Origin of the sequence: Alteromonas ponticola, assembly GCF_012911815.1 — a bacterium.
Lineage (GTDB): Bacteria > Pseudomonadota > Gammaproteobacteria > Enterobacterales > Alteromonadaceae > Alteromonas > Alteromonas ponticola.
Genome location: NZ_JAATNW010000006.1, coordinates 115344 through 173014, shown reverse-complemented (window position 1 = coordinate 173014; position 57671 = coordinate 115344). Strand labels below are relative to the sequence as shown.

Below are 57671 nucleotides of genomic sequence, written 5' to 3'. Positions count from 1 at the left end.
CGCCTTGGCGATATTTGAAGGCTCAATTGCTTTGACTTTTTGCAACACCTGTTTCATTTGGTACTGCAGCTTTTCCAGTTGGTGTTGTTGACTGGTTAACGCATCGTTCAATAACTCAATGGTATGTTCCTGGAAGGCGACCTTGGTTTGCAGCTCTTCAATACTTTGCTCGGCTTGGTTTAACTGTGGTTCTATTGGTTGCTTAGTCATTTGTTCGGCTCCATAACTCTGCCAATCCGCTGCTGCTTTCAGTCATAATCAGGTTCTCATCAATATAGCCTACCCCATATACGACAGCGCTAGGAGGACTCATGTTGGCGCGAGGAGCAACCTTCCACTCATTAATCTGCTCACCCGTCTTCACGTTCCATTCGTACACACGACGAGACGGCGCGCCCGTAAGTAAGCGCTCACCATCTTTGGAAAACACAGCATCGGTAAAAATTTTCTGTCGCGCAATATACTGTAAATTGCTGATGGGCGCACCTGTTTGGGCATTCCAAATCTGTGATTTTTGCTGACTGTCAGCGGTGAAAACATAGCGGCCCTGATCGTCTAGCGCGACCAATGTGACTCGACTCGGGTGGGTAAAGGTGTGAATGATTTGCCCTGTGTCGGTACTCCATAAATACGCCACATAGTCATTGCCACCACTGAGCGCGAACCTGCCATTGGGTGAAATATCGACACTGTTAACTTTTTCCTGATGCCCCAAAAATTCGATTCTGCGGCCTGTCATCGGTTCAAAATACATCACTTTGCCATTAGAACGACCGACCAGAATGCCTTTTCCTTCATTGGCGACAGCAATATCGCGTACGGATGACTCATCGATGCGCCAAAACCCAACCGGCTCGCCACGTTGCATGCTCCATAATGCAAAGGCTTCTCGATCTGAGGTCGCCACAAATTGGTTATCTGCAGAAATGTGTACTGAGACCACCACATTATTCCCCGCCCCCTGATGACTCCACTGATATATGGGCTCTGCTTTTCCGTATTGCCATACGTTGATGCCGTGCATCAGACTGGAAACCACAGCAAAGCGACCGTCCGGACTGATATCAGCAGCGAAAGCCGCTTCTTCGGCATGCCGCCAGACTTTCTCAGGCTCAGTTTCAGGCACTGTACATGCTGCTAGAGCACACGCAAATGAACAGATTAATGAAGCTTTAGGGAACAATTGGTAATGATTCCTGTCAAATGGGTTTCGCTTTGCTATCACTACGTTTACCATAGCACGGAACACGTTTAATTTTATACTGTAACGATCTTGAGGGTCGTTACTACGTAGCAGTACCACTATTGCATCGTATAACGTGCACAAACACATGGTAAAAGTACGATTTAAATAAGATTATGGAGAAGTTATTTATGCGTAAGTCGCTCGTCGCCTTATCAACCCTAACCGCGCTAGGCCTTTTTGCCTGCCAACCAAATACGAACGAAGACAACACCACTGCCACTGACAAGGCTGACTCGGCTGAGATGACTGCTTCAGAAAACCAGAGCAGCGAGATGTCGGTAGTGCAAAAACAAGCTTATGCCATGGGTGCAAGCATGGGACTTTTTGTTCATAATCGAGCTAAACAACAAGAAGAACTGGGTGAAGAAATGGACCAGGCTGCGCTGATGCAAGGTTTCGAGGACGCGCTGAACGACAGTCTGAAATTCTCTCAGCAAGAGATTCAGCAATTTGCTCAGCAGGGTGAACAGGCTCTGCGCGCGAAGCAGCAGGAAATGTCGGCAAAGATGGCCGAGGAAAACATTGCTGAAGGGAAAGCCTATTTAGCAGAGAATGCTAAAAAAGAAGGGGTGAAGACAACCGACTCTGGTCTTCAGTATGAAGTGTTGACCGAAGGCGAAGGTGAAAGCCCAGAAGCTGAAGACACCGTAAAGGTTCATTATCGTGGAACGCTTCTGGATGGCACTGAGTTCGATTCATCTTACGCGCGCAACGAACCTGCTGTGTTTCCTCTTAACCGCGTGATAACGGGTTGGACCGAAGGGGTCCAGCTGATGAAGGAAGGTGCGAAGTACCGTTTTCATATTCCATCAGATTTGGCCTACGGTGAACGTGCGACTGGCAATATCACACCTAATTCAACTTTAATATTTGAAGTTGAATTACTGGAAGTCATGCCGCGTGGTGAAGAACAGGCACCGGAATAACGAAAAAGGCCGACAATAGCTGTCGGCCTTTCTCTTTTTCTGGGGAAGAGCGTAATCCTTGCTCACCTTATTCCTAATGTGCAGCACCTGTTTAGTGTCTGCTTAAACCCGGATTAAATATTCGGGTAATTTTTAAATTTCGACTTTTCGAATTGTCACTTAAGTATAGCGTGGATTTTAAAATTAGCCCCTCCTTCAGCACTTATCATTAAATTGATTTGTACTAATTACAGAACTTTAATAGCTAAATGTTTTAAAGCCAGAATCCTCGACGTCGTTCCCGTTTCAGGGTTAATGTGGCGTAATGCCTGATCATGGTCAGACCCACCTTGTACAGTATAGCTCCCGCCAGTAGATATGCCAGTTTTCTAACATTTTCCCAGCTACCAAAAATATCAAAAAAACCGATGATCACCAGTAACGCCCCTGTCAGAAACAGAAAGAAGCCGGTGATGGTCACCCCCAGATTTAACGCAGAGGGTGTTTGGGAGCGTGTAGAATAACTTCTATACATGAGCTGAATTACCGTGAATAACTACTTCAAGTATGACTTATGACTGCTTGAATGAGAGATTGTTCATTAATTAATCATTAAATGAATTTCATGATTCATTTTTATCTTCAGAAGGTCTTTTCGCAAAGGCTTTCTGGTACGTTATACTATTGATGTACCAATGCTTTTTACCCGCGGGAGTGGTAACAGTACACACATCATCGATTTCTTTTTTTAACAGCGCTCTTGCCATAGGCGAGTCAATCGAAATCACGCCTTTTTCATCGCCATAAATTTCCTCTGGCCCAACGATGCGAAACACATGTTTTTCGCCTGCATCGTTCTCGATTTCTACCCAGGCACCAAAAAACACCCTGCCTTCCTGCTGTGGCGAATAATGCACAATGGTCAGTTCTGGTAACAGTTTGCGCAGAAAGCGGACGCGACGATCAATTTGCCTCAGTAACCGTTTATTATAAGTGTAATCGGCATTTTCGGAGCGATCGCCCAAACTGGCGGCCCAGGTGACAGTCTTAGTGATTTCAGGTCGTTTTTCGAACCACAGATGATCGTGTTCGTCTTTTAGTTTTTTATAACCTTCGGGGGTAATAAGCTTGGTTTTCACTTAATGAATCAGGATCGGGTACACAAAGAGTGTGCCGATGGTAACACATTCATCGGCACTACCTGTATTCAGAAAAGGTGTCAAACGTCAGTTTGAAAGCCGATTGTTGAGCGCTTCAAGCTTTTGCCATTGCGCGTTCAACTCTTCATTGTCGTTTATCAGTTTGGCAAGATGAAGATAGGCATTTTTTCTACTGGCCCGATAGAGTTTTTCATGACTGTACATTTAGCCTTCCCACTAGTTGTATCAGTGATATACTGCGTCTCTTGTTTTTACATGAAATGAACTTATCTCCTGGCTAAGACATGCATTCTTCAGCCCTAATCAGACATTCGACAGATAACCTATGATCATATCCACTATTGCGAAAGAACTGGCGGTTAAAGAAAGCCAGATTGAAGCTGCCGTTAATCTACTCGATGAAGGCGCGACCGTTCCGTTTATAGCCCGTTACCGTAAAGAAGTGACTCAGGGGTTGGATGACACCCAGTTACGTAATCTTCAACAGCGATTGACCTATCTGCGTGAACTGGAAGACCGCCGTAGTGTTATTCTGAGGTCGATTGACGAACAGGGTAAACTGAGTGACGAGTTAGCCTCGCAAATCAAAGCGGCTGACAGCAAAACTACGCTGGAAGATTTATACCTCCCTTTCAAACCGCGTCGTCGCACTAAAGGGCAGATTGCTATCGAAACGGGGCTCGAACCCCTTGCTGATAAGCTGTTTGCTGACCCAGAGCTGGATCCTGAAGATCAGGCGCAGGCATTTATTAACGCTGAGAATGGTGTTGCCGACACCAAAGCCGCATTGGAAGGTGCGCGCTTTATTCTAATGGAGCGGTTCGCCGAAGATGCTGCGCTATTAGCAAAGGTGCGACACTACCTCACTGAAAATGCGCTCATGGTTAGTGCAGTAGTACCGGGTAAAGAGAAAGAAGCGGCGAAATACAAAGATTATTTTGATCATCAGGAAAAGCTCAAAAGCGTACCCTCACATCGCGCGCTGGCCATGTTTCGTGGCCGCAACGAAGGCATGTTGCATATTCACCTTAATGCCGATCCGACCAGTGAGTCGGCCAGCCAGCGTTCAGAGTGTGAAAGCATCATCGCTCATCACGTTAATATTCAGGATAAAGGCCGTCCCGCCGATGCCTTTTTGCAACAAGTGGTGCAGTGGACCTGGAAAATTAAAATTGGTATGCATATGGAAACCGAGCTTTTTGCCAATTTGCGCGAAAAAGCCGATGAAGAAGCCATCAATGTTTTTGCCAAAAACCTGAATGACTTATTGATGGCGGCTCCCGCTGGCTCGCGTGTCACCATGGGGTTAGACCCGGGTTTGCGCACGGGTGTCAAAGTGGCCATTGTTGATGCCACGGGAAAAGTATTAGCAACCAATACCATTTTCCCCCACGCGCCACAGAATCAATGGGATAAGTCGTTACGCACGCTGGCCGTGTTATGCCAACAACACAAGGTCACCCTGATCAGTATTGGCAACGGCACAGCTTCACGCGAAACGGACAAACTTGTGGCCGAGATGTTAAAGGCGCACCCTGAAGTAAAAGCACAAAAGATTGTGGTCAGCGAAGCCGGCGCGTCAGTTTATTCTGCATCAGAACTGGCTTCCCAAGAGCTGCCGGAGCTGGATGTTTCATTGCGAGGCGCGGTGTCGATTGCTCGTCGCCTACAAGATCCCCTGGCGGAATTGGTAAAAATTGAGCCTAAAGCAATTGGTGTTGGCCAATATCAACACGATGTGAGCCAGAGCCAATTAGGCAAGTCTCTTGACCAGGTCATTGAAGATTGTGTGAATGCGGTGGGCGTTGACTTAAACACCGCCTCACCGGCCTTATTAAGTTATGTCTCAGGCTTAAACAAAACCCTGGCCAACAATATTGTTATGTTTCGCAACAGCAATGGCGCGTTTGCTGATCGCAAAGCCTTGTTGAAAGTTGAGCGACTGGGCCCGAAGGCGTTCGAACAGGCAGCCGGCTTTTTGCGCATTAACGATGGCAGCAACCCATTGGATCGCTCTGCAGTGCATCCTGAAGCCTATCCAGTTATCGACAAAATCGTTACGCAAACCAACGTGGCTGTGAACGACTTAATTGGCAATACCGAGCTGTTAAAGAAACTGTCACCTGATACCTTTACCGATGAAAAATTCGGTTTACCTACCGTACGTGACATATTAAAAGAACTGGATAAACCCGGCCGCGATCCGCGTCCTGAATTTAAAACGGCTGCATTTAAAGAGGGCGTTGAGACTATCAGCGATCTGAAGCCAGGTATGATCCTGGAAGGCGTGGTGAGTAACGTTGCTAATTTCGGCGCGTTTGTGGATGTGGGTGTACATCAGGATGGCCTGGTGCATATCTCCGCGCTTACCAATAAGTTCATTTCCGATCCCCGCGAAGTGGTCAAAGCCGGTGATATTGTAAAAGTGAAAGTCATGGAAGTTGATGTAGCGCGCAAGCGCATTTCCTTTACGATGCGGCTTGATGAAACGCCTGCTCCGGCGAAGACAGACGCACCTAAAAGCAAATCAGCATCGCCCCGCTCGGCCAATAAAGGGCACCACAAGGGTCAACGGCAATCTGCACCGTCGCAGAATGCTGCAATGGGCAATGCCTTCGCCGATGCGTTTGCTAAGGCGAAACAAAAGTAATTAAGGCCTTTTGTTTCCAAGTTAAAATAAAAGAGATGCATAAAATCTGCAGTCCCTTTACACGTATTTGATTAAGCCACTTTTTGATGAACGGTTGAGGATTAACCGTTTTTCACCCATGACTGTCTAAATTGGCCAGGTTCGCCCGCATTTGTCGCGGGCGAAGAACAATGATTATTTTACCGTGACAGTGCCTTTCATCATGGCGATGTGGCCGGGGAACGAACAGAAAAACATATATGATTCATCTGACGAAAGGCCTGATACATCAAAGGTTACGCTGGTTTTTTCGCCACCACCAATAACTTTGGTATTTGCGATAACGCGTTCGTCATCAGGTTTGATGTAATTGTTTGACAACCCCGCTGTCAAGCCGTCTCTTGCAATGGGCTGCATGTCAGCTTCGGTCGACATTACCCAATTATGGCCCATGGCTGTTTTAGGTAGCTTGCCGCTGTGTGTCAGGGTGACGGTGAATTCACCACAGGATTTTGGGATAGTCATTGCTGATGTGTCAAACTTCATCATATCATCGCTGTCGATGGTGGCTTCACATTCGTTCGCCAACGTGGTGGCTGAGCTGCCTAGCAGTAATGTACCCAAAAGAATGCTCTTAAATTTCATTAACCTTACCTTTTTCAACGTTGGGCACCGATCTCAGAAAATCGAGAGTCAGTGCATTGGCTACCGCCAGTTGACGGCAGAAAACATCTAAGATGCTCTAAATAGATGTTATGGAAAGTTGCCCAGTAAATAAGCGTAAGCTGACCTTTCAGATCACCCAGCTATCCGGGTGTAGCCACGGTTTCTGTACACAGAAGTTGGCTGTCTAGGATTTTCGGTGCAGTGCAATCAAACCCAATACAGGGCCAATGACGAGGAACAGAAATGCATGGGTAGCAGACCATGTGGTAAATAGCAGCGTGATCAGTTGTATACTGATGATAGTGATAGCAAATCCGATACAGTTGGTAATTGTCAGCGCGGTACCTTGAATATCTGCCGGCGCATGCCTGGCTACTAAAGTCGAGAACAATGGCGAATCAGCAATAACGACCATGCCCCAAAAAATAAGAAAGCTGATGAAGACAATTGGTGTAGCATACAGAAGCGCCAGAGGGGAGAGCAAACAACAACCACCGGACAGAAATAGCGCCGTTGACGCAACCTTTAATTCACCGAAGTGCCGTGCAAGATAACCACCGGCAACACATGCGAAGCTGCCCGCACCAATGATTAGGAATGAGAAGACCGCCACATTAAACGCAAACTCCGGGTGTAATTGATTGAACGTGACTAATATTGCCGGAACAAACGCCCAAAAGGCGTATAACTCCCACATGTGCCCAAAATAGCCGAAGGCACTTGCGCGAAAGGACTTGTTGTTAAATACGTTAAACCAGCCTTTCAAGTCAAATTGAGAATTCAGTTTTCTTAACGGTCCATCGTCAACGAATATCAGCATCATCGCGCCACCAATGGTGGCCAGTGTAGAGGTTGCAACAATCACACTCTTCCATGGTAACGAAGCGGTAAGATTATTAACAAGATGCGGGAAAGCGGTACCTAGCACCAAAGCGCCCACCAGATACCCCAACGACTTTCCAAGACCTTTTTGAAAGTGGTCGGCCGCTATTTTCATGCCGACGGGGTATATCCCTGCGAGAAAAAATCCGGTAAGAAAACGCAGTCCCAGCAATACCTCCAATGAATAACCGTCAACAATTATCGCCAGGTTAACTATCGCGCCCGACAACGCACACACGAAAAAGACTTTACTCGGTGAGAAGCGATCGGCAATGGCAAAGATGGCGAATAAAAGCGTCCCCGAGATAAAACCAAATTGTACTGCTGAGGTAATATGCCCCAATGCTGTTTCGGCAAGATTGAGGTTCTGGGATAGGTTTACAATCACTGCATTACCTGCAAACCAAAGCGATGTACAACAAAACTGTGCAACGACAATGATAGGAAGCACATAAGCAGGCACGTTCATGAAAACTGTTTCTTAATCTTTAATTGGAACAGACGGTTAGAAATGTATTAAACCGTTCTGTGACAATAGATTCAACTGCTTATTTGAAAACGGTGGCACTAGGCGTTGGCAGCAAACCCTGGGTTTCTTGGAGAGGATATATTCTGGTAAAACTGTTGAATGACACCAGTACGCACAGCAAGGTTATCTTCCTGTGAGTTTACAAGAGACGAAGGTGCCGTTGCAGCTAATGTGGCATTGATGCCGGCAATTGGCGAGGACTGGGCATTTTCTTTCGTTAACTCAGCCTTGGCTTCGGCAGACTTTTGCTGCGCTTCAGCAGCGACTTTCAAGTCTTGTTGAGAGGGTTGTTCAGGTGCTAATGCAGCAGCGCGCACCTGCTCCATTTTTTGGATGGTTTTTTCGGGTGTCGCGGCTTCAGATATATCAATCGACACTTCGCCGCCCACCGCGTAACGCTTACCATCAGGGCCTTCTTCATATTCGTATTGAGGCGAACCGGCGTATTGGCCACCTACCGAGGCGTGCGCTTCTTCGTGGCGACGCACTTCAGCGTCACGATCCTTTAATTGTTTAAGCTTTTGCTCTTCAGCCTGTTGTTTCTGCTTGTCTTCAGCACTCTCTTTACCAGCACTTTCTCCACTTGCCGCATCTTGTTGCTGTTCGTTGCCGGCAGACGCCTCTTCTTGTCGTGCCAGTGCTTCACTGACCTGAGGCTGAATTTGCGGTTTTTCATATACCAACGGGCCGGCAGTTTGACCGGGAGACCGCGCACGATCAGAATCGGAACCCAGTCCCTTATTATTATTGCCCTGGTCTGCAGATGATGCCGCTGGGATGGTTTCTTTTGAAAGGTTGTCACGACGTGCTGCCTCGGTATTAACGTTGGCAGTAGTGAACACCACATTGGTAGGGGTGGGCGTGACAATGTTCATGGAAGCTTCTAGGCGAGCGTATCGATGATAGTGCCTAGATTATCAAACGACGTACTAAGTACCTTGGCATTCGCCTCGGCGTTGATACTGCCCATTTTCAGCGATATCAAATCAGATGCCATATTACCTGACGCTGACGAAGACTGACCGGATGTACTCGATCCACTACCGTTCTGATTCTGACTTTCCGATGCCTGCAACGTTCGCTCTGCAATATTTTCAGAAGCCTGCGTTACGTCAGCTTGCGCCTGTTGCAGCCCACTATAGCCAGCTGCGATAGCTGACGCCATACCTGAATCAATACTATTCAAAACACTTCTACCTCATCTTTACCGAGGTCAATTATTAAACAAATCGTATTAAATTAAAAAGTTAATCACCGTAAAAAGGCCTGTTTTACGTATATAAAAACATACTCAGGTAAACTGCGTCATAACAAAGTGCCCAATAATGTCAGAGGTTTGTTGCGGGTGAGAGATAAAAGGCGCATGTGACGCATGCGGAAGTACCACAGAATCTGCCTGTGGATGCAACTTACAGATTTGATCTATGCTGCTGGGTGGCACCAGACTGTCTAATCTGCCATACAAACGCAACGTGGGCTGTTTAATGCGGCCGATGTCCTGTCGCAGATCTTCCGACGATAACAATTTTAATCCCTCTGCCAAGGCCTTTGGCGCAGGTTCTGGGTAGGCATGAATGGCTTCACGAATGGCTTTAATATCCTGCCTGGCTGTCGCGCTGCCCATTGCCTGTATGGCCAAAAAACGTTCAATGGTTTTGCGGTAATCCTGTGCAAGTTGTTGCTGAAACTGAACCAGCAATTGAGCGTCGATACCTGGCCAACCTAACGTTTGCTCAAATTTTGGCGACGAGGCGATGGTGATCAAGCCAGCAACCGTGTTTGCATGGTGCAACGCTAAATATTGTGCAACTAAGCCACCCAGAGACCAACCAATGACAACCGCATTTTTTGGCAAGCGGGGCGCAATCAGTTCGGCTATAGCAGCTAATGAAAAGGGTTCAGGTACGATATGGCTGTTCTCACCAAAACCTGGCAAATCAATTACGGTGAGCCTGAAGTCCTCTTGCATGTAAGGGATCAACTGTGAAAATGCGCCTCCGTTCATGCCCCAGCCGTGCAAAAAAATCAGTTCTTTTCCTGTACCAACCGAACGGCTGACCAGGGCATTTTGTTTATGAGAATCTAGCAACGTCACCCTTCCTAACAATAGTTTTCAACCTACATACCACTTTTCGAGGCGAGCAGATCGATGTTGAAACGACTTCTACCTAATTTAGCCTGCATTCTTTGCAACCAGCATAGTAACAGCGCTGTGTGTGATTTTTGCAAAAATGATACCGCGTTTTTTTATGATCCTGATAAACCCACAAATTTACTGCACCGGCCAGAGATAGCACGACATGTTAAGCATTCGGCAATTGATGGGCTGTATGCGATTGGCCCCTACCAATGGCCGCTGAACCAACTGCTGCTCAGGCTGAAAACGTCGCGTGACATGAGACCGGCAGGCGTCATGGCAGAATGGTTTGTGTGCGCTATGGATGATATGTGCTTGCCCGACCAACTGCTACCTGTGCCCATCACGTATTGGCGTTATTTTCAGCGACGCTATAACCAGTCAGTCGAACTGGCGAAACTGGTGGGTCAGCCATTAAATTTGCCCATTAACACCCAATGGGCAAGGCGTAAATCAGCCCGTCAACAAACCGGGCTGAATCGCCAGCAACGGTTGCAAAATCTGCGGCAGGCTTACGAGGTGGTTAACACGCCCCCATGCGCACACGTGGCTATTGTCGATGATGTAATAACCACCGGTAGTACTGTCGATGTGCTGGCCAAACAGCTAAGGCTTCGCCACCCGCATATCAAAATAGACGTATGGACGATGGCGGTGACCCTCGCCCACTAGCATAAGTCATCACTGTGACTTCAGCGTTCCTAATTGATGTGCGCCGACTGATAAATCGCGTTACTCATCAGTTTGTTAGTACCATACCAGTAGCCTCTGAAATGGATATTGTCAGTAAACCCGATGATAACCCCTTCACCCAACGGTTGACTGATGACGGCCGTGGTAGCCGCTACCATCTTAACCAGCTCTGGCGCAGTGTAGCCAGCCAGCAACGGTTGCTGTTTGTAGCGAGCGATGGTGGTAAAGGGTGAATTGTCGCTTTTGACAATTAAATTACTTGATTTAAACACCGGAATAGCCTGACGTTGATAGCCATAAAAAAGCGGGTGAGTCGGATCGATATGCATCTCATAAGTCGCACCGGCGATAAGTTTCTTCGCTTCCAACGCATCTTTATCAGCATACCGCAGGCCTTGAGTCGAGAACGCGTCATCGATGGCAGAATCTTCTTCAATCTCCACATCTAACCAGCCACTGGATTCAAAATATTTGAGTGCTGACTGTTGTCCAATCAACACCCCACCATCCTGGATCCAACTACTTAATTTCGCCGCAAACACTTCGTCTAATGGGCCATAGTCGCCACTGACAAACACCACATGGGTATAGTCCGTCAACGAGACGTCTTTTAAGCGGCTTAACTCCACAATGCTAACCGGTAAGCCGACTTTGGTATCCAGGTAATGCCAAACTTCACCCACATCATATTCACTGGACTCTTTACCGCCCACCAAAAGCAATTTAACCGGTGTAATTGGTGTCATCTTACCACTACCCAGGTCGATGCCCTGACTGGTAAGTCCGGTTGCAATGGAATGCACCGGTACCCCAGACTGGCTGCTTAGTTGCTTCACAATACCGGTCACATCGTTATCCTGTAAGCCCATAGGAATAAGGATTGTGCCGCGGGCAAACTGAAGCTGTTGGTTGTTGGTTAAGGTAGCGGTAAATTTGTCGCCCGCCGAACGCAGCTTCACGCCTTTTTCAAGCAGCGCCTGTAATAGCGCCGGGGCATAATAATGGTGCCATTCGAACGCGTACGCATAGGCGTTTTCGTCGACCTTTGCAGTCTCAGATTTAGCCAAAGTAAAGCTGTCGGTGGTATTTACACGTCTGCGATTTCGTTGGCTCACTGGTTCATATTCAATGTTGAACGCAAAGGGTAAGTTCCAGCTGGATACGTCGTAGAAGGTATTATCCGTAAACGACTGTCGGGTGGAGAATAATGATTTTACTAACCGGTATTGCGCCTGATTTAACGGAATAAACAGCGATGAATCAGCTTCATAGCGATTCTCGTCTAACTCAAATGGTTTGCTTACCCCCTGATATTTAATTTTATGCTGGTCAAGTAGATCAAGCATGGCTTGGGCGCGTTGGCGGTCTTTTGGAATACGCAGTACATAGCCAAATATCTCATCCTCATCAATTAACTTTTGGGTATTCTTGCTAAAGTTGGATTGGTAATTCAGCAATGCCGATTTGTTCGCCAGCGCCCCGGCAAAGGTGCTTAAACTGGTGGTGACTTGATTTTGAATGGTGTCGGCAAATTTCACGTCTCCATTGATTGAAGACTGGATGTGTCCACGGCTGCTTGCCTGTTCAAACAGGATACCGATACTGCCGTGTGCATCAGGATAGGTTGAGCCCTTACCATAGTAAAAATCATCAAACGCTTCTTGCGAGAAGTAAAGCACCTTATCCGCATCAAACGCGGTAGCATGGAACTTAGCTAACGCTTCAGTCAAAGTAACATTGGCATCGGGCGTCCAGGGATTTTTGCGGGACGCCACACCAGGTTGGAAAAAATAGGTACTGTCTGTGCCCATTTCGTGCGAATCGGTCAGTACATGCGGGCGCCACTTATGAAACTGACGAATACGCGCTCGTGATTCAGGGTGAGTAAGTAGTAACCAATCCCGGTTTAAATCAAACCAATAGTGGTTAGTGCGGCCTGACGGCCAGCCTTCCTGGTGCTCACGATGCTCTGGATCGGCATTAAGCTGTTTGCCCTTATGCATATTTGCCCATTGCGCGAAGCGCGATAGACCGTCCGGATTCAACGAAGGATCGAGCAGCACAATTGCATTGTTAAGCAACTGGTTAATTTTTTCACCCTGCGCCGCAGCCAGGTAGTAAGCAACTACCATGGCCGCATTACTGCCAGAAGGCTCGTTACCATGAATGCTGTACCCCAGATAGAGTACTAATGGCGTATTCTTATTAACGTTTTTATCACTCTCCAGGGTCGCGATGTGCTGTTTACGTAACGACTCAATGTTAGCCTGATTAGATTTGCTGCTCGCTGTCAGTAACAATAACGGACGGTTTTCGTGACTGTATCCAGTCACTTCTACAGTGAGTCGGTCAGACGCCTCGGCTAGTGCTTGCATATAGCCGACCAGTTGGTCGTGACGTACATGCCATTCTCCAACTTGATTGCCAAGATACGCTTCAGGGGTGGGTATCGCCGGGTCGAAAGTAACCTCTTCAGGCAAATAACTGGCTACCGGGCGGCCGCCTTCATCTATTTGTGGAAATGTAGCCAATGACTGGGTAGCGCAGGTTAAAAGCGCAAAACTCATCAACGATATCAACACTTTAAGTTTCTTCATTACCAAACCTTGTTGTTCTCTGCTGCACCATAGTAAAAATTCTGTGCAATACTTGACTGTTTTACTCAGGTAAATTTGTTATCATAGTCCCAACATTAATTCGAGACAGGATTTGTTAATGATCACTATATCAGAAGAAGCACAAGCACACTTTGCAAAATTATTGGAAAAACAGGAAACTGGTACCAATATTCGTGTGTTCGTGGTGAACCCTGGTACATCATCAGCAGAATGTGGTGTCTCTTATTGCCCGCCCGATGCAGTTGAAGATAGCGACGTGCGATTGCCCTTTAACGGCTTTGATGCAGTGGTAGATGAAGAGAGTGCACCTTATCTGGATGAAGCAGAAATTGATTACGTCACTGATCAGATGGGTTCACAGTTAACGCTTAAAGCACCTAATGCCAAAGCGCGTAAGGTGGCTGATGATGCGCCACTGGTCGAGCGCGTAAATTACATGATTGAATCTGAAGTTAACCCGCAACTGGCCAGTCATGGTGGTAAGGTAGTGCTGACGGAAATTACCGAAGACGGCTTTGCAGTTTTGCAATTCGGTGGTGGCTGTAATGGCTGCGCCATGGTTGATGTTACGCTTAAAGAAGGAATTGAAAAACAGATGCTGGAGCAGTTTACCGGTGAGCTTAAAGGTGTTCGCGATGCCACCGAGCATCAGGCAGGTGAGCACTCTTATTACTGATATGAACAGCGAAACCCGTTTTTTCGGCCTGAGCAAAAGCTGGCACCGCTTTAAGTGGGGGTTGCTGGTTTTTGCGTTAGGTGCGAGCGGGATGCTGTTCGCTGACGCGCAAAGCATTGTCACCCTATGGGTGAGCGTTACGATCATGCTCATCGGCTTTGCTCTTGCCATGAGTGGCTATGTCGGCATTTTTCTTAATCGTTTTAACCGTCTGCGCGAGACTCGATCACGCCCCAATCCTTTCGATTGATAATGGGTACGCCCCCCAACGTTACTCCTTAATCCCGGCTCTGACTCACCAATTTGTCCTATCCTGTCGTTAATGACGACGTCAAATTGCGGGTGGCCAGATTGTGCATAAACATCCGAATTTGCTGTAATCCCAGTATAAAGCCATGCGACCCCTACATTCAGGTAACTGGCAATGCTTAAACAAACAGGGTTTTTGCTCACACTTTTATTCATTCTGGGAGGCTGTGCCCAAACCTCACCCAGCCAGGAAACCTATATAACACAGCCTGCTGATGGTATGAGCGCTGACGCTATTTTTCGCGCTACCTTTGCCCAACATGGAGGCGATCTTCTGGCAGGGTTAAATGACGTCAATGTTGCCGTTGATGGCGAGTGGCACTATTTAATTACTAAGATCCAGCCCCTGGTTACGGACGAAGAATACCGCCAGCAGTCCCAGGAACGTGTGCTGGTTTCACCCCGGGCGTATGCGGTGCATTACACTGGCGAAGCAGGTACCAAATGGGTTTATCGCACAGCCGAGCAGACACAGGTGGCTTACAACCAGCAGCAAATTTCTGACCAACAGAAAATTGCCGCTACCGCGTTGACCGCCGATGCGTTTTATCTGTTTGTGCTGGGGCCACTTGGGTTATCTGATCGGGTCACCAATTGGAAGCGCTTAGACGATAAGACATGGAAAGAAAAAGCGTATTACCGCATTAATGGGCAACTCAGTCCCGGTATCGGTTTATCTGAGCGTGACCATATTACGCTGTGGGTAGATAAAGAAACCAATCTGACATTTAGGCTTCACATTACGCTTGAAGGGTTTGAAGCAACGAAAGGAGCGCACGTTGATACCACGTTCCTGGCATACGAGTCGGTAGGCCAATTTATCCTGCCCACACACTTTTTCGAACGCGTGCTGGGCCCGATTAAACTGGACGCCCATGAATGGTGGTACACCGGCATCGATATTAACCGCGGCTTAAGCAAAGAAGACATCAGTATTGACGGCTGGTCAGACAATGCCGCGAAACCCGCAAAGTCACTTGATGATGTCCGGCAGTAACAATAAATATTACTTTGCCTCTTGGGGCGAGTGAGGCTGCCAATTCTGGTAATTCAGCCAGATAAAGTAGCCTCCTAACGTTATTCCCCGCGTGAGCAAAAACGCCAGCAACGCATACCACAATGCTTCATTACCTGTGTCTTTAAATATATACCAGGTGGGAAAATACACTAACGCACTTAACAACATGGTGTTGCGCATCGCCTTGGCACGGGTTAACCCTACGAACACCCCATCGAATAAAAAACACCAATGCCCCACCAGCGGCAACCACACCATTAATGGCAAGTAACCCATCGCCGCTTGCTGAAGTTCTTTGATATCAGTAAGTTGCCCGATAATTGTCGGCCCTCCCAGATAAAAAAACAGCGCATAAAGTAACGCAAATAAACTGGACCAGAACAGCCCTCTTAAAGATGTCGCTTTTATCTGTTGGGGTTGCTTAGCACCTTTTGCTTCGCCCACCAGCGCCTCAACAGCATAAGCTACGCCATCCAGGCCCAATGCAATTAACACAAAAAATTGCATCAGGATAGCATTGACAGCCGCCGCAGTTTGCCCGTAGCGTGCGCCTTGAAAGGTCAGAAATGCCAGACATAATTGCAGAATCAGGTTACGAAATAGAATATTGCTGTTTAAAGCAAGAATAGCTTTGCGTGCTGCCTTACCAAACCATTCCCGCTGCGGTGCAACCGCCTTACAGAGCGGAAAGGCCACCGCCAGCGACATCAGCATCATGGTGTATTCTGCCACTACACTGGCCGCCGCAACCCCCGCTACCGACCAGTCAAAAACCAGCACAAACAACAGATCCAAAGCAACATTCAACATGTTACCGACAATCTGAATGAGCATGACCGCTTTGGTTCGCTGCTGGCCTACCAGCCAGCCGATCATGACCATGTTCATTAATGCGGCGGGTGCCCCCCAAATCCTTACCGAAAAATAAGCGCTGGTGTGAGTTGAGACCGCGACGCTGGGATCGGCCAGCAGTAAACCAATATTTAATATTGGTACTTGCAGAACAAATAAAACTAGCCCCAATATTAGTGCAACGGTGCCGCCCTGCCAGAGCACCCGGGTGGATTGCAGTGCTGCATTCTGTGAATCGCCTTTGGCCTGTGCGCTTAGTCCGGTGGTAGACATGCGCAAAAAACCACAGACCCAATAGATCTGGGTTAAAATCAAGGCACCAATCGATGCACCGGCCAGCATCGCCGATGAATCCATATGCCCCATTACCGCCGTATCCACCAAACCCAATAACGGCGTGGTAATGTTCGCCAGAATCATTGGAAACGCCAGCTGTAAAAGCTGTGCATGTGGTTTAATATAAGCGGGCGTATTCACAACGTAAGCAAATTAGTATTAAGGAGAAAGCGTGCAGTGTATCACGACATGGTTTAGCCCCGGAAAAATCCTCGGTTTCGTTCTGGGGTGTGTATGTTTCGCAACTGTCGCGCAGGAAAACACCGATAACGCGGTCATTCTGCTTTATCATCACGTGTCAGATGAGACGCCTAAAAGTACCAGCATCAGTCCTGACTTATTTGCTGAGCACATGGCTTATCTGGATAAGCATCATCATGTGATGCCGCTTCAGGAAGCGATAAAAAAACTACAACAAAAGCAGCCATTACCTGATAAAACCGTGGTCATTACCTTTGACGATGGCTATGTCAACATTCTGGAAAATGGTCACCCCATATTAAAACGCTACAACTTTCCCTACACCATTTTCATTAATCCTGATGTTATCGGTACGCAGAAAAACCAATTGACCTGGCAGCAGGTAAAGATGATGCAGCAGGAAGGGGTGACCTTTGCCAATCACACCCTGGATCACTTGCATTTACTCAATCGCCAGGCAGGGGAAGATAAGGATGACTGGCTGGATAGAGTCTGGACCAATATTGAACAGGCGGAACAGGCTATTGAAGCTAAAACCGATACCTCATTTAAATTTTTAGCCTATCCTTTTGGCGAATATAACCAGACACTGGCAGAAAAATTAGCTGATGAAGGTTATGTGGGATTTGCACAGTATTCAGGCGCTATCAGCAGTATTAGCGACTTTACCACCCTGCCGCGCTTTCCCGCTGCGGGTAATTATGCGCGTTTGGAAACGTTAAAAACCAAACTGAACAGTCTGGCGATGCCGGTTACGAAAAGCTCAATCAAAAACCCTGAAATAAAAGATAAACAACGCAAGCCGCAGGTGACGGTTACAGTACCCGCGGATGACGTTGCATTGAACCAGTTGAATTGCTTTTTTCAGGGAGAAATCATTGCGCACCAGGTTCAACAACAGTCATTTGAATACACCGTTGAGCAGGCGCTTCCTGTCGGTCGTTCGCGGGTAAACTGTACCGCCCCATCCAAACAGTCTAAAGGACGCTACTACTGGTATTCGCAGCCCTTTTTTGTTGCAGACGAGAAAGGTCGTTATCCGGACTAAAGTGCTTTGAACATGTGTAAAAAGGGCGGCTGCACGCCCTTCTTCGTATACCCTTTAGCCTGGTAAAACTGAATGGCTGACAGATTGTGTGTTTCTACATCTAAGATAAGGGTTTGCTTGCCATAAAATGTCGCTAATTGCTCCATTTTAGTAAGCATGGCCGTCGCTACGCCCTTGCGTCGGTAATTCGCATCAACTGCAACGTGTCCTATTCCCAGCTGGGTTTCATCGGGCGATTGCAGTGATTCAGCAATATGTTGACTCCGGGCAATCACATTCAGTGACTCTGCGATACCAAAGTATTCGGTGATACTCACCAGGGTTTGATGGTCAAAATCTGCAGGCAGCTGATCGTGCCAGCAGGTGATAATCCCTACCGGCTGATTACCTTCACATGCCAGCCAATGATTGTTACAACCATACTGACCAGCCTCATGTAACCAGGCAGACATTAGGAAATCCAGCGCGGTCGCTTTATCGCCATTGCCAAAAATTGAACAAAGCAGCTGTTCACCAGCTTGATACAACAATTGTGTGGCGGCATGAACATCTGCAGATGACGCTTGGCGGATTACCATCGTCACCCCCTACTCCGCTGCAATAATGGCCATATCATGCAGAATCTGCTGGCCATCAGTGATAGCGGGCATTCCTTGTTGATGGACTGGCTTAAATCGACCAATCACTTGTGCCTGTGGATTCACCACAATGACTGAAGCACTGTGATCCACTAAATAGTTAGGATTGTCGGTGCTTTCAGATAACGCATACATCAGCCCCATACTGCGCACAAACGGAAACAACTGATCATGATTACCGGTGGCCGCGATGAAATCCCGGTTAAAGAAGTCGGTATACTCTTTCAACCTTGATGTACTATCCCGTTTCGGATCGACCGAAATAAAGACGACCTGAACCGGCTGCGCAGTGTCTATCTGTTTAAGTTCAGGATAAATACGATTTAAGGACGCCAACGTAGTCGGGCAGATATCAGGACAAAAGGTATAGCCTAAAAACAGCAGCGACCATTTGTCTTTCATCCTGTCCAACGTAAAAGGCTGCCCACGTTGGTCGGTCAGATTGACCTTGGCTAATGCTCTTGGAGCGGGATACTCGCTTAAATATTGCGTATCTGACTTCTCATCGAAGCCAGGAGGCGCGATGTAGAGCGCGCCGATGACGCCCCCGATAAGGGCTACAAGCGCGACAATACCGACAACAGTAGGTTGTTTCATAAGGCAACTGGAATATAGTGGTCGACCAATAGCACAATGAACAGCAGCATCAAATGTAAAATAGAGTATTTGAAGGTTTTCATTGCAACTTTTAAGTCATCAGACCGTTTCAACTTCCATGCATAGTAAACAAATCCCGCATTCAGTGCACTAGAACCCACCAGATAAATTAATGCGGTCATGCCGATCAGGTAAGGTAGCAAACAAACCAGACAAAGCAGTACGGTATACAGTAGCACCGATGTCTTGGTAAATTCCAGACCATGCGTGACGGGTAACATGGGCACCTTCGCCCGAGCGTAATCTTTATGGCGATGGATCGCCAGCGCCCAGAAGTGAGGGGGTGTCCAGGTAAAAATGATCAGCACCAGCAATAATGCATGGGCATGAATGTCCCCGGTGACGGCGGTCCACCCCAGTAACGGGGGCGCTGCGCCGGCCAAACCACCAATGACGATATTTTGTGGTGTAGCGCGTTTTAAGAACATGGTGTACACCACAGCGTAACCCACCAAACTGGCTAAGGTGAGCATGGCGGTCAGGCGATTTACATAGACTTCCAGCAGCACGTAGCCGACGACAGCCAAAAATGCGGCAAAAATAAGCGCATTCGTCACTGACACCTTCCCTTTCGCGACCGGACGATTGACCGTGCGGGCCATCTTGCTGTCAATTTGGTGATCGACCACGTGGTTGATGACCGCCGCAGAAGACGACAACATGCCTATTCCCAATAAGCCTGCCACTAATACCTGCCATTCTACCCACGTAGGCGTGGCCAGACACATGCCCACCAATGCTGTAAGTAATAGTAGCATCACTACTTTAGGTTTGGTCATCTCGTAATAGTCGTGCCAGTTAGCCTGCTTTTGACTTGCAGACACTGCAACTGTCGCTGATTTATTCATAGTGACCCCCTTGAAGACGATGAAGATGGAAGACAATCCAGACCATAACCAATAATAACGTTGCAGCAACAGCATTGTGTAACACCGCGACTGCCAGCGGTAAACTAAACACGATGTTGCTTACCCCCAGCGCTACCTGAACCGCCAACACGGTGACCAGCAGCATTGCAGCCTGACGCCTGAATTGAAATTGTTTGAGTTTGGTCACCTTAAGCGCTAACCAAAGCAGATAAATAAATGTCACCAGCGCACCGAAACGATGCACGACATGCATAGTCATACGTTCACCATAATCGTGCGCGCCAAATTCATAATTTTCTGCCGGAGGAATGCTGAAAGCTCCGGCAAAGTCTAATCGCTGCGCCCATTCGCCTTCACATACTGGAAAATCGGTACAGGCCAATGCCGCATAATTCGCGGACGTCCAACCGCCAAGACCAATTTGTGAAATCAGGATAATCAGACCAATCACAGCTGCGGTTAAAGGCGTCTTCATGGTTTCAACTGGCCTTGCACATCCTGCATAACGCAGCCGCATTAATAAAAGGAACAAACAACTTAACACCGCGAAACCACCTAATAAGTGGGCCATTACCACCGCTGGAAGCAAGTTGAGGGTTACCGTCCACATCCCCAGCGCAGCTTGGAAAATCACCAGACCCACCAGAAAAAGTGGCAATTTCACCGGGCGTATTTGCCGTTGACGTATAGCGATTGCCGCAATCGCAACAATGACGAGTCCCAGCGTACCGGCAAAATAGCGATGGATCATTTCGTTCCAGGCTTTGTGCGCTTCTACGGGACGCTCCGGGAATGCCTGGTTAGCGGCTTCAACGTGTTCCCCCTTTGGTACGGTCAAATGACCGTAACAGCCAGGCCAGTCCGGACAGCCTAAGCCCGCATCGGTTAGTCGCGTGTAAGCGCCGAGAATAATAACGACAAAGGCTAAAAAAATGCTAAAAGTGACTAATTTCTTCATGCTGATTCCTCTAGCCAATACGTGACAACTTTAACAGCTTTTTTAAATCAGCCAATATATCCCGGCTTGCCATTACCGCCTCTTGCTTATCATCATAAACCTGATAGCGCAGCATCGCATTATTCAATGTATCCACCAGTAAAATTTCCTCGCCAGATGTATTGAGCTCGGAAGATTCCAGCTTGTCACGGGTGGTAGTAATGGTATTGATATTGTTCTCTTCGGCGATCTGACGCGTAATGGTGGGGTCACTTTTATCTGTCACCAGTACCGTTACCTCAGCTCGATCGCTTTCTTTGCCTAACGCGAGCCACACCTGATGTATGCTGTATATGGCGTTTTGGCATGACTGCCGGCATTGCTCTGGCAGGGTATACAATAACCGCCAGCGTTTGGGTTGTTCGGCCAATAGTGCGTTAATATCCTTTACCGGTTGCAGCAATTCACCCTTATTGGTGCTGCCACGACTGAACCAATCATTATCCAGGGCAAACTTGGCTAGAATAACCGGAACAATAAAGGCGGCGAATAGCAATAAGATGGCGCCTTTTTTAGTCATTGTTGATTTGGTCATGGTTTTCCCTCTGTTTAAAGAAGACGACGAAAGTGATAACTGCAGCAGCCGTGGCAAGGCCAAACCACTGAAAAGCATAGGCAAAGTGTTTTTCCGGCGGCATCACCACAGGTGCAAACTGCTGCACAAACTGAGGGTCATCAGGCGTGTCAATCATCACGGTAAACGGTAACAATGTTTTACCCGCAAACACAGACAGTATCTCCAGATTAACTTCCTGAATAACCATCGGAAATGCTGTGGCAGTGGTAGCCGTTTCAGAAACAAATGGATTCTTCGCAGGCAAACGCACATAGCCAGTAAACTCAGTAAGCGCCTGAGGTAACGCAAATTCAGGCAGTATTTCTCGTTGCAGACTGCCCTCGATCCAACCAAAGTTAGCTAACACGGACCCATAATTAGTATCAACGGGTGCCAACACCTGATAACCAACGCGTCCATTATTGGTTTGATTATCTAACAAAAAAATCCGCTGGTTGTCGGTTTGGCCGGAAAAGCCTACCTTTGCATCGCGTATATCAACCTGTTCCTGCAGTTCAGACAAAGGAATGATTCCCAAACCTTTTTTTTGCGTTATGCTATCCAGACGTTGTTGCTTTTGGTTCATGCGGTCAAGTTGCCAGACTCCAAGCCCAAGCATGGTTGTAATTGCTAAAATGCAGCAACTAAAGGCGACATAAGCACGGGCAGAAGTTAACGGCACAACTTACTCGCTCCAGAAGACACAAGAGGAAAAGATGTTAATAAAAATAATTTTGATCGGATTGCTCATATTTATGATTGTGAATTTATTTCTGGCAATGCGCGTGATGATGAAAAACGATACTAAACAACCGATGAGTAAGTATATTGGCCGAAGAGTGATGACATCTGCACTCATAGTTCTCATTATTCTGGTTGCCATTGCGACCGGTTTGATTACCCCGAACCCGCGCCCTTACTGAGCGCGGGGCCAACGATGTTATAGCACGTAGACAAAAAGAAATAACATTACCCAAACCACGTCGACGAAGTGCCAGTACCAGCTGCCTGCCTGGAAAGCAAAATGATCGTCAGGGGTAAAGTGACCTTTTAACACGCGTAAAAACATTACCATCAAAATGATGGTCCCCAGGGTCACGTGCATGCCATGGAACCCGGTCAGCATAAAGAATGTATTGCCATAAATGCCTGACTGTAAAGTTAAATCCAGCTCTTTGTAAGCGTGAATATACTCTTCTACCTGCAATACTAAAAAGCCACAGCCTAATAAAATAGTTATCCCCAGCAGCCAGGTCAGCTGCTTACGTTTATTTTTTTCCAGGCCCACATGGGCATAGTGCAGAGTCACTGATGAAACTAATAGAATAATGGTATTGATGGTGGGGAGACCACCCGGGCCCATTTCCTGGGTAGTCGTGCCATCCGGGGTTTTCACTAACGGCCATATAGCTTCAAAGCCCGGCCACAACACCACATTGGTCATCTCGTTATTCATGCTGCCGCCCAACCAGGGCACTGAAATCATGCGGGCGTAAAATAACGCCCCGAAAAAGGCGAAGAAAAACATCACTTCAGAGAAAATGAACCAGCTCATACCTTGGCGATAAGAGCGGCCTAATTGCGCACTGTAAAGACCACTCATAGATTCATCGATCTGATTTTTAAACCAGCCGAATAACATCACCAGTAGCGTCACTATGCCCGCAAGCAAAATGTATCCACCGTAACCTTCTTTTCCTTGTGTCGATTCAACCACAAAATTACCCGCGCCCAGCGCAATCAGAAACAGTGCTACTGCACCGACGATTGGCCAGGGGCTTTGCGCAGGAACATAGTATTTTTCATAGGGTTGCTGCATAGTTTTCTCCATATCCTTAAAGTGTTAAATGCCACTCTCAGGCTGTTCACGTAAATAAGGGTTCTCTTTAACAGCGAGTTTGTCACCCTTACCAGTTACGTCAAAAAGGGTGTATTGCACTGTAAAAAATGAAATATCGTCAGGTAGTTGTGGATCGACATAAAACTGCATTGGCATACTGGCTTCTTCACCTGCCAAAAGCGGTTGCTGATTAAAACAGAAACACTCGGTTTTATTCAGGTAAAGCGCTGCCACACCCGGCGACACCGAAGGTATCGCTTGCGCTACAATTTGTTTGTTTGCCGGATTTCTGACGTAAAAATTAACCGTACTCAGTTCACCCGGATGAACCTTTACGCGCGTTGTTTCCGCTCTGAACTCCCATGGCATGCCGGTGTTAGTTCGCGTAATAAACTCCACGCTGATCGTACGCGACTCATCAATTTCAATCGGTGTATAGACCGCCGCAGAATTCGCAGTTTTACCGTTAATTCCAGTAAGGTCACAAAAAACGTCATAAAGAGGCACCAGAGCGAAACCGAAGCCAAACATACCAACCACAATCACTAATAGCTTAATGACCATTTTCTGATTGTTTTTCGCTTGTTCGCTCATATGCGGTACCTGTTATGCGCCTGGGATCATTTGATCACAGGCGGTGTTTCGAAAGTATGGTAAGGCGCTGGTGAAGGTATTTCCCACTCCAGTCCTTCAGCGCCTTCCCACACCTGAGAAGAAACGGGCTCGCCCTGTTTACGACAGGCTTTAATCAGCAGAGCTAAGAAGATCAGCTGCGATAAACCAAAGGCAAAGCCACCTAAACTAATCCACTTATTAAAATCGGCAAATTGCAGTGCATAGTCAGGAATTCGACGAGGCATGCCGGCTAAGCCAACAAAGTGCATTGGGAAGAACAAGACGTTAACGGAAATTAATGAGCACCAGAAGTGCCATTTGGCTAATGTTATGTCGAACATTTTGCCAGTCCACTTCGGCAGCCAGTAATACACCGCCGCCATAATGGAAAATATCGCGCCGGTCACTAGAACATAATGGAAGTGCGCGACGACAAAATACGTATCATGGTATTGGAAATCTACAGGTGTAATGGCCAGCATCAAACCGGAGAGTCCACCAATGGTAAACAGGACAATAAACGCAACGGCAAATAACATTGGGACCTCAAATGTCATCGACCCCCGCCACATGGTCGCCACCCAGTTAAATACCTTCACCCCCGTGGGCACAGAGATAAGCATAGTGGCAAACATAAAGAACATTTCAGCGGCAACTGGCATACCGGTAGTAAACATGTGGTGCGCCCATACTACGAACGACAGTAAGGCTATCGACGCGGTGGCATAAACCATCGATGCATAACCAAACAATTTTTTACGCGAAAACGTGGGCACAATTTGCGAGATAATACCGAAAGCCGGCAATATCATTATGTATACTTCTGGGTGGCCGAAGAACCAGAAAATATGCTGGAACATTACCGGGTCGCCGCCACCAGCGGCATTAAAGAAACTGGTACCGAAGAATTTATCGGTTAACACCATGGTTACGGCACCCGCCAGTACCGGCATAACAGCAATAAGCAAGAATGCGGTGATCAACCATGTCCAGACAAATAACGGCATTTTCATCCAGGTCATGCCGGGTGCACGCATGTTAAAGATAGTAACGATAACGTTGATGGCACCCATAATGGAGGAAGCACCCATGATGTGCACTGAGAATACAAATAGCGCCGTGCTATCACCGCTGTAAGTAGTAGAGAGTGGTGCGTAGAAGGTCCAGCCAAATGAAGGGCCACCGCCTTCCATAAATAATGAGGCCAACAAAATCAAAAAAGCCCCCGGCAGGATCCAGAAACTCCAGTTATTCATGCGCGGCAGCGCCATATCCGGGGCCCCAATCATCATGGGCACCAGCCAGTTGGCCAGGCCAGTAAAGGCTGGCATAACCGCACCAAACACCATGATAAGTCCATGCACCGTGGTCATCTGATTAAAAAAGTTAGGGTCAACAATTTGCAGTCCGGGCTGGAACAATTCGAGACGAATAACCATCGCCATCGCGCCGCCAATCAGGAACATAATAAACGCAAACCAAAGGTATAAAGTGCCGATATCCTTATGGTTGGTGGTATACAACCAGCGCTTTATGCCGCTTGGAATATGATGATCGTGATGATCATCGTGCTCGTGCGCCCCGGTATGCTCAGGCGCTATAGTGTCTGATGAATGTGCCATAAACCTTCTCCTATTCGCCTGTAGCTATTGCATTAACATCTTTGGGCTGTACGATATCGCCGGTATTATTTCCCCAGGCGTTACGTTCATACGTTACCACTGCTGCGATTTCTTTAAGACTTAACATTTTTCCGAATGCCTGCATCGCTGTACCAGCTTTGCCGTTCAATACGATATCGATGTGTGCAAGCTGGTCTTCCATCACCATAGGGCTTCCCTTTAACGCAGGAAACACGCCGGGCAGACCTTCACCGTTGGGCATATGGCAGGCAGCACAGGCAGTGTTATATACACGCTTACCTTCGGCCATTAACTCTTCTATACTCATGTTCATGGCCAGTAAACGCTGCTCTTCTTCTTTGGCCTTACGTAACGCTTCTTCCTGTTCACTCATCCAGGTATTGAATTCAGCGGGTTCTTTGGCTATAACCACTACCGGCATAAACCCATGATCTTTGCCACAGAGTTCAGCGCATTGGCCACGGTAGACACCTGGCTCGTCAACTTTTGTCCAGGCTTCGTTAATAAAGCCTGGGTTAGCGTCTTTTTTAACTGCGAAGTCAGGCACCCACCACGAATGAATGACGTCCTCAGAGGTGATGAGAAAGCGAACTTTTTGCCCCGTGGGAATGACCAGCGGTCTATCTACTTCTAACAGGTAATTCTCGCCTTTTTCAAAGCGGTTGGTGATCTGCTCCTGCTGGGTGGCCAATAGCGAATAATACTCAACTTCGCTGTCCATATATTTGTAATGCCACTTCCATTGCGATCCCGTGACCAGTACTGTCATATCCGGTTCGGTGGTATCTTCCATTGCAATGAGAGTTTGAGCGGCAGGTACAGCCATGAAAACCAGGATAAGAAACGGTACCACGGTCCAGGCTATTTCCACCTTCACGTTTTCATGAAAATGAGCCGGTTTGGCACCGCGTGATTTACGATGCAAATACATGGAGGTAAACATGACACCGAATACCACAACAGCAATCGCCACGCAGATGAAAAACATTAACATGTGCAGGTCATACACCTGGCCACTGATTTCGGTCACGCCAGGACGCAAATTAAGATCGGACACTGCTTTACCACCACTTTCAGCTGCCTGAGCGGTAAAACTGAAAACGAATGTTGGTAGCGTCCCCAAAACGATCGATAAGACATTTGTGAGTCTTTTCACTCAACACCTCCGTGATGGACTAAGCCGACAAATCACTGAACCAGCTTGCGGTTCGTCCTGACCTAAATCAGCTTACATTCTAATCTGATGTAAAAGATTGGATAGGTCGTTGTTATTATATTGTTAATTAGTGACTAAGAATTACGCAATTTATAAGGCGCGTCTAGTCTTTTCTTTGAAAAAAACGCGGATCTGCTCAAGTTTTAATCAAACTAAAACTTATCAGATGAATTTGACTGTTTTATGAACAACGCTGCACAATGTAAGTGCAGTGAATCAATAGAGAAAACCTTAAAACTATTGGTAACTAGCGGAGGGATAAAGAAATTTTTATATTTGGGGAAGAATTGGCTGTTAAAACCCGTTAACAGCCAGTTAAGTTTACATCCAGTCAGCGTTGCGGATTACGCCAACAGCAATGCCTTCGATTGAAAATGGCTGACAGGAAAGATCCACTTTTATCGGTGAAAAGTCATCGTTTTCTGCGTGCAAAATTACCTGACTGCCTTTCTTCTCGAGTCGCTTTACCGTTACATCTTCGTCAACGCGGGCGACCACGACCTGACCATTATGTACATCAACGGTTCTATGCACAGCGAGTAAATCACCATCAAGAATACCAATGTCTTTCATACTCATGCCGTTTACGCGCAGTAAAAAATCGGCGTGAGGTTTAAACAAGGCTGGATCAACCTTGTAATGCGCTTCAACGTGTTCCTGGGCAAGGATGGGCTCGCCTGCGGCTACACGGCCAATAAGTGGCAACCCTAGCTCTTCAGGTTCATCTTCCTGCAGGAGCAGTCGAATACCCCGTGAGGTACCGGGTAAAATTTCAATTACCCCTTTTCGTGCCAGCGCCTTTAAATGTTCCTCGGCAGCATTGGCCGATTTGAAGCCTAATTCTCTGGCGATTTCAGCCCGAGTAGGCGGCATGCCAGTATCCTGCATGGTACCTTTGATTAATTCCAGAACTTCCGTTTGTCTTGGGGTAAGTGGACGCATAAACAGCCTGTTTTTCTATACAGTTAGCCGCAGTATAACCAGTGCTGGATAAATCGCAAGGTCTATTTTGGATGGGTGTGACATTGAGGCACAACGACTACGGTAAAAAATTTTACAACTGCTGTAAGAAAAGTTCCTGGTATGTGACTACTGTTGAAAATCATCGCTTTTTAACCTCGATGAAAAACGTTACCTAACTCAGCCAAAAAGGAAGATAAAATGAATCAATATATTGAACAGTTCACCCAAATCTGGACACAGAGTGACGCCACTTCGCTTGTTCTGTTTGGCCTGGTTTTTTTGTTTGTCTATTTTCTGCCCACCGTGTTGGCAGTGTTTTTTAACCGTCGTCACTTGGTCAAAATTGCTGTGCTTAACGTGCCAGCCGGATTTTCAATCATCGCCTGGGGAGCCCTGACCGTCTGGGCAGCCACAGGAAACGCCGGTACCTACATTCAGCAGAAATTGACCAAACGTTCGCACCAGTCGCTTTAGATAGCGCTGCATCCGCACCGTTATTACCTAACCAGACAACGTCTGTGATGGCATCATGTTGTGCCCAGGCGTGCGGCGTACAAAAAGTTTATCCTTATTGCCGCGTCATTCAGTGGACAAGCGATACAGCTACTGTCAGGATTACGTAGCTTGCTCGTGAGGAAACAAAATGAAATGGTTGGTTTTTGCAATGTTAACGTTAGTCACTAGTGGACAGTCGCTAGCCACTGAAAAATTACGTATTGGTGTTGCGGGGTTAACCCATACCCATGTGCACTGGATTTTCGAAAGTGAAAAACGCGGTGATATTGAGATCGTAGGAATTGCAGAAGCGAACCAAGACCTGGCGCGACGATACAGTAAGCAGCACGGCTATCCGATGGAGAAGGTTTATCCTTCGCTGGAAGCGATGCTCACCGCCACTAAACCCAACGCGGTGACTGCATTTGGTACTATACATGAACACCTCGCCGTGGTTGAGGCCGCCGCACCTCGAGGCATTCATGTGATGGTTGAAAAGCCGTTGGCGATTAACATGCAGCATGCAGAAAAAATGTATGAGTTAGCCAAAACGCACAATATTCATCTGCTCACTAATTATGAAACCACCTGGTATGCGAGTAATCATGCGGTCAAGGCTTCTTTAAAAGCAGGGGAGATTGGCCCGATGCGCAAACTCATCGTGAGAGACGGGCATAGAGGGCCTGTAAAACTTGGCATCAACCAGGAATTCTTAGACTGGTTATTGGATCCGGCTCAAAATGGCGGCGGTGCAATTGTTGATTTTGGTTGCTACGGGGCGAATCTGGCAACCTGGCTGAAACAAGGCGAAATTCCTCAGTCAGTGACCGCAGTCACCGCGCAATTACAGCCAGATAATCATCCTGACGTTGATGATGAAGCCACAATTATATTAAGTTACCCTGATTCGCAAGTCATTATACAAGCGTCCTGGAATTGGCCAATCGGCCGCAAAGACATGGAGGTCTATGGTGAAACCGGCGTTTTATATGCTGACAATGCCGCTACCTTCCGTAAGCGCATTGCCAGTGGCTATGATGACTTTAATGAAATCAATAAGCGACTGCGTAAACGTCCGGTGCCACTGGATGACCCTTTCAGCTATTTTAAAGCTGTTATCCAAGGGCAGATCACTCCGGAAAAGTTTGATTTATCTTCACTGGAAAATAATATGATTGTCATGCGTATCCTGGACGCTGCACGTCAAAGCGCGGCAACGGGTCAACGTGTTGCACTGGCTTCTGAAAACAGCCCGACAAAATAGGAATTGGCGTTACTGATCGCACTCTGGCCGGCGGCCACTTGAGTGGCAAACGCATAAGCATCTAAATCCGTGAAAAATCAATTATTTATTAAACAGCTACTGATACTGACTACGATCTTGATTTCTGCTTGCTCGGCAACGCATGTTCCCGTAGAGAAGGGTGAGATGTTAGTACAAAAAATGCCGCTACCCTCTGGTGAATGGAATGTAGTCCAACTGCCCAAAGAGAAAGATGACACGTTGGAAACCCGCTGGATGTCTACAACGATGAGCGACATGGCGCAGACGATTGTGACCTATGATGCGCATAACGCCGACCTTTACTCGTTAAAAAATGAAGATGATGGAAAGGGTAAGAAGGCCTGTACTGGTGGCTTTTCCAGTAAAGTCTTATCCGAAGGCAGGCAAAACGGCTATCCACAGCTAACCTGGCGCAGCTTGTGTCGCACAGCAAGTGGCTATACCGCATTGGTTCTGCACAAAAGCATTGCAGGTAATCAAGCGCTTTACCGCTTCCGGCGAACTTTTCCGGCCATACCATCCAGACCGGAGTGGTTACTGTGGATTAAGTATTCCCGCGCCTTTAGCGTTTGCGATACGAGTCAGCCCTTGCTACATCCTTGTCCAGCTGATATGGCAACTACGGAGTCGTAAATGATCACAAACAATGTTCCCGCCGGAGTGGTGCATGATTTACCGGACGACATTTGTCGAGAACTCACCAACCACACAACTGCGATGTCGATATGGTGTGACATTACGCCACTAGCCCGCAACGAATGGATTTGCTGGGTTGAAGATGCGAAAAAAGAAATAACTCGCAGCAAACGTGTAGCCCGACTTGTGAGCGACTTACAAAACGGCAAACGACGCCCCTGTTGCTGGCCTGGTTGCCCTCACCGATGACAAATAGAGGTTGACAGCGTTGGTGAAAGACTTAAATTGAGCAAAAGATCGAGTTAACAAAGTGCCTATGGAATTTTTAAAATTCAGTCAGGATTTAGCCCCCTACTTCGACACGATTAACCGTGAATGGATCTCCGACATGTTCGTGCTAGAGCCCATCGATGAAAAAGTGATCAGTAAACCTCAGCAATATATTATCAACCGCGGCGGCTATATTTGGTTTGCCCGTCACCCTGAGCTTGGCATTGTCGGCACCTGTGCATTGATGAAAAAAGCTGATGGGGTGTTTGAACTGACTAAAATGGGCGTGAGTTCCCATGCCAGAGGATTGAAGGTAGGCGAAAAGTTGCTAAGCTTTGTACTATCCAAGGCTGAGGTAATCGCTTATAGCACGTTGTTTTTGCTAACCAATCAAAAGTGTAAGGCGGCCATTCATCTATACGAAAAACAGGGATTTGTGCACGACCAAGACATTCTGGATCAATTTGGTAAGGCCTATGCACGATGTGACGTGGCCATGCGATACCAACGGAAAAGGGCGCAGAAATAAACCTCCCGTGATTTTATGAGGATTGTCCTTCTTTCTTTTGCACTGAGTGAGCTCACTTCCTTGCGGATTAGTATTAGAACCTATGGTACACTTCGCCGGTTTTAACTGAACAGGGCTTATTTGCATGTCGTGGATGCGAAATACACTGCTTAAAGTGTTTCATTATCCCGTAAAATGGTTAGTCAAACCGCACAGTATTCCAGCGAGCGTATCAGACGAGTTGGGAATTGATACCGGCAAACCTATCATTTATTTATTGCCAACGGATTCGGTTACCGATCAGCTTGCATTACGAATGGCAGCCAAACACCATGCGCTGCCCACCCCAAATACGTCGGTAGAGTTAGCTGGCAAGCGCTATCCGGGCGTACTGTTTCTGCGCAAGACGCAACCTCTTTTTAAAAAGCATCCATCCAGCACAGAGCTCGATGCGGTGTTTACAGCGTTGGTGCATTTACATCGTGACCACCCCGACATAGACACCCAGGTCGTCCCCGTCTTTGTCTCGTGGGGGCGCGCGCCGGGTAAGGGTAAGCCTGGTTGGGCAGATCTCATCGCCGACCGCGCCGCACCCAGTTGGTTGCGCAAGTTATTTATCGTGTTGTTTTTAGGGCGAGACAATTTTATCAGTTTCAGCCGCGCGGTTTCAGCGCAGCAAATGGCCGCCCAGCATGGCAGCGACAAACATATTGCACAAAAGCTTATAAGGGTAGCAAGCACTCACTTTCATAGAAAACTTCAGAGTATGACAGGCCCCATGCTGTTGGAACGTGAGACGCTTTACAACTCTGTGTTAGGTTCAGCATCGGTGCGTCGCGCCATTGCCGAAGAGGCGAAGGATAAGAAACTCAGCAACGAACAAGCACGGGCCAATGCAAGAGGTTACATTGACGAAATTGCCGCTGATTACCGTGAGGGCCTGATCCGTTTTGGTGACCGTTTGCTGACCCGTATCTGGAATAAAATTTATAACGGCATCAGCGTTAAGCATGCTGACCGTATCCGCGAACTGGCGCGCAATGGACACGAAATTATCTATGTGCCGTGCCACCGCAGTCATATGGATTATCTGTTACTGACCTATGTCATTTATCATGAAGGCATGGTGACGCCACATATTGCAGCCGGTATTAATCTAAATTTCTGGCCCGTGGGTAAAATCTTTCGTCGCGGCGGCGCCTTCTTTTTACGCCGCTCCTTTGCAGGCAATAAGCTATATACAGCGGTGTTCAGAGAATATCTTGAGTTGCTGTTTAATCGCGGTTACTCAGTTAAATATTATCCAGAAGGTGGACGCAGCCGAACGGGTCGACTAATTCCGCCGAAAACGGGCATGTTGGCGATGACCATGCAGGCATTGATAAAAGGCGTTAACCGTCCCGTCAGCATTGTGCCAGTGTATATTGGCTACGAAAACGTTATGGAAGTAAAAAGCTACCTGAGCGAGCTTAAAGGCAGTGGCAAGAAAAAAGAATCAAATTTGCAGGTGTTTTCGGCTATCCGCAAACTGAAAAACTATGGTCATGGTTTTGTCAATTTTGGCGAACCAATTCACCTCAATCAGTTTCTTGAAAAAACGGTGCCCGATTGGCGCAATCAGCTTCCTTCCGATCCTGATAAAAAGCCGGGCTGGCTGACACCAATGGTTAATACGTTAGCTCATTCTGTGATGTTGCGCATTAATAAAGCTGCCGCGATCAACGGAATGGCGATCACCTCATTATGCTTGCTTTCCTCCAAAACCAAGGGGATGAGTGAAGCCGAACTCACCAGCGCGGTAGATTGCTACATGACCATGCTCAAAGCAGTGCCATTTAGCAACGATGCTACATTGCCCAATATGCAAGCGGCAGATTTGGTCAGCGCCACGCTCAAGCTGGATAAATTCACCATTAAGGATGACGGTTATGGACGCCTTATCAGCCCTCAACCTGATTCTGCCATTTATCTGACCTATTACCGCAATAATATTCAGCACTTATTCGCTCTGCCAGGTTTGATCATGGCGCAGGTTTTTGCGTGCAATGGTGTCGACCGAAACCGCACACTTCAACTGGTGGCGGCACTTTATCCGTTATTGCAAAAAGAATTATTTATTTATATGACCCAGGATCAGGCGCTGGCCTACGTTGATAAGCTAATAAGCTTTATGGTGGGACAAGGGTTATTGGTAGAAAATGAGACCTTTATCTCACCGCCACCTGCGCAAGCGCCACAATTCCACAATGCCTGGTTACTCAGTCGCTGTATGCAGGAAACTTTCCAGCGCTATGCTGTGGTGCTCACGGTTATCAGCAAACAAAAAGTATTAAGTCGTAATGAGCTTGAACGCGCCAGCCGTACAGTCGCCGAGCGCCTATCTACTCTGTATGGCATGAGTTCACCGGAATTTTACGATAAGAATGTGCTGTCCAGTTTTATCACTGCCTTACGCGACAATCATTGGCTGGATATCACCGCCGATGGCAGCTTCAAACATTCTGAAGAAAGTGAAGCGCTGCGTCAGGACGTAATGGCATTAGTCTGGCCTGAAATAACTCAACACCTCGAAAAAGTGGACCTTAGCACAGCTTAAACTGTGATTAATCGTGTGCAGGGTTGCGTGCTCACAGGTACTTGCGGATTAATTTGTTGACGGTTCTCGTTGCAGAGCCGTCAACCCGTTTTGTCCGACGATACAGGTTGCACATCAATTATGCTGGGGCGGATAAAAAGAACCGATATGCAGGGTCATTACTGACATCCTGATATTGATAGTCCAATTGTTTCAAATGCTCTTCAAACTCGCTTCTACTTTCAGGCGGAATATCAAACCCGGCTAATACCAGGCCTTGTGCAGCACCGTGATTTCGATAATGGAACAGGGTGATATTCCAGTGCTCACCGAGGGTGCGCAGAAATTTTAACAAGGCACCGGGATATTCTGGAAACTCGAAGGTAAATACCGACTCATTTAAGATAGTGGGTGGTCTGCCGCCTACCATGTGCCTCACATGTAGTTTTGCCAGTTCGTTATCAGACAGATCGAAAGTAGCAAAACCACCCTGATATAAACTATCCGCCAGCGCAGCGTACTCCTGCGCCCCTTGTTTTAAACGAATTCCCACAAATACGTGGGCTTCCCGCCCACCTGCATAACGATAGTTAAATTCGGTGATGGCCTTGCCACCCACGCATTCACAAAATTGTTTAAATGCACCGGTGCGTTCCGGCAGGGTGGCTGCAAACACGGCCTCTTTGCGCTCACCCAGTTCACACCGTTCGGATACGTAACGCAGCGTATGAAAATTAATGTTCGCACCACACAAGATTCCCGCCAGCTTACAGTGGGTTAGCGAATGCGTTTTCACATACTTCTTAATCGCCGCCACTGAAAGCGCGCCAGCAGGTTCAGCAATGACCCGGGTGTCATCGAAGATATCTTTAATCGCCGCGCAGATCTCATCATTCGTTACCGTGACGATGTCATCAATAAGCTCGTTACACAGTCTGAACGTTTCTGCTCCCATCGTTTTTACCGCAACACCGTCGGCAAAAATTCCCACTGATGGCAATGCCACCGGTTTACCCTGTTGTTTCGCCGCACGAAAACAGGCTGATTCTTCCGCTTCTACTGCGATAATTTTAATGTCAGGGCGCAGCTGTTTGAGATAAACCGCGATACCTGCAGCTAACCCACCACCACCTACAGCGACAAAAACCCGGTCCAGATGGGGCAACTGCTCAAGCAATTCTTTGCCAATGGTGCCCTGGCCGGCGATAACGTCAGGGTCATCAAAGGGAGGGATGAAGGTAAGACCATGTTGCTCGCCTAACTGGTGTGCGTACTGACTGGCCATGTCAAAACTGGTACCGTGTTGCACCACATTCACAAATTGTCCGCCAAAACGTTTTACCGCTTCCACTTTTATATCGGGCGTGGTCTCCGGCATGACAATGGTCGCGTTAATGCCACACATCTTTGCGCCATAGGCCAATCCCTGCGCGTGGTTTCCGGCAGAGGCAGCAATGATACCCGCCTTACGCTGGCTATCGCTAAGAGTGGTCAGGCGATTGTACGCGCCGCGTAATTTGAACGATTTTACTGGCTGCTGATCTTCGCGTTTTAAAAAAACCTCGTTTCCCAGCTGGTGAGACAGTCTGCTCATCAAGGTCACATCGCTTTGCACTGCTGCATCATAAACCGGTGCCAGCAAAATCTTTTTTAAATAATCGTGATGCGAGAGCTGACTCATAACAAGGCGTCCAATTTTTCTTTATCCCGGACCGCACCGCGATCGGCGCTGGTAGCTAATAGTGCGAAAGCTTTTAACGCAGTTGATACTGTACGTTGACGGTGGACTGGTAACCAGGGCGCAGCTTGACTTTCCATGTCCTGATAACGTTGCTGCATTTGTTCTGCTGAAATCAGCACATTAATTGTTCTATTAGGAATATCGATAGCAATTTGATCGTCATCCTGTATAAGCGCAATGCCTCCCTTACTCGCTGCTTCGGGTGAACAATGCCCGATTGACAACCCACTGGTGCCACCGGAAAAGCGACCATCCGTAATCAAAGCGCAGCTTTTACCTAAACCCTTTGATTTCAAATAAGAGGTAGGATACAGCATTTCCTGCATGCCCGGGCCGCCTTTAGGGCCTTCATACCGGATAACCACCACATCCCCGGCAACAATTTTATTGCCCAGAATGGCAGATACCGCTTCATCCTGGCTTTCAAATACACGTGCGCGTCCGGTGAAAGTATGGATACTTTCATCCACACCGGCGGTTTTAACAATGCAGCCGTTTTCTGCGATATTGCCATACAACACCGCCAATCCACCGTCTTTGCTATACGCATGTTGCACTTCACGAATACAGCCGTTTTGCCTATCCGTATCGGCATCGGGCCAGCGACAAGCCTGACTAAACGCCTGGGTAGTACGAATACCGGCGGGACCCGCCCGATAAAAATCGAGCGCTTTGTTATTCTGCGGGTTGGTGATATCCCAGTTATTTAACACCTCGTGAAGGGTACTGCCTAAGATGTGCTGCGCATCCTGATGCAGCAATCCGCCCCGTGCGAGTTCTGCCAGAATACCCATTACACCACCCGCACGGTGCACATCTTCCATATGATACTTGGGCGTAGATGGTGCCACTTTGCACAGATGGGGTACGTGGCGTGACAAGCGATCGATGTCTTCCATGGTAAAGAGCACTTCACCTTCGGCCGCGGCCGCCAACAAATGTAGGATAGTGTTGGTAGAGCCACCCATGGCAATATCCAGACTCATGGCATTTTCAAATGCCAGCCGATTAGCAATGTTGCGCGGTAATGCACGTTCGTCATCGTGTTTGTACCAACGCTCACATAATTCAACAATCACCTTGCCGGCCTGCTCAAACAGTTGTTTGCGATCAACATGGGTCGCCAGCGTTGAGCCGTTTCCAGGTAAGGCAAGACCAAGCGCTTCGGTCAGGCAGTTCATTGAGTTAGCGGTAAACATGCCAGAACAGGAACCGCATGTAGGGCAGGCTGAGCGTTCGATTTCATCGCTTTGTTCATCGCTGACAGACTCATCTGCGGCCGCCACCATAGCGTCAACCAGATCCAGCTTGATAATTTGATCAGAGAGCTTGGTTTTACCCGCCTCCATTGGGCCGCCAGAAACAAACACCACCGGAACGTTTAGGCGCATCGCTGCCATTAACATGCCCGGGGTAATTTTGTCACAATTAGAAATGCACACCAGCGCATCTGCACAGTGTGCATTTACCATGTATTCAACCGCATCGGCGATAATTTCACGGGAAGGCAAACTGTAAAGCATGCCGCTGTGGCCCATAGCGATGCCATCATCAACGGCAATCGTATTAAATTCTTTGGCAACCCCGCCCGCCAGCTCTACATGCTGTGCGACAAGTTGCCCCATATCTTTTAGGTGGACATGCCCGGGTACAAACTGCGTGAAGGAATTTGCAATAGCAATAATAGGTTTCCCAAAATCACCATCTTTCATCCCGGTTGCGCGCCAGAGTGCTCTGGCGCCCGCCATATTGCGACCTTGTGTGGTCGTTGCAGATCGTAGTTTAGGCATGTTGTTTTACCATAAAGTTATTTGTAAACGGGCGTTAACCAACCCCATTTATCTTCTGTTGAACCATTGAACAGACCGAAGAACATATCCTGAACCTGTTCAGTAATTGGACCACGTGTACCGCTACCCACTTTTATGCCGTCAACGCTGCGTACCGGCGTCACTTCAGCAGCGGTACCACACATGAGAATTTCGTCAGCCAGATACATGGCTTCGCGTGGAATATTTTCTTCGCGCACTTCATAACCCATTTCTCTAAGCAGGGTCATCACAGTATCACGGGTGATCCCAGGCAGGATGGCTGCTGTTTTCGGGGTGGTACTGACGACACCATTGCGGATAACAAAGATATTTTCACCAGCCCCTTCGCTGATATAACCATTGCGATCCAAGGCGATCCCTTCTCCATAACCATGACGACGGGCTTCCATCGAAATCAGTTGCGAAGACAGGTAGTTACCACCCGCTTTCGCTCCCGTCGGCATAGTGTTTGCCGCAAGGCGGTTCCACGATGAAATCCCAGCGTCGACCCCATTTTTGATCGCCTCTTCACCTAAATAGGCACCCCATTCAAATGCGGCAATGGACACTTCTGTTTCCTGTCCAAATGGTACCTGTAAGCCCATGCCAATATCGCCGTAATAGGCAATGGGCCTGATATAGGCTGACTTCAGATTGTTTTTGCGAATGATATCCAGCGTGCCTTCATTAAGTTGATCCAGCGTATACGGAATGGTCATCCGATAAATCTTTGCTGAGTCGAACAAGCGGCGGTTATGTTCCTGTAGACGAAACACGCAGGTCCCCTGATCAGGCGTGTTATAGGCGCGAATGCCTTCAAATACAGACGAACCATAGTGAATTGCGTGGGTTAAAACGTGCACGGTGGCTTCTTTCCAGGGCACAATTTTACCGTTAAACCAAATATATTCTGCAAGTTGCTTAGCCATGTTAAATCCTTTGAATAGTGGAGCTGAGCTCCGTGCTGCAAATGCAGCGTAATGAGTATCGCAACGAATAATACATGACAGGGCATAAGCACCCAATAACGATCGCTTTCGTCAGACCACTTTTCATCAACGCAGGTGTAAATTTTCCTGCCCGATGCAAGATAAAGGTAAGCGCGTATCTACAATCAGGCAGATAGCGGTAGTTGGATAGTTAACGTAAATGTTAAAAGTAAAAAGCTGGCTATGACTCTTTACCTATAAAATAAATAGCATGAAATAAAAGTGAGATTCAAGTATTTTGACAGCCACTATCCAAAGAAAGCGGAATGCCGTATGGGAGATTGGTTTCATATCATTAACTTAGCTGGGGTTGCGGTGTGTGCAATTTCAGGCACGTTGATGGCATACCAAAAGCGCATGGATGGTTTTGGTGTGGTGGTACTGGCGTCGGTTACCGCCATAGGAGGGGGAACCCTGCGTGATATGGTGTTAGATTTGCCCGTGTTCTGGGTGCAAAACACTGATTATCTTTATATCACCTTGCTGGCCGCCTTTGTCACGATCATGTGGTTACGCCTCAGCCCGCGCTTCCCCTACCATTACTTGTTGATTGCCGACGCATTCGGGCTGGCCCTGTTTAATGTGGTCGGGCTGGAAAAAGCGTTAATCGTTGATGCCCCCATGTCCGTCGCCATCGCGATGGGCACCATTACCGGTGTCTTCGGCGGCTTGCTGCGCGATGTAATTTGTCGCGAAGTACCGTTGGTGCTGAACGGTGAGCTGTATGCCATCACCTGTATCGTAGGTGGATTAGGTTATGCGATAGCCTATTACGCAGGCTTGAGTAGTCAAATCTGCATGGTGATCGCCTTAGTGATTACAATCCTGATGCGTCTGGGGGCCATGCGCTGGCATTGGCAGTTACCCGTATTTCACAGTGATCCCCCCAAAAGCTGATCTGTTGCACAGTACTTTTCGCTTCCGCAATTCGCTAGCCTGAGAGCCGGGAAAATTCAGGAGAAGTGTTGTGGGATTGGCGGTGGTTTATACGCGGGCGGGCACAGGATTATCTGCGCCCCTGGTAAAAGTTGAGGTGCATCTGGCGAACGGCTTACCGGCATTCCATTTGGTCGGTATGGCAGAAACCAGTGTGAAAGAAGCCCGCGATCGTGTGCGTTGTGCGCTGATTAACAGTGGCTTTGATTTTCCCGTTCGCCGTATCACCGTTAATTTAGCCCCTGCAGACATTCCCAAACATGGGGGGCGATATGATTTGGCGATTGCCATCGGTATTCTGGCGGCTTCAAGCCTTATCCCTCCGAATCAGGTTGATGATTATGAAATTATTGGCGAGTTAGGCCTGACCGGCGAACTTAAAGAAGTTCAAAACGTCATTCCGGCAGCAATTGCCAGCAGCCAGGCGCAGCGCACATTGTTGATCCCGGCCGACAACTCCGCAGAGGCAAGCCTAGTAAATGAGGCGTATTGTTTACCGCTAACGTCATTACTGCAAACGTATCAGTTTCTTATCGGTCAGGAAGCCGTCAACGCGGTCAAAACGCTCCAGCTACATTATCAGGATACGGGTGCTCAGTGGGATGATGTGGTGGGACAGGCGCAAGCCAAACGCGCGTTAATGATTGCAGCGGCAGGCGCACATAATTTGCTGTTTGTAGGGCCACAGGGTACTGGGAAAAGTTTGCTGGCCAGTAAATTAACCAGTTTACTGCCTCCTTTGAATGGTACGGAAGCCCTTGAAGTCGCTTCCGTTCACTCTGTTAAGGGGCTGAGAATAGATGCCAAAAACTTTGCCCAACGTCCGTTTCGTGCGCCCCATCACACAAGTTCAGCAGTGGCACTTACCGGAGGGGGAAGCCACCCTACTCCTGGAGAAATTTCACTGGCGCATCATGGCGTTTTATTTCTGGATGAATTGCCTGAGTTTGGTCGCAAAGCACTGGACGTCTTACGAGAGCCTCTTGAAACCGGTGACGTCAACATTTCCAGAGCATCAGGTAGCGCCACGTTCCCGGCCAACTTTCAGCTAATTGCTGCCATGAACCCTAGCCCCACTGGCGATATCGATGACAACCGCATGTCTCCTGATCAGGTGTTGCGCTATTTAAATCGACTATCCGGTCCATTACTTGACCGGATTGATTTGCAGGTCGAGGTGCCACGTCTTGATGATTACCCCATGCATACAGTGGCCGTATCGCCGGATAACGATTCGGCCACAACGGCTAAGCGGCAAGTTGCCCGCGCCAGAGCGATGCAATTGAAGCGACAGGGCTGCTTAAATAACGCGATTAAAATTGATGAGCTAATCACCCTGTGCCTGCTCAGTGAAGCAGATAAGGCGTTTTTACAGACCGCCGCTAAAAAATTAAAGCTCTCCATGCGTGTTTTTCATCGCACTTTAAAAGTCGCCCGCACTATTGCTGATCTTGAGCAAAGTGCCGCTGTCACGCGTGCGCATTTGGCTGAAGCTCTGGGCTATCGTGCGCTGGATAAAATAATTGCTCAGTTAAGCGCCAGTTGAAGCATGGCGTTGATTAGCGGATGTCGACAACGGTTTTTCAAACAGGTTAAACCAAGCTGGAAAGGCGGGATCTCATCGACGCTTATTTGCGTAATTTTACTGGCTAAGGTGGAATGATCCAGGACCACTTTGGGCACAAAACCAATTCCGCAACCCAGCGCGACCATACTGACAATTGCTTCGTTACCGCCAACCGACGCGTAGATTTGCGGCAAAATTGACTGAGCTTGAAACCACGTTTGCACAACACTCCTGCTGGGCCCCTGTTCGGGCAGAATTACCTGATGGTGTTGCCAATCGATGTCTGCCAATACCGATAAATTGAACGCTTTCGGCGCAATCAGTACCAACGGAATATGATCGATTGGGCTGAACGCCAGTTCCCGTGGGTAGCTGTCAGTATGAATGGCAATAGCAATATCACATTGACGTGAAAGCACCCGTTCAGTTGAGGAAGCCGGATCCCCGGTCGTCAGACGGATATCCACGTGGGGGTGCAACTGGCGAAACTGAGATAATAACTTAGGCAGATGACTCTGGCTGGCGGTGACTGAGCAATACATTTTCACCTCGCCGCGCAACACTTCTTTTTCTGTATTTAATTCTGTCTGTAACTGCTGCCAGCGTTGTAACGTTTGCTCGCTAAATGCCAACAGTTTTTTACCCTCGTGGGTCAATGTTACCGAACGATTATTACGTACGAAAAGGGTGCATTCACACTCGTCTTCCAAGCGCTGTATGACACGACTTAAGGTAGAGGCAGTGACGTGCATCGCGAGTGCAGTCTGTCCAAAATGAAGGGTTCTGGCTAAATGAGCAAATAGCGTTAGGGTGCGAAAGTCCATATGTTGCATTTTTTGCAAAACTGTTTTGCAAATATATCATTTTATAAAACAAAATTCATGGCGTATGCTGCAACTGTTTCGATAAAGGCAAGTAAACGTCGCGTCCTTAGGTGCAACGTTTACCCGAAAAAGTACCAGTAGTTGGATAATTATGGCTAATTATTTTAATTCTCTTACATTGCGTGAGCAGTTGACGCAACTAAAGCAATGTCGCTTCATGGAGCGAGATGAGTTCTCCCGTGGCTGTACTTATTTAAAGGACAAACACATCGTTATTGTGGGGTGCGGTGCGCAGGGTCTGAATCAGGGGTTAAATATGCGCGATTCAGGCTTAAAAGTTAGCTACGCGCTCAGACAAAGTGCCATTGATGAACAACGTGATTCGTATCAACGCGCTGCGGCGAATGAATTTGAAATAGGTACCTATCAGCAACTGATCCCGGATGCGGACGTAGTTTACAACCTGACGCCTGACAAACAGCATGCTGATGTAGTGAATACGGTAATGCCGCTAATGAAGCAGGGAGCGACGCTAGCGTATTCACACGGATTTAATATCGTCGAACAAGGCCAACAGATTCGTGCAGATATTACGGTTGTGATGTGTGCACCCAAGTGCCCGGGTACTGAAGTACGTGAAGAGTACAAGCGAGGCTTTGGTGTACCCACCCTTATCGCCGTTCATCCAGAAAATGATCCCCAGCAACAGGGATGGGATATTGCCAAAGCGTTAGCAAGTGCTACCGGCGGTGACCGCGCCGGCGTATTAGCCTCATCTTTCGTTGCCGAAGTTAAATCGGATTTAATGGGCGAGCAAACCATTTTGTGTGGTATGCAGCAGACCGCAGCGATCCTGGCTTTTGACAACATGACTACACAGGGTATCGATTCGGCGTATGCAGCCGCGCTTATTCAGCAGGGTTTAGAACAAATTACTGAAGCCCTAAAACTCGGTGGCATTACCCACATGATGGATCGTTTGTCCAATCCAGACAAACTTACGGTGATGGATCTGGCAGACCAACTTAAACAGTTATTAAGGCCCCTATTTGAACAGCACCAGGATGATATTTTAAGTGGCAAATTTTCAGCAGAAATGATGCAGGATTGGCAGAATCAGGATCGAAATTTGCTCACTTGGCGAGAACAAACCTTATCCACGGGGTTCGAACAGGCTCCTGCCTATCATGAGCAGTTCGACAAGCAGGAGTTTTTCGATAAAGGATTGTTTCTCGTCGCCATGATTAAAGCCGGGGTCGAACTTGCTTTCGAGGTCATGGTCGAAGCCGGCATGCTACCGGAATCAGCATATTATGAGTCGTTGCATGAAACTCCACTGATTGCCAATACTATTGCACGTAAACGTTTATATGAAATGAACGTGGTCATCTCTGATACGGCGGAATATGGAAATTACCTGTTTTGCCAGCAGGCGATCCCGTTACTTCGAGAAGCCATTATGCCCAAAATTGATCCCTCATTGATGGGTCAGGGTCGGTCAATGTCGTCAAACAACGTCAACAACCGTGAGCTATTGCGTGCCAATTTTAAAATTCGTCATCATTTAATAGAAAGTGTGGGTCATTCCCTACGGGAACATATGCTGACAATGCGTTCGATTGCTTAAGTTACCACCAGTTCTGTCATTAGGTGCTTTAACAAGCCCTCTTGCCCAGCTAATTTAGCTGGGCTTTTTTATCTGTTTTTCGCACTACAACCATCGTTTTATGATGTAAATTTTAATGGCTGGAGTATAATTAGCCCTACTAGTCGTTATTTAGTACATAAAACCTCCGAGTAATTATCCAAAAGTCTAATAACTTCTCGCCATTCTAATGCTGCCTGAGCAGCCAACAGGCTGGTGGTTGGTGTCGATTTAAGTAACTAACACCACATTTTGAAAGAAAGTTTTAATAAGGCGACAAAAACCTAAATTAAGCTGTACATTTTTCACCCAAATAGCTGTTCAACTATAACTTTTTTGTTGAACTTCATACCCGCAAAGAATAGCTAAAACCCAATTTCAGACTAAAATTTGGGCGGTGACGGCATTTGGATACACATTTTCTTATATATAAAAATCAATTAGTTAGGCCGTTAAAAAGGCATTTGTTAAATTAATGTAATGTTGTGTGTTCCCGCGATATAACGATAAAACCTCCTCTGTTGCGACATCGCAACACTCTGTAACAATTACAGACTGCAACTGCTTGTTTTGATAAGATTTTCATAGTTGGCACAAAGCTTGGTTATATAAAATGTCCTTCCTATATTCTTATAAAAAACCAGAGGTATATCATGCAAGCAGGAATGTCCCGATTTACGCAAGTTGGAGATTGGATATTTGAAGTAAAAATGATTCGCGCACTACGGGTGCAAGAATTTGGTCAGCCATACAGCGCTTTCGCCAGTATTACGGTCAACGGAGACAATTTATACATTGATTCTCAAATGACCCGTCTCAACGAAGACTTCAGTCGAGATGATTACATGTCCTTCTACGAATTCTGCAAGCAACTTGATGCAAAAGAAGTGCATTACGATAAAGTTCGCCGCGGCAGACGCCAGCCTCGCATTGTAGCCATAGAAGAAAATCAGAAACCTTTGACGAAAATCCAATTAGTCAGATAAGGTTTTTTTTACGTTAATTCAGTATTACAGCGCAGGAGAGCCGGTTAAGGCTCAATCACGCTCTGCAAAATTAACCGCTAAAAACGCGAGTGACATGAAAATCATAAACCCTACCCCGATTGGATAAAGGGTAGTGTGTATGTAGCTATCAATACTTATCGCAATGGGTACCGCCAACAGGCTGGAAAATGAGCCGATAATTGCCGCGCCCAGCCCTGCCATATTGCCCAGGGGTTGCATCGCCATGGCATTGAGATTGCCAAACAGGATGCCGATAAAAAAGAAGCCACAAAACATGGTAACGATGGTGACCCACAGCGGCGGCAGACCTTGCCACTGGTGTATCAATGCAGTAAATATCAACGAAAAGCTGATAACGCCATAGAGTGCTATTCGGCATAAGCGTTTCATGCCAACCCGCATCACCATAGTAACATTAAAGAATGAGGCTAATCCCACAGCGAATGCCAAAGCAGCGAAATAGTAAGGAAAGTTATCACCAGTTTGATAAAACGTCTGAAAGATCGTTTGTGAGGCACTCAGGTAAGACAGGAAAGATCCAAAAATGCAGCCCATAGCCACCGTGTATCCCATTACGGTGCGATTGCGAAAGATACGTAAACAGGATGCGTAAAGTTTTTTCCAGCGAAACGGACGCCTGTTGTCTTTTCGAAGCGTTTCAGGTTGCCGCGCAAAAAACCAACATCCCACCACGATGGTCATAATAAGAAATAAGGTGAAAATGTGTCGCCAGGAGAAGGCGTTCAGCACCAATTGTCCCACTATCGGCGCCAGCATCGGCACCAGTATAAACACCATCATAATGAAACTCATCACTCTGGCCATCGCGTCCCCGACATAGATATCTCTGATGATTGCCATAGACGCTATACGGGGTCCGGAAACCCCTATTGCCTGAATGATTCGTCCAACGATAAGCATGTCCATACTCGTCGCCGACATGCACACCACCGTGCCCAGTGCAAAAATTACCAAGCCGAGTAATATCGCAGCGCGTCGGCCCATGGCATCGGCAAACGGCCCAAAGAATAATTGCCCGACTCCCATCCCCACAAAGAAAACCGAGATAGTTAAATGTACCTGCTGCAGGCTATCAGCCTGCAGTGCTTCCCCAATTTGATTGAGTGCCGGTAACATCGCATCCAGACTGAGTGCGACAAACGAGGTCAGCAATGCCATGAGTGCAATAAACTCAACAATATGCAGAGTGGGGGAAGCCTGTGTTGTCGTGGATGAGTCGCGCATGGAAGCCAGATAAACGTATGAGTGAAAAGGCCCGGGATGATATCACCAAATTCCTTCCCTTATTGCAGTAATCAGATAAACCTTCGAATTTACCTGATATGTTTACGACTATCGCCGCTCATCTTTCGCTGACTCCATTACCACGTGTGTACTAATGGTATTCACTTGCGGTATCGAACCCAGCACGTCGGTATGAAAACGTTTGAACGCATCGATATCAGACGTTTCCACCCGCAGCAAGTATTCAAACGCGCCAGTAACATTGTGACATTCTCTTACTTCACTGGCGCCGCTAACAGCATCTTCAAATGCTTCTTGTGAAGATTTCGAATGGGACTTCAACCCCACGGCAACATAGGCAGTAAACCCATTACCAAGCAGTTTTTCGTCAAGCACCACCCGATAGCCGGCGATGACACCTTTGTTTTCCAGATCCTGCACCCTACGCAGACAAGCGGAGGGCGACAAACCAATCAGGTCAGCCAGTTCAGCGTTGGATACCCGCGCATTCTTTTGTAATTCCGACAATATTCGTTTGTTGTATGAATCAATTTTGAAATTTTGTTGCAACATGACCACCATTTTCGAATTATAACGCTGAGAAATCGTCAGATTACTGGAGTAAAATTGTTCTCACAATAACTTTTCGGCGCACACAGATGACAACAGATATATTGGCGGGGTTAAGCCTTTTTGCTTTGGTTTCTTCCATCACACCCGGACCGAATAATATTATGCTGATGACATCGGGGGTAAATTACGGCATCAAACGTACCTTACCGCACATGCTGGGCGTCGGTATCGGTTTCACCCTGATGATCGCTGCCGTGGGGCTGGGAGTGATGGTGGTGTTCGATCGCTTTCCGGTTATCTATTCAGTGCTACGCATCGTCAGTCTGGTGTATCTGTTGTATCTGGCCTATAAGATTGCGACCGCTAGTCAGGCTAACTGGCAAGCAAAAAACACCGGACGCCCCATGACCTTTATTCAGGCTGCACTTTTTCAATGGGTTAATCCAAAAGCCTGGACGATGGCACTGACGGCTATTACCGTCTACGCACCGGGAAGAGAAGTATCAAGCATTCTCATCGTAGCCTTGGTCTTTGGCGTAATTAACTTACCGTGTATTTCTTCATGGGTCATGGCGGGAACAAAGCTACGATATTTTCTCTCCAAACCCAAAACGCTACGCGTATTTAATGTGTCCATGGCCATCTTATTGGTCATATCTGTGCTGCCATCATTGCTTGGTTAACAAAGCGGTACTCACTCAGTAACCGCTTTGACATGCCATTTGCCAACACTTACATCGATAACCTTAACTTTGCTACCCGCGGCAATGTCACTGTCACTGTACAGTTTCCAGGTGATCCCTGAATAGCGATAATCCAGATAGCTGTCTTTGTGTAAATCGGCAGGCAAATCAAACTTAATACCGTGATAATCCGTCTTGGCTTTCTTTTTTGACGTGTTTTTTGTGAAATTCTTTAGCGGCTTCCACAAAACGAACGAAAGTACGGCGAGGATAACCGCAAAGGTCAACAGTGCGATGTCCCAGGTTTGAATGACTTCGGCATACAGTAAACCGGCCATCACCAACAGGCTAACTCCGGCGACGGTGAGAATAATAGTGCCCGCCCCCAATATAAGGACGTCGACTAAAATCAGAGCCAAACCCAATCCTATCGCAAGTGCGGCTGCGCTTTCTGGAAGTTCACCAAACATTATTCGGCCTTTACTTTGCTAGTGTTTATTTTGCTCATTACTGCCATTGCCTGTGCCACCAGCGCAGCGGCGTCAGTTGCACTATCTGGCAACAGGATAACTGAGCTTTCATCCGCAATCGCTCGTTTTGCCTCAATCGCTTTGATCGCCAAATCAAGCTGAATCGCTTTTGCGCCCTTTTCCGTGGCCGCCTGCTCACCGACTACTCGCAGGGACTCAGCCTGCGCCTCAGCAACTTTCAGTATGGCTTGCGCTTCACCTTCGGCATAAAGAATTTTTTCTGACTTTTCCGCTTCTGCTGCCAGTACTTTCGATGCCTTGTGACCTTCGGCAATATTGATCGCCGACTGTCGTTCACCCTCCGATTCAAGAATTTTCGCCCGCCGAACTCGTTCAGCTTTCATTTGCGCTTCCATTGCTTCCATTACCGAGTGTGGAGGCGTTATATCTTTAATCTCATAGCGCAGAACCTGCACCCCCCACGGGTCACTGGCCTCATTAAGTGCGTTGACAATGGCAGTATTCAACAGCTCTCTTTCCTCAAACGTTTTATCCAGCTCCATTTTGCCTATTTCGCTACGCATGGCGGTTTGTGCCAATTGCGATACTGCAAATTTATAATCTTCTACACCGTAGGTCGCTTTGACCGGGTCTATCACCCGAATATAGAGCACGCCGTCGACTGTTAACGTAATATTATCTCTGGTAATTGCGCCCTGGGAGGGCACATCAATCGGTTGCTCTTTCAATGAGCGGTCCGCGGCTACTGATTCAATGATGGGAATGGCAAAATTAAGTCCGGCAGTCATCGAACGGTTATATTTGCCGAACCGTTCGATAATGAAGGCCCGGTTTTGCGGCACAAATCGTATTCCGGTTTTTACCACCATCAACACAATCAGTATCGCAATAACTTTCCAGGCGAAGCCGAACAGTTCAGCTCCAGTCAATGTATCCATTCTTTAAACTTCCTTGCTGTATGGTGTGTGGAGTAACCTATTTTTCAATGTCTTACTGTACTCAATTATTTTGCTTTTGGAAACTGACCTTAATTCCTGATGGAAAATAAGCAGATAAAATTAGTGGAAAGCGATAAGCTCGATTTAGCTAAAACAGGGCAATCCTTTCCTTCATTATCGCAGTAAAAAAGAGATGCCATCACAGCTAACGTTCTTTATTTCCAATATTATTTTTGAGCCTATGTATGTTAAAGCCGCTGTTTTTTATCAACTCAGTAAAAAAGTTCTTCAGAATCAGGTTACAATACGTTTTTTCTGCGTCGGTGCTTTCATGCCACCACAGGGTATAAGAGACTAAGGACTGTGTACTTTTCGCTATCAAGAGGCAGCAATTTCCTCCATTGTCGTATTCAGCCAACCCCCAGGGCGATGATTGTTGTCATTCTCTGTTGTCTGTTTAGCAGTTTTTCGTCGTACGCCCTTGAATACGACATTAAAGGTGTGGACGACGACAAACTGCAAGATAACATTCGTTTGCACCTCAATAATCTAAACATTGAACCTTCAAGCCTGACCGATCCATTTTGGCGAGAGCAAGTTGCAACGACAGTGGCTACTGCGGTTGAACCGTTTGGCTATTACAACAGCGATACTCTGGTCGAAGTTAAAAGCGATGAACGGGTGGAGTTGATAATCTCACTCAACAGCCCGTTGACAATTGCCAACGTTACCCGGGAAATCATCGGTGAAGGACGGCAGGATGAAGCATTTCGTAAACGTTTCAATGCGTTTAGCTTAAAACCGGGTGACACCCTGGTGCAGCCAACGTATGAAGCCTTTAAGACATCGATGTTTAATTATGCTTTGTCACACGGCTATTTTGATTTTAACTGGCAGGCCACACGTTTGGATTTGGTTCGAGAACAACGTGAAGCCAATATTTTGCTGATTGCGCAAAGTGGTCGCCGCTACAAATTTGGTGGCATCCGCATCGTGGGCGAGGATAAAGCTGTCGCTATAATTGAGCGCATTACCCCATTTGAAAAGGGCGAACCCTACACTGCAGAAAAGCTGACTGAGTATAATCGACGCCTCAACCAGTCAGGCTACTTCAATCGGGTCATTGCGCGCCCGGTGGTCAATAAAGCGATTGATTATGTTGTGCCGATCGAAGTAACGGTTTTGCACAAACCCCGAGATGCCTTCAATGTCGGGGTGGGAGCCGCTACTGACACCGGCCCGCGGATCCGCTTGCGCTGGGAGCGGCCATGGGTGAACTCACGGGGTCATTCGATTAACTCTGAATTATTTTTATCAAGTCCAGAGCAATCGCTGACCATGGATTACCGCATTCCCATGGAAAATATCTCGAATGATTATGTCAGTGTAGAAGCGGGTTACCAGTTCATTGAGTACTCCAATACCGCTACCGAGAGTGAAACTCTCTCGGTATCCACCCACAGGTATTGGCAACAACCGGATTCACCCTGGCAACAGGATGGGTCAGTCACCTACCTTAAAGAAAACTACACGCAAGGCGACGAAATTCCCCGTACCACCGAACTGGTTATGCCCGGCTACGCTATTCGCTATTTATATAAAGACGATTTGCTGAATGTAACAGAAGGGCTGTACGTGAAAGGCTATTTCCAGATTGGTCGCGAAGATTTGCTGTCTGACATCGATATCATGAAAGGCGGTGTCGAAGGAAAAATCATTCGTACCTATGGTAAACATCGTTGGGTGGCCAGAGCAGAGCTGGGAGCCATTAAAACCAACGACTTCGAGCGCGTCCCAGCCTCGTTGCGTTTTTTTGCCGGTGGTGACCAAAGCGTGAGAGGCTTTGCCTACCGAGATATTTCGCCTCGCGAAGATGTTTTCAACCCTATAACCGGCGAACGGGTGGTAGCGACTATCGGCGCAAAATACCTCACCACCCAAAGTATCGAATACGCCTACCAGTTTAAGGACAACTGGCGCGCAGCGGCATTTGTTGATATGGGAACCGCCACCAATGATATCAGTGGCAATATTGATTACGCCATCGGTGTTGGCCCGGGCGTACACTGGATTTCGCCGTTTGGCCCGGTCAGGTTCTATTTTGCCTGGGGCTTTTCCGATTATGAAGACGGCTGGCGAATTCACTTTATGTTGGGCCCTGAACTATGAAGAAGCGCAATATTTTGCTGCTCGCATTATCGCCCGTGCTGCTGGTGCTGGCGCTTATCCTGTTTTTGTTAACCCCGCTAAGCATGCCGCTGATAAAACTGGTAGCAGAGTACAGCGTACCTGAGTTACAGATTAACTCGTTGGAAGGCAGTTTAACCAATGAACTCAATGTAGGTGGCCTTGCGTGGAAGAATGATGCCTGGCAGGTAAGGCTGGAGAAAGGGCATGTGTCGTTTGAATTTGGCTGCTTTTTCACCCCCGAGGTTTGTATCGAACGGCTTTCCCTTTCCGGCGTTGACGTAAAACAATTAGTTGTCACTGAACCTGACAGCAGCGAACCCTCAGCGGCATCGATTGAACTGCCTGTCGCTATTGGCGTGCAGGCATTCGACCTAAATAATATTAAAGTTGAGATGGCGAACCAAACAATCAGACTTAAACAACTTAAGGGCCGCGGCAGTGCGCATGAGCGTATTAAACTGGCAGGTGTGAAAGGAAACAACCTGGAAATTGCGCTGGCTGCCCCTGACACTCCGCCTCCGGCACAACCCACAAATTATACATTGGCATATTCATCACCTGAATTACCTGCCATCAGCACCCCCATTCCCATTGAAATAAACGGTTTTGACTTTAATACGTTAAAGCTGAAAACCGGTGAGGCGGAACAGGTGATCAATCAGATCAAATTTAAACGCCTGAGCTTTGCGCAGCATGATGTGTTGTTAAAAGACCTGTTCGTCAAGCACCCGATGGCAACACTTGACCTCAATATCGAGGCATCCCTGAACGAAAACTACCGTATCGATTTGCTGGCAGGTTCAAAGATACAAACACAAGACGTACAACAAACACTGCAACTGGAAGTGGATGGGGCGCTGAATAATTTAACCATTGATGCGAGCACCACAGGCACCTATACCGCCAATGCCACCTTATCCGTAAATGTACTAAACGACAACTTGCCCCTTACCCTGAAGGTAAGCTGGCCAGAACAAGAGATTGCCGCACTTGCCGAAAGTAAACTGCACAAGGGTACACTGAACCTGCAAGGAGAGATGGGTGCCTACAAACTGCTTGCTGACACCGCGGTAACGATGCCTGAAACCGGCATTATCCCCGCAGCTGTCGACGCCACCATCACCCGCACCAACGTTGCGGTTAACAAACTTACCCTTAAGTTATTAAACGGTGAGATCACCAATTCGGGTACCTTGTACTTAAGTGATTCAATTAGTTGGCAGGGAAGTACCCAATTAACTGCTCTCAATACCGCAAAATTGCTTGCTCAAGGGCCCACGGATATCAATGGCACCATTCCAAGTTTACTGCAATATAGCGCAAAAGGCCTTGAAGTCAGCGTGGCAGATTTCAACCTCTCCGCCACCCAAACAGAAATTCCGCTTTCCCTGACCGGCTCACTGGTCTATTCAGAAGCCAGCGACCTGATTGTTTCCACCGGAGCCCTGACTCAACAAAATAATATCATTCGCTTTGCCGGACAGCTGTTAAATCAGCGCTACTTAACCGCAGATGTGTTCATCGATTTAGCCGAGATCAATTCGCTGTACGCCGGTGCCAGTGGCAGCGTTAAAGGAAAAATTGATGCGTCGGGTAACTGGCAAAATCCGCAGGCACTAGCCAACCTATCTTTTAACGACGTGCGGTTATCGCCCAGTGTTAATGCGTTTGTGGCAGAGCAAGGGCCGCTTAATGGCGACCTGAAGATTGAGGGTGACCTCGCTGAACATGCGATAGATATTAACCTTGGCTATCCAGAGCATAAAGTCGCACTCGCTATGGTAGGTAACTGGAAGAACCAAACACAAAGTTGGCAGGCCAACGTCAAATCCAGCGAGATTGGCGCGTTTAATACCCAATGGTCATTGCAAAGTGATTTTGACGTGGCATTTAAAGCCGACCCGTTAATTGTCAAAGCATCTGAAAATTGCTGGTTCTCACGCAAAGAAGGCCAGCTATGCATGAACGATTTACTTTACCGGGACAAAAAAGGGTTCTGGAATTTAGACGCGAAAGGGCTGCCTTTAGGCTTGTGGGCACATGAATTTTTACCGGAGGTGTTTCCGCAAACGCCTGACTCACTGTTGTCGATTCAAAGCGCTGGCAATTACGGGCAGGACTCGCCGCTGGATGCAAATTTCAGCGTTCAGGTCACACCGGCCCAATGGACCGTCGGCGCGGTAAACCCGGTCACCCTGACCCTGAGCAAAGTCAGTGTGATCGGTGAGGCGGTAGACGATGAACTGACGGCCAAAATGCTGGTGACCAGCACCGAACTGGGCGAGTTCAAAGGCGATATCAATTTAACACCGTTATCGGCAGAGGGTAACTTTAACGGCAAAGTCGTATTCAATGACATTAACGTGGCGCCGCTAAAGCCTGTGTCGCCAGCCATACGCGAGTTAACCGGCAATCTTAACGGTCAGATCACCCTCGCGGGTCAATTGAATGACTTGTCACTTAACGGTGAAATTGATTTGAAAAATGGGGCAATGAATGTGGAGGATTCACCCGTCACCATCAGTAAGTGGCAACAGCACATTGAACTGGATGGACAGCAAGCCACCTTTAATGGCGAGTTCATGCTGGGTGAAGGCAAAGGTTCGCTATCTGGTGACGTTAACTGGTCGTCTTCACCTGAAGTGAATGTGCAGCTCAAAGGCGAGCGTTTTGATGTCAAACATAGTCAGGCAACGCTAAAAGTGTCGCCCGACTTATCTGCTTCGATGAAGCCCGGCAATGTAGTAGTGACCGGGGAACTTGATATTCCCTGGGCGCGCATTGTCGTGGAGGAACTGCCCGAAAATGCAGTAGCGCCCTCTAAAGATGTGCATTTACGGGGCGAGCCACCACAAGAGGATCCCCTGGATATCATTGACGCCAGCGTACAGGTTAAAATTGATGACGCCAAACAGGGAGAAGTGAAGCTTGACGCCTTTGGGCTGACCGCTAATTTGCACGGTTCGATCAGGGTAAACACCTTACCCGCTGTGGTGGGTTATGGTGACTTACAAATTTTAGAAGGACGCTACGAGGCTTACGGGCAAAACTTGCTGATCCAGACGGGCGAAGTGCAATTTAATGGCCCCATAGACCAGCCTTTTTTATTAATTGAAGCGATTAGAAATCCAGATAAAACGGCGGACGGAGTAATTGCCGGCATACGTATTGACGGTGCCGCGGATAGTCCGAACGTGAACTTGTTCTCAACTCCTTCGATGAACCAGGGCGCGGTCCTATCATATCTGCTGAATGGGCGCGGCCCAGATACCAAGAGTCAGGATCCCAATTACGAAGCACTGCTGGTGGGTTTTGGTTTGTCCCGCACCACCTCGTTAACCAATCAGGTGGGCGAATCACTGGGGATCGAAAACCTAAGCATCGGCACCACCTCAAGCCCGGGTGGCAACGATACCAAGTTATCAGTGACCGGACAAATTAACGATAAATTATCGGTAGAGTATAATTTTGATGTGGGTCTAAGCAAAGAAGACAGCTCAAGTCAGGCGCTGAGAAGACGGCAAGGTCCACCGGATTTGGCTCTTAGGTACGAACTGACAAAAAATCTGTTTCTTGAAGCGGTGCAAGCCACTATTGAGCAACAATCAGAGTATGCGCTGGATCTGTATTACCAGTTTTTCCTGGGTGAGGAAGGCAGGCCAGCTATCGATGAGAGGCTCAGAAAAGAGCAGTGATAGCTGGCTGAACGGCGAGCTTACGGATTGAATTTAAGGTCGGTAATGCGGCCGTTTTTAAGGCTGTATATCCAGCTATGAATATGCAACTCCTGACCACGTGCTAATGCATCTTTAACAATGTTATTGCGGCTTACATTGCGGGCTTGTTCCATTACGTTCAATTCACACAAGCGCGCTGAGCGTTTTTCTTTGGGAAGTGCGTTCACTTCATCTGCATGCTTGACGTAAATATCTTTGATATTGGCGAGCCAGTTGTCAATTAAACCGAACTGCTGATCCCCCATGGCCGCTTCCACACCACCACACCCGTAGTGTCCACAGACAATGATATGCTTAACCTTCAATACGTCTACCGCATATTGAAGCACCGACAAACAGTTAAAGTCAGTGTGCACCACCATATTGGCTACATTACGGTGTACGAAAATTTCACCGGGCAGTAAGTCAACAATCTGATTGGCCGGTACGCGACTGTCAGAGCACCCAATCCATAAATATTGTGGCGTTTGCTGCTTGGAGAGTGTGCTAAAAAATTCAGGATCAGCATCATGTGTGCGTTGCGCCCATTCAGCGTTGTTATCCAGTAACTTTTCGATGTCTTTCATGGTTATCCCGTCAACTAGTTTGCGTTTAACTGTTTCTTTTACTCTTGATTTATCAAAGCGTTCAGACGTGCGGCTTCAGCAGCAAAACGTCTTTCTCGCCGATGTGCCCAAACATAGCAAACGATTACCCCAATTACACTTATCACAAGGGATATCAGGTAAATCTGCCAGCGTTCAGGCTTCAGCTCATTATTCCAGTAAAGTATGCCATAAAATGCCATCATGAAAACCAAAACTACCCAGCTGAAGTGTCTGGTCAGACGGGCTATCAGTACATTGTTGTGAATTTGCCTGCGTAGTAAGTGCAAATAGTCCTGGGTAGTCGCTGTCTTAGAAAAAGCGGCGTGGCGTCGGTAAAATATCAGTAGCGCTATATAAATCAGCGCAACCAGTCCCACCAACGCGACCAGAGAAAACGCCAGCGTGGACATTTTGTCCTGCATAAAAAGCAAGATATAGGCTATGGGTATCATTGACGCGATATCCAATACCGCGTAACAACGTTGCTTCCAGCGCTGGGTTTTGACTTGTGTTTCAATTTTTTCAAGATCGACGGTCTGAACAGGTTGCTGCTGCCAGAGCTGCTCAAGGTTGTGCTTATCCTTCATCGTCATTTAACCTCTTGGATAACGACTTTTTGATGCGATTAATCATGACACCCACATGATTTTGCGTAAGCCCGCTTAGCTGGGCAATCTCGTCGTAAGTCAGCCCTTCTAAAGACAGGGTGATTACTTGCTTTTGGTCCAGTGGCAATAAGCGAATTTCTGCCAGCAACCGGTCCAGCTGTTGCTGCTGTTCTGCATGAGCGTGGGGGTTATAGGAAGGTGACTGCAGCGAATGGGCCTGCTCATCCAGTTCTTCCACCCCGGGTTGGCGAACCTGGCTGGCGACGTGGCTAACGGCGCGGTTGTGCGCCACCTTAAGCACATAGACCTTAACGCTGCTGCGCCCCTCGAAGCGCGTCAGGGCCTGCCATACCGCAATGACAATTTCCTGTAGCAATTCCTGTTTTAGCGCATCATTCGCTTCGTAACTGCTGGCCACTCGGCTAAGTAGTGGCCCGTACTGGTCCCAGACCTGATTAAAACTAACCTTCACTGTGCACTTATTATTATTCGCTTTTTCTGCGTTTTTTATTAACGGTAGTGATGTAGTCACCCACTATAAAAAAAAATTACAGTGTCTGTGTAATATTTTTTTCTCCCGGACGACTGATAGCAATAACAGCAATCCTATTAATTAACTGGAGAACGTAGATGAGCGGTTTACTCACTTTATTTGTATTACTGGCAATTGTTGGTGCGATGTTAAGCGTGCTCTACATTGATGCTAAATGGAACAAAAATTTCTTTGCCTGGTTAAACGGCGAGAACGTCAATCCGTTCGAGCCTAAAAAACCTAAAGGAATTAAAAAATCTAATAACGATACGATTGCAGCCCTGAAAGGTCGTATCGAAACACTGGAAACGATAGTGACCGAACCCGCTTATGAGCTGAACAAAAAAATCAATCAGCTTTAACAAAGGCGTTAAGGTGTGACATGGCGGTGTCAAACAGCGTCTGCCGGGCTTCGTTTGCCACCCAGGCGCTGTGTGGAGTAATCAGCAGGTTGGGTAAATTTGTCTGAATCAGCGGGTGGTCTGGCGGAGGTGGTTCAGCACTAAGTACGTCCAGACCTGCCCCGGCCAGGCGCTTTTGCTTCAATGCTGCCAGCAGCGCGGTTTCCTCTATCAATTCACCTCTTGCAGTGTTAATCAGGAATGCTGACGACTTCATCAGGCCTAGTCGACGGGCGTTCATTAGCTGTTGTGTGGATGGGGTTAATGGACAGTGTAAACTGACGATATCTGCCGTTGGCAATAACGTGTCGAGATCCGGGCGTGAATCGTTATCCGCGTTTTGTCGGGCGGCAAAGGTAACCTTTGCGCCAAACCCCTGCAGCAGCTTTGCCACCTTCATCCCTATTGCACCACTGCCCACCAGTACAGCGTGTTTACCTTCAAGCAACGAAACCGGATGGTGACTCAGACAAAACTGGAACGATTCGCTCCAGCGCCCCTGTCGTACATCGCTGTGATAAGCAGAAAAAGACGTAACAAGATTAAGCATTAACATTAACGCGTGCTGAGCCACCGCTGCACTGCCATAATTACTGACATTTTTTACTGTGATGCCGTTGTTCTCACACCACTTCACGTCAACATTATTGGTGCCGGTCGCCAGCACACCTACGTATCTGCATTGTCGCGCCTGCTTCAGAACGTCCACAGTTAACTGCACTTTGTTAGTTAGTACAATGTGTGCATCACGAATGCGCGCTACTACCTCATCGGCACTGGTGTGCTCATGCAGTACAAAGTTGACGTCCATGCTATCCATTACGGAGACATCTAAGGTGGCCGGTTTGAGCGAAGCATAATCCAGAATAACCGCAGTGAGCTTTTGCATTTAAAACACCACCATATCATCACGGTGAACCACGATACCGTTGGACGGATAGCCTAACAGCTGATTTAACTCGCTGGTTTTGCGCCCTTTCGCCAGCGCCAGCTCGGCCGCTGAAAACAACACCAAACCTTTGCCCACTTTTACTCCATTACATTCTATGCTTACCGCATCGCCTACGTTAAACGCGCCTTCGCAACCTACAATACCCGAAGGTAACAATGATGCTCCTTTACTGACTAACGCCGTTGCCGCGCCTTGGTCGATATGTACCTGCCCTTTTTCTTTTAGGGTGTGATTTATCCATAACTGCCGCGCACGACGACAGGATTGCTTAGGTTTAAACAGCGTCCCCATCGCCCTGCCTTGCTGCAAAGCTTCAAAAACGGCAGGCTTACGGCCATTTACAATGAGGGTCTGTATGCCACTTTGCATGCACTTTTCGGCGGCCTGCAACTTTGTCTGCATGCCACCGGTACCGACATTGCTGCCCGCACCACCGGCTAACTGATAAATCGACTGATCAACCCCAGCCAGTTCAGGAATAAGGGTGGCCTGAGGATTAACTCTGGGGTCAGCCGAATATAAGCCGTCTACATCTGAACAAATGAT

General features: G+C 47.6%; 58 protein-coding genes (2 of these 58 cut by a window edge). 22 read left to right on the top strand and 36 right to left on the bottom strand.

Going from position 1 to position 57671, the window contains the following annotated elements:
* On the bottom strand, nucleotides 1-210 hold the 5' portion of the coding sequence (locus HCJ96_RS12045; protein ID WP_169211316.1) for a SlyX family protein. 30 nt of this gene lie to the left of the window's left edge; only the first 210 of its 240 coding nucleotides appear in the window; it begins with the start codon at nucleotides 208-210; its stop codon lies off the left edge, out of view.
* Nucleotides 203-1126 carry a WD40 repeat domain-containing protein gene (locus HCJ96_RS12040; protein ID WP_343034711.1) on the bottom strand — a complete coding sequence of 308 codons (924 nt, stop codon included), beginning with the start codon at nucleotides 1124-1126 and terminating at the stop codon, nucleotides 203-205. The genes HCJ96_RS12045 and HCJ96_RS12040 overlap by 8 nt, the downstream gene beginning before the upstream one ends.
* Nucleotides 1127-1374: 248 nt before the next feature.
* Here HCJ96_RS12040 and fkpA point away from each other — a divergent pair, with 248 nt between their 5' ends.
* Nucleotides 1375-2172: an FKBP-type peptidyl-prolyl cis-trans isomerase gene (gene fkpA / locus HCJ96_RS12035; RefSeq protein WP_169211314.1), complete on the top strand. Its 798-nt coding sequence runs from the start codon at nucleotides 1375-1377 to the stop codon at nucleotides 2170-2172.
* Nucleotides 2173-2425: 253 nt separating this feature from the next.
* Here fkpA and HCJ96_RS12030 read toward each other — a convergent pair whose 3' ends face one another.
* The 3 genes from HCJ96_RS12030 to HCJ96_RS12020 all read right to left on the bottom strand — a co-directional run bounded on the left by HCJ96_RS12030 (nucleotide 2426) and on the right by HCJ96_RS12020 (nucleotide 3515).
* Complete coding sequence (locus tag HCJ96_RS12030) at nucleotides 2426-2686, bottom strand: hypothetical protein (protein ID WP_169211313.1); 261 nt, start codon at nucleotides 2684-2686, stop codon at nucleotides 2426-2428.
* An 88-nt stretch (nucleotides 2687-2774) separates the two neighbouring features.
* On the bottom strand, nucleotides 2775-3290 hold the full coding sequence (greB, locus tag HCJ96_RS12025; RefSeq protein ID WP_169211312.1) for a transcription elongation factor GreB: 516 nt from the start codon (nucleotides 3288-3290) through the stop codon (nucleotides 2775-2777).
* An 87-nt stretch (nucleotides 3291-3377) separates the two neighbouring features.
* Complete coding sequence (locus HCJ96_RS12020) at nucleotides 3378-3515, bottom strand: hypothetical protein (RefSeq protein WP_169211311.1); 138 nt, start codon at nucleotides 3513-3515, stop codon at nucleotides 3378-3380.
* Nucleotides 3516-3636: 121 nt separating this feature from the next.
* On the opposite strand from HCJ96_RS12020, the gene HCJ96_RS12015 reads away from it, so the two are divergent.
* Nucleotides 3637-5961, top strand: coding sequence for a Tex family protein (locus HCJ96_RS12015; protein ID WP_169211310.1), 2325 nt, complete (start codon nucleotides 3637-3639; stop codon nucleotides 5959-5961).
* Nucleotides 5962-6135: 174 nt separating this feature from the next.
* Here HCJ96_RS12015 and azu read toward each other — a convergent pair whose 3' ends face one another.
* The 5 genes from azu to bioH all read right to left on the bottom strand — a co-directional run bounded on the left by azu (nucleotide 6136) and on the right by bioH (nucleotide 10106).
* On the bottom strand, nucleotides 6136-6585 hold the full coding sequence (azu, locus tag HCJ96_RS12010; protein WP_169211309.1) for an azurin: 450 nt from the start codon (nucleotides 6583-6585) through the stop codon (nucleotides 6136-6138).
* A 205-nt stretch (nucleotides 6586-6790) separates the two neighbouring features.
* Entirely contained in the window at nucleotides 6791-7957 is a 1167-nt protein-coding gene (locus HCJ96_RS12005) for an MFS transporter (RefSeq protein ID WP_169211308.1), read from the bottom strand.
* A 98-nt stretch (nucleotides 7958-8055) separates the two neighbouring features.
* Entirely contained in the window at nucleotides 8056-8892 is an 837-nt protein-coding gene (locus tag HCJ96_RS12000) for a putative metalloprotease CJM1_0395 family protein (RefSeq protein ID WP_169211307.1), read from the bottom strand.
* A gap of 8 nt (nucleotides 8893-8900) precedes the next feature.
* A complete protein-coding gene (locus tag HCJ96_RS11995) occupies nucleotides 8901-9203 on the bottom strand; it encodes a hypothetical protein (protein ID WP_169211306.1) in 303 nt (100 codons plus the stop codon).
* Nucleotides 9204-9308: 105 nt separating this feature from the next.
* Nucleotides 9309-10106: a pimeloyl-ACP methyl ester esterase BioH gene (gene bioH / locus HCJ96_RS11990; RefSeq protein WP_246261352.1), complete on the bottom strand. Its 798-nt coding sequence runs from the start codon at nucleotides 10104-10106 to the stop codon at nucleotides 9309-9311.
* A gap of 60 nt (nucleotides 10107-10166) precedes the next feature.
* Here bioH and HCJ96_RS11985 point away from each other — a divergent pair, with 60 nt between their 5' ends.
* Nucleotides 10167-10826: a ComF family protein gene (locus HCJ96_RS11985; protein WP_169211305.1), complete on the top strand. Its 660-nt coding sequence runs from the start codon at nucleotides 10167-10169 to the stop codon at nucleotides 10824-10826.
* Nucleotides 10827-10855: 29 nt separating this feature from the next.
* On the opposite strand, the gene HCJ96_RS11980 is transcribed toward HCJ96_RS11985, so the two are convergent.
* Entirely contained in the window at nucleotides 10856-13444 is a 2589-nt protein-coding gene (locus HCJ96_RS11980; RefSeq protein ID WP_169211304.1) for a M14 metallopeptidase family protein, read from the bottom strand.
* A 118-nt stretch (nucleotides 13445-13562) separates the two neighbouring features.
* On the opposite strand from HCJ96_RS11980, the gene nfuA reads away from it, so the two are divergent.
* The 3 genes from nfuA (at nucleotide 13563) to HCJ96_RS11965 (ending at nucleotide 15447) form a co-directional block, all read left to right on the top strand.
* Nucleotides 13563-14141: a Fe-S biogenesis protein NfuA gene (gene nfuA / locus HCJ96_RS11975; protein WP_169211303.1), complete on the top strand. Its 579-nt coding sequence runs from the start codon at nucleotides 13563-13565 to the stop codon at nucleotides 14139-14141.
* On the top strand, nucleotides 14122-14391 hold the full coding sequence (locus tag HCJ96_RS11970; protein WP_169211302.1) for a hypothetical protein: 270 nt from the start codon (nucleotides 14122-14124) through the stop codon (nucleotides 14389-14391). The genes nfuA and HCJ96_RS11970 overlap by 20 nt, the downstream gene beginning before the upstream one ends.
* 174 nt (nucleotides 14392-14565) lie before the next feature.
* Entirely contained in the window at nucleotides 14566-15447 is an 882-nt protein-coding gene (locus HCJ96_RS11965; RefSeq protein WP_169211301.1) for a hypothetical protein, read from the top strand.
* A 9-nt stretch (nucleotides 15448-15456) separates the two neighbouring features.
* On the opposite strand, the gene HCJ96_RS11960 is transcribed toward HCJ96_RS11965, so the two are convergent.
* Entirely contained in the window at nucleotides 15457-16740 is a 1284-nt protein-coding gene (locus HCJ96_RS11960; protein ID WP_169211522.1) for an MATE family efflux transporter, read from the bottom strand.
* 88 nt (nucleotides 16741-16828) lie between these two features.
* Between HCJ96_RS11960 and HCJ96_RS11955 the strand changes: the two genes are divergently transcribed.
* Nucleotides 16829-17905 (top strand): polysaccharide deacetylase family protein, encoded by a 1077-nt coding sequence (locus HCJ96_RS11955; RefSeq protein WP_343034710.1) that lies wholly within the window; start codon nucleotides 16829-16831, stop codon nucleotides 17903-17905.
* Here HCJ96_RS11955 and HCJ96_RS11950 read toward each other — a convergent pair.
* The 6 genes from HCJ96_RS11950 to HCJ96_RS11925 are packed head-to-tail and all read right to left on the bottom strand — an operon-like array spanning nucleotide 17902 to nucleotide 22304.
* The gene (locus tag HCJ96_RS11950; RefSeq protein ID WP_169211300.1) at nucleotides 17902-18483 is read right to left on the bottom strand and encodes a GNAT family N-acetyltransferase; all 582 of its coding nucleotides are present in this window, start codon (nucleotides 18481-18483) and stop codon (nucleotides 17902-17904) included. The two genes, HCJ96_RS11955 and HCJ96_RS11950, sit on opposite strands and share 4 nt — an antisense overlap.
* 9 nt (nucleotides 18484-18492) lie before the next feature.
* A complete protein-coding gene (locus HCJ96_RS11945) occupies nucleotides 18493-19140 on the bottom strand; it encodes an SCO family protein (protein WP_169211299.1) in 648 nt (215 codons plus the stop codon).
* Nucleotides 19137-20048: a heme o synthase gene (gene cyoE / locus HCJ96_RS11940; protein ID WP_169211298.1), complete on the bottom strand. Its 912-nt coding sequence runs from the start codon at nucleotides 20046-20048 to the stop codon at nucleotides 19137-19139. Before cyoE ends, HCJ96_RS11945 begins: the two co-directional genes overlap by 4 nt.
* Complete coding sequence (locus tag HCJ96_RS11935) at nucleotides 20041-21027, bottom strand: COX15/CtaA family protein (RefSeq protein WP_169211297.1); 987 nt, start codon at nucleotides 21025-21027, stop codon at nucleotides 20041-20043. Before HCJ96_RS11935 ends, cyoE begins: the two co-directional genes overlap by 8 nt.
* Before the next feature lie 10 nt (nucleotides 21028-21037).
* Nucleotides 21038-21601, bottom strand: a complete 564-nt coding sequence (locus tag HCJ96_RS11930; protein WP_211162808.1) for a hypothetical protein — start codon at nucleotides 21599-21601, stop codon at nucleotides 21038-21040.
* Entirely contained in the window at nucleotides 21579-22304 is a 726-nt protein-coding gene (locus tag HCJ96_RS11925; RefSeq protein ID WP_169211296.1) for an SURF1 family protein, read from the bottom strand. Before HCJ96_RS11925 ends, HCJ96_RS11930 begins: the two co-directional genes overlap by 23 nt.
* A gap of 34 nt (nucleotides 22305-22338) precedes the next feature.
* On the opposite strand from HCJ96_RS11925, the gene HCJ96_RS11920 reads away from it, so the two are divergent.
* Entirely contained in the window at nucleotides 22339-22545 is a 207-nt protein-coding gene (locus HCJ96_RS11920) for a DUF2909 domain-containing protein (RefSeq protein ID WP_169211295.1), read from the top strand.
* Between the two features lie 17 nt (nucleotides 22546-22562).
* Here HCJ96_RS11920 and HCJ96_RS11915 read toward each other — a convergent pair whose 3' ends face one another.
* The 5 genes from HCJ96_RS11915 to lexA all read right to left on the bottom strand — a co-directional run bounded on the left by HCJ96_RS11915 (nucleotide 22563) and on the right by lexA (nucleotide 27878).
* Nucleotides 22563-23441 (bottom strand): cytochrome c oxidase subunit 3, encoded by an 879-nt coding sequence (locus tag HCJ96_RS11915; protein WP_169211294.1) that lies wholly within the window; start codon nucleotides 23439-23441, stop codon nucleotides 22563-22565.
* A 24-nt stretch (nucleotides 23442-23465) separates the two neighbouring features.
* Nucleotides 23466-24056, bottom strand: coding sequence for a cytochrome c oxidase assembly protein (locus HCJ96_RS11910; protein WP_169211293.1), 591 nt, complete (start codon nucleotides 24054-24056; stop codon nucleotides 23466-23468).
* 26 nt (nucleotides 24057-24082) lie between these two features.
* Nucleotides 24083-25699 carry a cytochrome c oxidase subunit I gene (gene ctaD / locus HCJ96_RS11905; RefSeq protein ID WP_169211292.1) on the bottom strand — a complete coding sequence of 539 codons (1617 nt, stop codon included), beginning with the start codon at nucleotides 25697-25699 and terminating at the stop codon, nucleotides 24083-24085.
* 10 nt (nucleotides 25700-25709) lie between these two features.
* On the bottom strand, nucleotides 25710-26777 hold the full coding sequence (coxB, locus tag HCJ96_RS11900; protein WP_343034720.1) for a cytochrome c oxidase subunit II: 1068 nt from the start codon (nucleotides 26775-26777) through the stop codon (nucleotides 25710-25712).
* Nucleotides 26778-27257: 480 nt separating this feature from the next.
* Nucleotides 27258-27878, bottom strand: coding sequence for a transcriptional repressor LexA (gene lexA, locus HCJ96_RS11895; RefSeq protein WP_169211290.1), 621 nt, complete (start codon nucleotides 27876-27878; stop codon nucleotides 27258-27260).
* 219 nt (nucleotides 27879-28097) lie between these two features.
* On the opposite strand from lexA, the gene HCJ96_RS11890 reads away from it, so the two are divergent.
* The 6 genes from HCJ96_RS11890 (at nucleotide 28098) to plsB (ending at nucleotide 33689) form a co-directional block, all read left to right on the top strand.
* Nucleotides 28098-28373 (top strand): superinfection immunity protein, encoded by a 276-nt coding sequence (locus tag HCJ96_RS11890; RefSeq protein ID WP_169211289.1) that lies wholly within the window; start codon nucleotides 28098-28100, stop codon nucleotides 28371-28373.
* A gap of 169 nt (nucleotides 28374-28542) precedes the next feature.
* Nucleotides 28543-29658, top strand: a complete 1116-nt coding sequence (locus tag HCJ96_RS11885) for a Gfo/Idh/MocA family protein (protein ID WP_169211288.1) — start codon at nucleotides 28543-28545, stop codon at nucleotides 29656-29658.
* Between the two features lie 165 nt (nucleotides 29659-29823).
* A complete protein-coding gene (locus tag HCJ96_RS11880; RefSeq protein ID WP_169211287.1) occupies nucleotides 29824-30312 on the top strand; it encodes a hypothetical protein in 489 nt (162 codons plus the stop codon).
* Entirely contained in the window at nucleotides 30313-30564 is a 252-nt protein-coding gene (locus tag HCJ96_RS11875) for a YdeI/OmpD-associated family protein (RefSeq protein ID WP_169211286.1), read from the top strand.
* Between the two features lie 67 nt (nucleotides 30565-30631).
* Complete coding sequence (locus tag HCJ96_RS11870; RefSeq protein WP_246261350.1) at nucleotides 30632-31114, top strand: GNAT family N-acetyltransferase; 483 nt, start codon at nucleotides 30632-30634, stop codon at nucleotides 31112-31114.
* 124 nt (nucleotides 31115-31238) lie between these two features.
* Nucleotides 31239-33689 (top strand): glycerol-3-phosphate 1-O-acyltransferase PlsB, encoded by a 2451-nt coding sequence (gene plsB / locus HCJ96_RS11865; RefSeq protein WP_169211285.1) that lies wholly within the window; start codon nucleotides 31239-31241, stop codon nucleotides 33687-33689.
* Between the two features lie 118 nt (nucleotides 33690-33807).
* On the opposite strand, the gene ilvA is transcribed toward plsB, so the two are convergent.
* From ilvA to HCJ96_RS11850, 3 genes are read right to left on the bottom strand one after another with little or no spacing between them, the layout of a single operon-like run.
* Entirely contained in the window at nucleotides 33808-35349 is a 1542-nt protein-coding gene (gene ilvA / locus HCJ96_RS11860; protein ID WP_169211284.1) for a threonine ammonia-lyase, biosynthetic, read from the bottom strand.
* Nucleotides 35346-37199: a dihydroxy-acid dehydratase gene (ilvD, locus tag HCJ96_RS11855; protein ID WP_169211283.1), complete on the bottom strand. Its 1854-nt coding sequence runs from the start codon at nucleotides 37197-37199 to the stop codon at nucleotides 35346-35348. Before ilvD ends, ilvA begins: the two co-directional genes overlap by 4 nt.
* A 17-nt stretch (nucleotides 37200-37216) precedes the next feature.
* Complete coding sequence (locus HCJ96_RS11850; RefSeq protein ID WP_169211282.1) at nucleotides 37217-38149, bottom strand: branched-chain amino acid transaminase; 933 nt, start codon at nucleotides 38147-38149, stop codon at nucleotides 37217-37219.
* 333 nt (nucleotides 38150-38482) lie between these two features.
* Here HCJ96_RS11850 and HCJ96_RS11845 point away from each other — a divergent pair, with 333 nt between their 5' ends.
* Nucleotides 38483-39106 carry a trimeric intracellular cation channel family protein gene (locus HCJ96_RS11845; protein ID WP_169211281.1) on the top strand — a complete coding sequence of 208 codons (624 nt, stop codon included), beginning with the start codon at nucleotides 38483-38485 and terminating at the stop codon, nucleotides 39104-39106.
* 70 nt (nucleotides 39107-39176) lie between these two features.
* Nucleotides 39177-40691, top strand: coding sequence for a YifB family Mg chelatase-like AAA ATPase (locus HCJ96_RS11840; RefSeq protein WP_169211280.1), 1515 nt, complete (start codon nucleotides 39177-39179; stop codon nucleotides 40689-40691).
* Here the strand turns inward: HCJ96_RS11840 and ilvY are convergent.
* Nucleotides 40673-41536 (bottom strand): HTH-type transcriptional activator IlvY, encoded by an 864-nt coding sequence (ilvY, locus tag HCJ96_RS11835; RefSeq protein ID WP_169211518.1) that lies wholly within the window; start codon nucleotides 41534-41536, stop codon nucleotides 40673-40675. The genes HCJ96_RS11840 and ilvY overlap by 19 nt on opposite strands.
* 151 nt (nucleotides 41537-41687) lie before the next feature.
* Between ilvY and ilvC the strand changes: the two genes are divergently transcribed.
* Nucleotides 41688-43163 (top strand): ketol-acid reductoisomerase, encoded by a 1476-nt coding sequence (gene ilvC / locus HCJ96_RS11830; protein ID WP_169211279.1) that lies wholly within the window; start codon nucleotides 41688-41690, stop codon nucleotides 43161-43163.
* Nucleotides 43164-43834: 671 nt separating this feature from the next.
* Entirely contained in the window at nucleotides 43835-44167 is a 333-nt protein-coding gene (locus HCJ96_RS11825; protein WP_169211278.1) for a hypothetical protein, read from the top strand.
* Nucleotides 44168-44218: 51 nt separating this feature from the next.
* On the opposite strand, the gene HCJ96_RS11820 is transcribed toward HCJ96_RS11825, so the two are convergent.
* Complete coding sequence (locus HCJ96_RS11820; RefSeq protein ID WP_169211277.1) at nucleotides 44219-45433, bottom strand: multidrug effflux MFS transporter; 1215 nt, start codon at nucleotides 45431-45433, stop codon at nucleotides 44219-44221.
* A gap of 108 nt (nucleotides 45434-45541) precedes the next feature.
* Entirely contained in the window at nucleotides 45542-46006 is a 465-nt protein-coding gene (locus HCJ96_RS11815) for an Lrp/AsnC family transcriptional regulator (RefSeq protein WP_169211276.1), read from the bottom strand.
* An 86-nt stretch (nucleotides 46007-46092) separates the two neighbouring features.
* On the opposite strand from HCJ96_RS11815, the gene HCJ96_RS11810 reads away from it, so the two are divergent.
* Nucleotides 46093-46689 carry a LysE family translocator gene (locus HCJ96_RS11810; protein ID WP_169211275.1) on the top strand — a complete coding sequence of 199 codons (597 nt, stop codon included), beginning with the start codon at nucleotides 46093-46095 and terminating at the stop codon, nucleotides 46687-46689.
* 11 nt (nucleotides 46690-46700) lie between these two features.
* On the opposite strand, the gene HCJ96_RS11805 is transcribed toward HCJ96_RS11810, so the two are convergent.
* Nucleotides 46701-47159, bottom strand: a complete 459-nt coding sequence (locus tag HCJ96_RS11805; RefSeq protein ID WP_169211274.1) for an NfeD family protein — start codon at nucleotides 47157-47159, stop codon at nucleotides 46701-46703.
* A complete protein-coding gene (locus HCJ96_RS11800) occupies nucleotides 47159-48049 on the bottom strand; it encodes an SPFH domain-containing protein (protein ID WP_425483743.1) in 891 nt (296 codons plus the stop codon). Before HCJ96_RS11800 ends, HCJ96_RS11805 begins: the two co-directional genes overlap by 1 nt.
* Nucleotides 48050-48547: 498 nt before the next feature.
* Here HCJ96_RS11800 and HCJ96_RS11795 point away from each other — a divergent pair, with 498 nt between their 5' ends.
* Both HCJ96_RS11795 and HCJ96_RS11790 read left to right on the top strand, forming a co-directional pair.
* Complete coding sequence (locus HCJ96_RS11795) at nucleotides 48548-50287, top strand: autotransporter assembly complex protein TamA (RefSeq protein WP_169211272.1); 1740 nt, start codon at nucleotides 48548-48550, stop codon at nucleotides 50285-50287.
* Nucleotides 50284-54003: a translocation/assembly module TamB domain-containing protein gene (locus HCJ96_RS11790; RefSeq protein WP_169211271.1), complete on the top strand. Its 3720-nt coding sequence runs from the start codon at nucleotides 50284-50286 to the stop codon at nucleotides 54001-54003. The genes HCJ96_RS11795 and HCJ96_RS11790 overlap by 4 nt, the downstream gene beginning before the upstream one ends.
* A 20-nt stretch (nucleotides 54004-54023) precedes the next feature.
* Here the strand turns inward: HCJ96_RS11790 and can are convergent, their stop codons facing one another.
* Genes can through HCJ96_RS11775 form a run of 3 tightly spaced genes read right to left on the bottom strand, consistent with a single transcriptional unit; the run spans nucleotide 54024 to nucleotide 55712 of the window.
* Nucleotides 54024-54611 carry a carbonate dehydratase gene (gene can / locus HCJ96_RS11785; RefSeq protein WP_169211270.1) on the bottom strand — a complete coding sequence of 196 codons (588 nt, stop codon included), beginning with the start codon at nucleotides 54609-54611 and terminating at the stop codon, nucleotides 54024-54026.
* A 38-nt stretch (nucleotides 54612-54649) separates the two neighbouring features.
* Nucleotides 54650-55219: a hypothetical protein gene (locus tag HCJ96_RS11780; RefSeq protein ID WP_169211269.1), complete on the bottom strand. Its 570-nt coding sequence runs from the start codon at nucleotides 55217-55219 to the stop codon at nucleotides 54650-54652.
* Nucleotides 55209-55712, bottom strand: coding sequence for a sigma-70 family RNA polymerase sigma factor (locus HCJ96_RS11775; RefSeq protein WP_169211268.1), 504 nt, complete (start codon nucleotides 55710-55712; stop codon nucleotides 55209-55211). Before HCJ96_RS11775 ends, HCJ96_RS11780 begins: the two co-directional genes overlap by 11 nt.
* A gap of 158 nt (nucleotides 55713-55870) precedes the next feature.
* Here HCJ96_RS11775 and HCJ96_RS11770 point away from each other — a divergent pair, with 158 nt between their 5' ends.
* Entirely contained in the window at nucleotides 55871-56134 is a 264-nt protein-coding gene (locus HCJ96_RS11770) for a hypothetical protein (RefSeq protein WP_169211267.1), read from the top strand.
* Here HCJ96_RS11770 and HCJ96_RS11765 read toward each other — a convergent pair.
* Nucleotides 56121-57062, bottom strand: a complete 942-nt coding sequence (locus HCJ96_RS11765) for a D-2-hydroxyacid dehydrogenase (protein ID WP_169211266.1) — start codon at nucleotides 57060-57062, stop codon at nucleotides 56121-56123. The two genes, HCJ96_RS11770 and HCJ96_RS11765, sit on opposite strands and share 14 nt — an antisense overlap.
* Nucleotides 57063-57671: the 3' portion of a glutamate 5-kinase gene (proB, locus tag HCJ96_RS11760; protein ID WP_343034709.1), read on the bottom strand. Its footprint extends 483 nt past the window's final position; only the last 609 of its 1092 coding nucleotides appear in the window; its start codon lies off the right edge, out of view; it ends in the stop codon at nucleotides 57063-57065.

Coding starts and splice junctions, on each gene's coding strand:
- HCJ96_RS11850 (WP_169211282.1), bottom strand. CDS start 38,149: ATGGCTAAGCAACTTGCAGAATATATTTGGTTTAACGGTAAAATTGTG.
- HCJ96_RS11805 (WP_169211274.1), bottom strand. CDS start 47,159: ATGTTTGGTGAACTTCCAGAAAGCGCAGCCGCACTTGCGATAGGATTG.
- nfuA (WP_169211303.1), top strand. CDS start 13,563: ATGATCACTATATCAGAAGAAGCACAAGCACACTTTGCAAAATTATTG.
- HCJ96_RS12020 (WP_169211311.1), bottom strand. CDS start 3,515: ATGTACAGTCATGAAAAACTCTATCGGGCCAGTAGAAAAAATGCCTAT.
- plsB (WP_169211285.1), top strand. CDS start 31,239: ATGTCGTGGATGCGAAATACACTGCTTAAAGTGTTTCATTATCCCGTA.
- HCJ96_RS11825 (WP_169211278.1), top strand. CDS start 43,835: ATGCAAGCAGGAATGTCCCGATTTACGCAAGTTGGAGATTGGATATTT.
- ilvY (WP_169211518.1), bottom strand. CDS start 41,536: ATGGACTTTCGCACCCTAACGCTATTTGCTCATTTAGCCAGAACCCTT.
- HCJ96_RS11945 (WP_169211299.1), bottom strand. CDS start 19,140: ATGAAACAACCTACTGTTGTCGGTATTGTCGCGCTTGTAGCCCTTATC.
- HCJ96_RS11810 (WP_169211275.1), top strand. CDS start 46,093: ATGACAACAGATATATTGGCGGGGTTAAGCCTTTTTGCTTTGGTTTCT.
- HCJ96_RS11915 (WP_169211294.1), bottom strand. CDS start 23,441: ATGCAGCAACCCTATGAAAAATACTATGTTCCTGCGCAAAGCCCCTGG.
- HCJ96_RS11815 (WP_169211276.1), bottom strand. CDS start 46,006: ATGTTGCAACAAAATTTCAAAATTGATTCATACAACAAACGAATATTG.
- HCJ96_RS12005 (WP_169211308.1), bottom strand. CDS start 7,957: ATGAACGTGCCTGCTTATGTGCTTCCTATCATTGTCGTTGCACAGTTT.
- HCJ96_RS11935 (WP_169211297.1), bottom strand. CDS start 21,027: ATGAAGAAATTAGTCACTTTTAGCATTTTTTTAGCCTTTGTCGTTATT.
- HCJ96_RS11910 (WP_169211293.1), bottom strand. CDS start 24,056: ATGAGCGAACAAGCGAAAAACAATCAGAAAATGGTCATTAAGCTATTA.
- HCJ96_RS11780 (WP_169211269.1), bottom strand. CDS start 55,219: ATGAAGGATAAGCACAACCTTGAGCAGCTCTGGCAGCAGCAACCTGTT.
- ilvC (WP_169211279.1), top strand. CDS start 41,688: ATGGCTAATTATTTTAATTCTCTTACATTGCGTGAGCAGTTGACGCAA.
- HCJ96_RS11985 (WP_169211305.1), top strand. CDS start 10,167: ATGTTGAAACGACTTCTACCTAATTTAGCCTGCATTCTTTGCAACCAG.
- ctaD (WP_169211292.1), bottom strand. CDS start 25,699: ATGGCACATTCATCAGACACTATAGCGCCTGAGCATACCGGGGCGCAC.
- cyoE (WP_169211298.1), bottom strand. CDS start 20,048: ATGAATAAATCAGCGACAGTTGCAGTGTCTGCAAGTCAAAAGCAGGCT.
- HCJ96_RS11800 (WP_425483743.1), bottom strand. CDS start 48,049: ATGGTGGTAAAAACCGGAATACGATTTGTGCCGCAAAACCGGGCCTTC.
- HCJ96_RS11845 (WP_169211281.1), top strand. CDS start 38,483: ATGGGAGATTGGTTTCATATCATTAACTTAGCTGGGGTTGCGGTGTGT.
- HCJ96_RS11980 (WP_169211304.1), bottom strand. CDS start 13,444: ATGAAGAAACTTAAAGTGTTGATATCGTTGATGAGTTTTGCGCTTTTA.
- HCJ96_RS11765 (WP_169211266.1), bottom strand. CDS start 57,062: ATGCAAAAGCTCACTGCGGTTATTCTGGATTATGCTTCGCTCAAACCG.
- HCJ96_RS11890 (WP_169211289.1), top strand. CDS start 28,098: ATGAATCAATATATTGAACAGTTCACCCAAATCTGGACACAGAGTGAC.
- HCJ96_RS11950 (WP_169211300.1), bottom strand. CDS start 18,483: ATGGTAATCCGCCAAGCGTCATCTGCAGATGTTCATGCCGCCACACAA.
- HCJ96_RS11820 (WP_169211277.1), bottom strand. CDS start 45,433: ATGCGCGACTCATCCACGACAACACAGGCTTCCCCCACTCTGCATATT.
- can (WP_169211270.1), bottom strand. CDS start 54,611: ATGAAAGACATCGAAAAGTTACTGGATAACAACGCTGAATGGGCGCAA.
- fkpA (WP_169211314.1), top strand. CDS start 1,375: ATGCGTAAGTCGCTCGTCGCCTTATCAACCCTAACCGCGCTAGGCCTT.
- HCJ96_RS12015 (WP_169211310.1), top strand. CDS start 3,637: ATGATCATATCCACTATTGCGAAAGAACTGGCGGTTAAAGAAAGCCAG.
- HCJ96_RS11790 (WP_169211271.1), top strand. CDS start 50,284: ATGAAGAAGCGCAATATTTTGCTGCTCGCATTATCGCCCGTGCTGCTG.
- HCJ96_RS11960 (WP_169211522.1), bottom strand. CDS start 16,740: ATGATTCTGGCGAACATTACCACGCCGTTATTGGGTTTGGTGGATACG.
- HCJ96_RS11880 (WP_169211287.1), top strand. CDS start 29,824: ATGTTAGTACAAAAAATGCCGCTACCCTCTGGTGAATGGAATGTAGTC.
- HCJ96_RS11930 (WP_211162808.1), bottom strand. CDS start 21,601: ATGACCAAATCAACAATGACTAAAAAAGGCGCCATCTTATTGCTATTC.
- HCJ96_RS11870 (WP_246261350.1), top strand. CDS start 30,632: ATGGAATTTTTAAAATTCAGTCAGGATTTAGCCCCCTACTTCGACACG.
- HCJ96_RS11795 (WP_169211272.1), top strand. CDS start 48,548: ATGATTGTTGTCATTCTCTGTTGTCTGTTTAGCAGTTTTTCGTCGTAC.
- HCJ96_RS11875 (WP_169211286.1), top strand. CDS start 30,313: ATGATCACAAACAATGTTCCCGCCGGAGTGGTGCATGATTTACCGGAC.
- HCJ96_RS11920 (WP_169211295.1), top strand. CDS start 22,339: ATGTTAATAAAAATAATTTTGATCGGATTGCTCATATTTATGATTGTG.
- HCJ96_RS11965 (WP_169211301.1), top strand. CDS start 14,566: ATGCTTAAACAAACAGGGTTTTTGCTCACACTTTTATTCATTCTGGGA.
- ilvA (WP_169211284.1), bottom strand. CDS start 35,349: ATGAGTCAGCTCTCGCATCACGATTATTTAAAAAAGATTTTGCTGGCA.
- HCJ96_RS12000 (WP_169211307.1), bottom strand. CDS start 8,892: ATGAACATTGTCACGCCCACCCCTACCAATGTGGTGTTCACTACTGCC.
- lexA (WP_169211290.1), bottom strand. CDS start 27,878: ATGCGTCCACTTACCCCAAGACAAACGGAAGTTCTGGAATTAATCAAA.
- HCJ96_RS12030 (WP_169211313.1), bottom strand. CDS start 2,686: ATGTATAGAAGTTATTCTACACGCTCCCAAACACCCTCTGCGTTAAAT.
- ilvD (WP_169211283.1), bottom strand. CDS start 37,199: ATGCCTAAACTACGATCTGCAACGACCACACAAGGTCGCAATATGGCG.
- HCJ96_RS11885 (WP_169211288.1), top strand. CDS start 28,543: ATGAAATGGTTGGTTTTTGCAATGTTAACGTTAGTCACTAGTGGACAG.
- HCJ96_RS11770 (WP_169211267.1), top strand. CDS start 55,871: ATGAGCGGTTTACTCACTTTATTTGTATTACTGGCAATTGTTGGTGCG.
- azu (WP_169211309.1), bottom strand. CDS start 6,585: ATGAAATTTAAGAGCATTCTTTTGGGTACATTACTGCTAGGCAGCTCA.